Source organism: bacterium (assembly GCA_030247525.1).
GTDB lineage: Bacteria > Electryoneota > JAOADG01 > JAOADG01 > JAOADG01 > JAOTSC01.
Window position 1 is genome coordinate 1 of the sequence record JAOTSC010000001.1, and the last position, 57,671, is coordinate 57,671.

The following is a 57,671-nucleotide window of genomic DNA, read 5'->3' on the forward strand; positions in this document are numbered from 1 at the left end:
AGAACAATTTCCTTGTATGGCGCAGTGACGTTTAGTCCTGTAAAACCTTCCTGAAAGCAACGCTCGAGCATATCCGCAAGTTGTACGCGTTCTATATCAAACACTTCATACTCACCTTGCATACCGTAATGCGTAAGCGCTGCCTGATGTAATTTTTGCGAAAGCGAATGTGCAATGTTCTCGCCAAGCAAACCGAGTTTCATCTTACCGCTCCTGTCAACGCTTGGAGTTCTGAAAAAAATGTCGGGTAGGATATTGCGGCACACTCTGCGCCAAGCAACGTTGTTTCACCGGAAGCGCATAACCCGGCAATAGCGAAACTCAAGGCGATACGATGATCCATTTGACAATCGATTACCGCGCCTCGCAACCGCTTCACGGACGCGAATGCGAAACCGTCGGCGAACAACTCACAATCGACTCCCATTGCGCGAAGCCCATTCACTGTAGCGATTATCCGGTCGGACTCTTTATTTCGCAACTCGTTAGCGCCACGGACAGAGAATGCTCCGCCCGATGCCGCCGCGAGAACCGCTAACAAAGGAATTTCATCAATAACTGCCGCAACCGTAGTCTCATCAATCATAAAGGAAAGCGCACCCGCGGATTTACAGCGAAGCGTTCCCATCGGTTCGTTGCCTGAATTATTGGTTTTCGTAATTTCGATTGCTGCGCTTTGTTGTTGGATCTGTTCGATGAATCCAGTTCGAGTTGGATTTACCCCAACTGCATCGATGAACAGTTCGGAATTGTCTAACAATAGCGCTGCCGCAATCCAATACGCCGCGCTGGATACGTCGCCTGGTATCGTATCCGCAGGAATATCGAACTCACAATTTTTATCGATTTGCCATTCGATAGCTTCACCGACCTTATACGGCTGTAATCCGAGCAACCGTTCGGTGTGATCGCGCGTCGAGGTTGTTTCCACGACAATCGTTTCTCCAGTGGCAAACAATCCTGCCGCCAGCACCGCGGATTTTACCTGTGCGCTGGCGATAGTAGGGGTGTAGAGTATACCATGTAACTGAGCTGGTTGGACATTAATCGGCAAGCATCCATTCGTAGAATGGATCGCAGCACCCATCTCACGCAATGGTTTCGCGACGCGATCCATCGGACGCAGCGATAGCGATGCATCGCCCACGAGGGTTGCCTCGCATCCTTGCCCCGCGACAAGACCCATAAGCAGACGCATCGTTGTACCGGAATTTCCACAGTCGACATCCGAAAGTGGCGATTGCCAATCCTGCAAACCCCTTATCGTAACAAGTTGTTGGGAGGGCGACATTGCTGTTCGCGTAACCGTGCAACCAAATTGCTCGATTGCTCGAAGCGATTGGAATACATCCGCGCCACATCGATCAAGTAATATTGTCGAAATTTTTGGAAGGATACCGGAAAAGAGAATGCGACGATGGGAAATCGATTTATCGGAAGGGACAGTTACTCTTGCTCGCAGCGGTTTTTGCGGCGCTGCGATTCGCACGTTCATCGCTCGAACCGTCGATTCACCGCTGAAGCGAGGATCGCAATTTTATCTGATAACTCGAAGAGTTGTTCGGGGTATAGCGATTGGTCACCATCGGATAAGGCAACTTTCGGATCGGGGTGAAACTCGACGATGAGTCCATCAGCGCCGGCGGCGATGGCGGCTTGCGCTACGGGCAGCACCAAAGAACGGTCGCCGGTAGCATGACTGGGATCGGCAATAATCGGCAGTCTACTAATTTGTTTAATTTTGGGAATAATCGTTAAATCGAACGTACTGCGCGAGAAGTCGTCAAAGGTGCGGATTCCGCGTTCGCATAAAACAATCTGGTCGTTTCCCTCGGCAAGGATGTACTCCGCGGCATTCAACAACTCAAACAGCGTCGATGACATCCCACGTTTTAACAACACCGGACGTTTACTCTTACCGGCGCGACGCAGCAAACTAAAATTCTGCATATTGCGCGAACCGATTTGCAGCATATCGGCGATAGGCTCGAGCAAATCGACATGTTCGGGATCCATCACTTCGGTAACAATCTTGAGCCCAAACTCATCGGCGGCATCACGCATCATTCGGATCGCTTCGTAACCGTACCCCTGAAACGAGTAGGGCGAAGTACGCGGCTTGTAACCACCGCCGCGCAAGAGTTTCGCGCCCGCTTGCTTTGCTAAATTCGCGCTGGCGCGGATTTGCGCTTCCGATTCGACGGCGCAGGGTCCCGCGATTAGAATAAGTTCAGAACCACCAAAAACGACATCGCCAACCCGTACGAGATGAGCTTCGCTTCCCTCGACTTTTAATACGCCGGGGGGTGCGAATTGTGGCTCAGTCGCACCGGGAAAACCGATGTTCTGATGTGCTGGGATGTGGGTTCCGATTGCCATTGTTTGTTCGTTACAGTCTTTCTATGATATACGTCAATATTTCTATGGTGTGACCAATAATTTCGCATATTCCGGTTGCGAGCGCAACTATTGCTCCAAGGTCCCGTTCTCATTAACGTTTAGCGACAACAGCGCCCGAATTGCCTGACGGTCAGGTTTACCGGTTGGCAATAAAGGTAACTCAGGTAACAGAAGCCAGCGTTTTGGTAACTTGTAGCGCGCCAGTTGCCTGCCGAGATAGTCCACCAACATCACTGAATCGACGCGATCACTGTGTTTCGGGACAACTACCGCCACAACCAACTCTCCCCACTCCTGGTCGGGAACACCTAACACCACAACCGAAGTCACTTCCGGATGTTTTAACAAACATAGCTCAATTTCATGAGGTGCGATGTTTTCGCCACCGCTGACAATTCGATCGCTGCGACGACTTACAATTGTCAAAGCATCGTCAGGATTTAAGTATCCGAAATCGCCGGTTTGAAACCATCCGTTTTGCATTGGTGATACGATGCCCGTCACGGTTTCGTAGCCATCGAACAACGCAGGGCTGGCAACCCAAACATCGCCAACTTCATTGATTGGCAAAGGAGTATGCGATTCGTCGCGGATCTCGATGCGAACTCCGGGCAGCGGAATACCGGCGGTGCTGCGGATTTCAGTTGTTGCGTGAAGCGGTACGGTTGTTATCTGCGAACCGGTTTCACTCATACCATACGTTGCAAGTATCCGGTGATCGCGCAACAGCAACTCTTCGGTTGCCATGCCACCACCGGCGAGCATAGATCGAAATTTATCGGGAAACCGATAATTGGGCATCGCTTGATAGAGGCGCTCGAGGGAAGTGGGTACCATTGCGGCGCGAGTAACGCCGGCTTGCTCGATGAACGACGTTATTGCGGTAGCATCACGAAGTTGCTCCAGCTCCGGCAAGACAATCGAACAACCGCAGCTCATTTGCTTGAACAGTGTACTAATGCCGCCGATATGAAACAGCGGTAACGTGAGCAACCAACGATCCTCGGCAAGTAGTTGCAGATGCTCGACCGATATCTGTGCATGGCTAACCAACGCGTTCCACGACAGTGCAACCCGTTTCGGTTCACCACTGCTCCCGGATGTATACAGGAGTAATGCTAGTTTGGCGGGAGAGAAATCCAGAAGTGTATTATGCGCAGAATTCTCTTCTACCAGTTGCGTTACAGGTACTTTGTTAGGATGATTGACACGATGATTATTTGCAGCATCGACGAGTAATAGATCCAATCGAGCAGCATCGATTTCCCGTTGCAACTGTTCGTCTCGCCAATTTAGCGGCAGTGGTATGAGCGTGTTTCCCGACGCCCATACTGCATGAGCGGCAAAAATACATTCCTTACTATTTGCCGCAAATACCGCGATACGATTTCCACCAGTCGAATCCAACAATTCCTGTAACGCATTGGCAACGCACTTCACTTTGTGATTGAGTGTGGAAAATGTGAGCTGTTCGCTCATACTTTGCAATGCAAGGGAATCTGAGAGTTTCTCTGCTGTGCTGGTTAAGGGATACACGCTAACGACTCCGAATCTGGGTAAGAATCTCCGGGGAAAGCGTCACTCCGATTCCCAGCGTGGATGGTATGTGAGCGGTGCCTTGCATGACCGGAATGGGATTCGAAACAATGTCGGATGTGAAACCACTTTGCGTCATAATCCCCATCGCGGTATCGCAATTTATTGCGGCTGCGATCTGTAAGTACATCGCATTGGCGACCGCCGAATCCATCGCCGACGACAAGACGATTTTTCCTCCGGCATTTCTGACCTTTCTGCAAAACTCGATAGTCTGATCGATAGAACCAATTACCATCGGTTTGATTACAAATACTGCACTGGGAAAGCGTTGCAGCCACCAGACTCGATCTTCCGCCGATGCGATCGACTCATCCAATGCAATCGGAAGCGGCGATGTTTGTAGTAATGCAAGCAGTTCTGTCTTTTGTTCGCGCGGGAGCGGTTGCTCGATATACTCGATGGGAAGTTTCTCTGTCTGACGAATGATTTCCATCGTCTCTGAAACACTCCATTGTTCATTCGCGTCGATGCGCAGTGACGAAAATTGTGTGCAAGAACAAATCGCTTTGAGTACGGTTAAGAATTGGAGAGAATCCGGCAGCGATTTGCATTTGATCGTGGAATACCCTTGTTGCATCGCATTCTCAGCCGCAGCAAGTAATGTTTGTTCGGTCGTCCCCGATAACAAAGCGGAAAGCGTAACAGAGTCACTCGCATGTGGGTTCAGCAATTTCGCGATCGGTTGGTTTCGTTCTTTCGCCACTGCATCAATTAATGCTGTTGATAAAGCAAATTGCACCGACGGAGAGTGCGGGAACCAGGTGGAAAATACGTCTCGAAGCTGAAAGACGCCATTCTCGACAAAGAATTCCGGTTGCTTCTCTGCAATGAATCCACGACACTGCGATAGTTCACGAATCACGAAATCATCGGAGTCGTTACCCCAACCCGCCAAGGAAGCCGCTTCTCCGATCCCGGTGAGACCGGAATCGAATACAAGTTCCAATAAGTACACGGTTCTGGTTTTTGCGATTCGAGACCCGATGCGGGTAGGTTTTCGGAAGGTTAGCTCATGCGCCATCCAGCGCAACGATTGGAGTTTCATCGGGTGAGCGCCAACGAAAACAGAATGCCAAAGAGTAGTTGCAATCGCGCTGTTTGCGCCAAGCATTTTAGAAATGAGTCTTTATCGGTGCGGGTGAGAATTAGTTTCATCGGCTCAATTGCTAATGGAAGCGAAGCAAAAATGAGTAGAATCGAGACGAAACTGGTTTTGTCTAACAGGAATAGTACAAGCACCGCGGCACTGTATGCAAAAAGTATCGTAAGGATATATTCGATTCGACCAAAGGTATAGCCAAATCGTGCCGGCAAAGTCCACTTTCCCGCCGCCCGGTCATTGGGAATATCGCGTGTATTGTTCACCACGAGCAACGAAGTTGCGAGCATACCCGAAGCGACGCCGGCAATCACCGCAACGTACGACCACTCCAACGTCAACAAATTGTAGGTTCCCGCTACTGCAACGATACCGAAAAACAAGATGACAAACAGCTCACTCATTCCCCGGTAAGCAATCGAATACGAGCCGGCAGTGTACCAGACACCGCACGCAACCGAAGTCAAACCGATTGCGACAATCCACCACCCGCCACGTAGCGCAAGCGGAACTCCCACCAGAATTGCGATGGCAAAGATTGTCCAAAATCCGATTTGAACGACCGTTGGTTTGAGAATGCCCGCTTGTGTTACTCGTGTTGGTCCAATTCGCATTTCGTTGTCGGTCCCTTTGCGAAAATCGTAATAGTCGTTCGCGACATTCGTTCCGATTTGAATGAGCAACGCTGCAATGAGAATCGGTAACACCCAAAGCGGCGCAAACTGCGGATGCGACGAAGCGAGCGCAAATCCGATGGCAACCGGAACGACCGATGCAATCAGGGTTTTCGGACGTGCCGCCAGCAACCAAGGGTATAGTTTCTCAAGCATTGGAGTTACGGCAATCGAGGAAATTTCTCGAAATCGGGCGTTCGTTTTTCGAGATAAGCTTTCTTTCCTTCTTGTCCCTCTTCGCTCATGTAATAAAGCATCGTCGTGTTGCCCGCGAGCTCTTGAATTCCCGCCTCGCCATCGGTGTCAGCATTAAAAGCGGATTTTAAACAGCGGAGCGCCATCGGAGAAAGCGCCAACATTTCACGGCACCATTGCACTGTGGTCGCTTCCAGTTCCCGGAGCGGTACGACTGTATTGACCAACCCCATCGCTAACGCTTCCTGCGCATTGTATTGGCGGCAGAGGAACCAGATCTCTTTCGCTTTTTTATGACCGACGATGCGCGCCAAATAACCGGCGCCGAACCCGCCATCGAAACTACCAACTCGCGGTCCCGTCTGACCAAACCTGGCGTTCTCCGCAGCAATCGTTAAATCGCAAACGATGTGCAATACATGACCGCCGCCAATCGCATAACCGGCAACCATTGCTACCACTGGTTTTGGCAGACTGCGAATTTGTTTTTGTAAATCGAGTACGTTTAAGCGAGGAACGCCTTGTTGATCGACGTATCCTTGCTCACCGCGAATACGTTGATCGCCGCCGCTGCAAAACGCCAAATCGCCAGCTCCGGTAAGGATAGCTACTCCGACATGCGGATCTTCGCGAACATCGTAAAATGCGGATTGCAATTCCACCAAAGTCAACGGGCGAAATGCATTCCGCACTTCGGGACGATTGATGGTAATCTTAGCGATCCCTTCCGCTTTTTCGTAAACGATATCGGTATAGTTTCCACATTTCTCCCAATTCGGAATCGACATTTTGTTTCCTTTCCTCGAAAATCGGCTAACAAATTTAGCGGTTTGCATTCCCGGCAAAAAACGAAATCATGGTCGACAACAGCTCTACCGGCGCTTCCGTGAGCACATCATGTCCGCAATCGAAATATTTCACTTTCCACTGAGGAATCTTTGCAGCAAGCTGTTTCGTCAACTCGCTGTACTTATCATCGCGAGTACCTGCCACTAGCATCGCCGGGAAATTCACTTTGCACAATTCCGGAAGTACATCCGGTTGGTTACCCACCGAAAACAACCGAAGTGCTTGCGATAATTGTTGTGGGTCTTGTCGCAGCCATTGATTCCGCATTGCTTTTGTTTGCAGAGCGTTTACATTCTTACGCGAAGCGAGTAATGGCAACTTACTCCAATACTCAGCGAACCACTCCATTCCGTTTATACTAATGTTTTTCGCAAGCAGCTCATCGCTCTGCAATCGCTGCGCTCGTTCGATGGGATCGGCGATGCCGGTTGTACCGCTGATAAACATTGCACTGTGAATGTTTGCGGGATGCTGTGCCGCATAAACGTAGGCAAGCCGCGCGCCCATCGAATACCCAACAATCCGTAGCGGTTCGGATAACTCCGTTGTGAGAATTTCATACAATGAATCTGCCACTGCGGCAATCGTATCCGAAGTGTCCGAATCGATTTGCGAATAACGATGACCCAGTAAATCGGGAACCAACAGAAAATACGTTTCGCAAAGCTTACGGACGAACGGCAGCCATACGGAACCGGAGACGGCAAAACCGTGCAGCAATAACAGTGGCGGGTTTCGGGGATCGCCATACCGGGCAATGTGCCAACTATTCTTACGAGTACGAGATTTTTGGATATGTCGTTGACAAGCTGTTTCGAGAGTCGCTCTCGTCAAATTCTTATACTGCTGCGCGTTCTCTTCGCGCGGCGAACATACTTCCAATAGCCGCGGTTTCATCCAATCGATATCGGCAATTTCCGACAATTCACATCGATGGTAGGGAACGCCGAATGCCGCCGCCACTTTTTCAAAATCGGTTGTGTGCGGCGTGCCATGCGTTACTTCAAAACTCGACACCGCACGATGTTCAGTATTCTCAAATTCGGGAATCGTATAAGCAATGGGAAGATGATGAAAAATCCCACCGCCGTTATCGTTCAGCAGGAGAATCGTCAAGGGAACCTGTAATCGTGCTAGTAAACTCAGCGCGTTCAGATCGTGCAGCAACGCGAGATCGCCGGTTACCAATAACGTCGGTTGTTTAGTAGCATGAGCGATTCCAATTGCTGTCGAAAGCGTTCCATCGATGCCGTTAACGCCTTTGTTCGCAAAAACATGCTGCGGCTTCAAGGTGTCAAGAAAACGGTCGGCATAACGAATCGACATCGAATTCGCCAACACTACATTGGATTCAGTCGGTAGATTTTCGACAATACTTCGCATAGCTACGATGAACTGCGGTACAACAGAATTTGTCGCTTTGCTTTCGACAGCTTGCTTAACACGCTGTTCAATCGAGACGATATTGCGCGTTATTATATCAGGTGAACGTTGCGGCATTGCGGCAGTTAGTAACGTAAGAAGCACTACCGTATCTCCCTGCAGCGTTTGGGTGACGATATCGTCGGGATCGATCCGGTCGCGATGTTCTTGAATGCGAATCACCGATTTTGCGAATTTCATCCATGCGGCGATTGCCTTTGAGGTCGGATATTTACCTAACCAGATAACAGTATCGACGCCACAATTCTGTTGGCTGAGACATTGCGCAAGCAAATCGGGATAATTAAGTGCGGCAGTCGATGTGCGAACACCAGAGCATACATCGGCGAAAAGCGGCGTATTCGTTTGGAGCGCAAATTCGATAATCGCGTTTGTTGTTTCATCATTGCGGGCGGCATCGGGTCCTGCTACAATTGCAAACGAATGGGAATGCTGTAATGTCGTCCGGAGTTGACGGTTGATCCCTCGCTGTAAGGGCGATGTACTCACATCGCGTCTTTGAAAAAGCAACACTTTTCGAGCGATATCTTGTTGCGTTTTACTCCATTGCGCTTGCGTGATTTTCTTCTTGCCGGAAATTGGCTGCAATGGTTCATCGAATTGACAATTGATATGTACCGCACCGCCATCGCTGGCAATCGTCCGACGATAGGCATCGATTGCGAGAGTTATTATCTCCCGAGAACCTTGCCCGCTACTGACCGATGGTAACTGACTCGAGTGTACCGAAAACTTGCCGAAGATGTTCGACTGGGGAATGGTTTGTGGGGCTCCGCAATTTTGCAAATGGTCTGGTCGATCTGCTGTTAGAACAATCATCGGAACCTGCGACATGCGCGCTTCAACCACTGCCGGGAAGTGATTTGCGACGGCAGTACCGGAAGTGCAGATCAATACTGCTGGCACTCCGGTTACTTTTCCGATACCGAGTGCAACGAACGCCGCCGAGCGTTCATCGATATCGACAATGATTTCCAACCCTTTCGTATGCAGAGCGACATGCGCCAACGGTGTGCTGCGCGAACCGGGAGAAATAACGGCGGTGCGAACTCCGCACTTCACGATTGTCTCGAGTAGTATCGCAGCGCGAAGCCAGTTTTCGTTCGGCGGAATCAACGGACGCCGCCAAAAAGCAAGTTCCACATCGGCTGTAGTTTCAGTGTTGTCTCGTACCATTCGGAGCTGGCATTGGAACCGGCAACCACGCCAACCCCCGCATACAGCGCGGCGTAGGTCTCGTACAAGATTGCGCTACGAATTGCGACCGCAAACTCGGCATTTTCCCGGTCGACCCAACCGACTGGCCCGGCAAAATACAAACGACTGTGTGACTCGTACCTGGCAAGAAATGCCAGCGCGTCTTCTTTTGGATCGCCGCCGGTTGCTGGAGTGGGGTGCAACAAATGAAGAATCTCGTCGACAGAAATGTCGTTACGCAATTCACCTTGCAGTTCGGTGTACAAATGCTGAACGTGATTCGTTTTCTTGATCGTTGGATCGGGAACAACCGAACAACTCGAGCAGAGCTGCTGGAGATTCTGCGTCAAAGTTTCCACTACTATCCGTTGCTCTTCGCGATCTTTTTCACTGTTCAGCAACTCTTCTGCTAAAATTCGATCTTCGGCTTCGGTTGTTCCTCGTCGGCGGGTACCAGCTAACGCATCGACCGTTATTCGACCGTTCCGTATCGAAAAGAGCCTTTCTGGTGATGCTCCGATGAGTACTTCTGCACCTGCAGGAAAAAGGAATCGGTAGCAATGAGGCGAACGACGCCGCATCGTATCGAACAGCGATGAGAAGTGTAACGGGTTCGGCAACCGCCAGATTTCACGGCGGGAAAGTACCGCTTTCCGCAGTCTTCGCTCGGCAATTTCCGTTTGTAGATTGTGAATCAACCATTTCCAACGGTCGTAAGTTGCCGACAACTCAATCAAACTGGAAAATCCCGCATCGAACTCTTGCTCCGGTTTCTTTCCATCGATCCGATTCAGGTAGTGATCAATAATTGTTTGAGTGGATTGGTTATCGGTTTGGGATTGGATAACGAGTCCGATCCACTCGCTCCCAAGTTTTGTAATCGTGAGTTGGGGCATCACCCAAGCGGGCAATTCGTTCCATTTCCGGTGATCGAACGGTAATGCGCCAAAGCAGCGGGGTGTAACAGCAGTTTCAGGTAGCGATGCCAATGCTGTTTGGGCTTCGGCAGCGAAAAGAAATCGGGAAGTTTCGCCAAAGCAAACCCACTCCGTTTCATTCACTGCACTAACCCATCGGATAATCCCAGGGAAATTGGCAGTAAGAAAACGGTCGATTACATTGGGGGCAAGTTCGACGAGTGTCGATTTATAGCGTAGATTTTCCATCGAAGGAAGATAACAAGCCGGATTCGCGATACGAAACGTGATTCCATCGATCACAAACCCAATATGGCAAAAGTTCGAGAAGGCAGAGAGCAGGAGCAGGTCGGTGCGATGTTTGATCGCATCTCGTTTCGTTATGACCTGGCAAATCGGGTGCTTTCGTTTGGTATCGACCAGTTATGGAGAAACCGGGCAATCCGAAGCTTAGGGTCATTATCAGGTAAAACCTTACTCGATGTCGCTTCTGGTACCGGTGACATGCTGGAAATTGCCCATCGCCAATCCCGGGGAACCGCCCAACTCATCGCTTTAGACTATGCCAGAAACATGATGGTGTACGGTCGAAAGCGTCATCAAACGTTGCCAGTAGTATGGTTGCACGGATCCGCTGACACGCTGCCATTTCCCGACCAAACGGTCGATGCAGTCACAATTACCTTCGGAATTCGCAATGTAGCTGCCTATGAAACGGCACTCCGGGAATTCCACCGGGTTCTGAAACCGGGCGGGAAACTGGCGATTCTTGAATTTAGTATGCCGGAAAACATCCTTTGGCGGACGTTGTACGGTTTCTACTTCAACCGTATCCTCCCCATAGTTGGAGGAGGTCTTTCGGGTAATTTTGATGCATATCGCTATCTACCAGCTTCGGTACAGAAGTTTCCCTACGGTGCTGCGTTTAACAAATTACTTTACAATGCTGGGTTTTCTTCGATTCATAGCGAGACACTTACAGGAGGCATCGCTACCCTGTATACCGCTGATGTGAAGTAAGATCACATTTCTTTCCTTCAAAGTTTTCTTCATTTACCCGAATTTTTCGCAGTTTCTCGATTGTAGTATATTGTTCGATGACCCAAGTATGGGTTTCTCATTCTGAACTTCTATTAAACTGCCCGCGGTCGATACCGCGCCGACACACCGAAGGTTCTCCCATGAAAAGTATTCTCATCACCGGAGTTTGTGGACAGATTGGCACCGAACTCATCCGAAAACTCTGTAAAGAATTACCCACTGCGAAAATTCTTGCGACCGACATCAAGAATCCACCGGAATCGGTGCATTCGTTTGCCGACTTCCATTTGCTCGATGTCTGCAATTCCGCTGCGCTTGCAGAGTTCATTCGCAAGCATGAAGTCGATACTGTGTATCATCTTGCCGCTCTCTTATCAGCGACCGGCGAGCGAAATCCGGCATTAGCCTTTCAAGTAAACTTATCTGCCTTTTTTGACCTCTTGGAGGTTTCGCGAAATAATGGAGTCAAGCTTGTCGTGATGCCGAGCTCAATCGGTGCGTTTGGTCCCACCACCCCCCGCGACATGACCCCCAATTTAACGATCATGCGTCCAACCACCATGTACGGCATTACCAAGGTTACTGGCGAGCTGTTAATGGAATACTACTCGGCAAAGTTCGGACTCGATTGCCGCGGAATGCGTTTCCCCGGCATTATCAGCAGCGAAACCGAACCGGGTGGCGGAACAACGGATTACGCGGTTGACTTTTATTACAAAGCGGTCGAAGGAAAATCGGCAAACTGTTTCGTTAAAGAAGAAACTGTTCTTCCGTTTATGTATATGCCGGACGCAATTGATGTTTTGTGGGAGCTTGCCATCGCGGATGCCTCGAAACTCACGACCCGCACATACAATGTCACCGCGTTTAGTGCTTCGGCAAAAGAGTTTGAACAAGCAATCGCGGAGAAGATTCTCAACTTCAAAGTGACTTACGAACCCGATTACCGGCAGGCGATTGCCGACAGTTGGCCGAAGTCTCTTGACGATTCGCAAGCCCGCGCTGATTGGGGTTGGAATCCGAAGTTCGATCTCAGCAAAATGACAGTCGATATGATTCAGAATCTCCGTTTACGGCTAAAGCACTAATTCATTTTTAACGTATAAATGTTCATCGAGGATTTATGGCAACCTATGTGTTATCCCCCGAGTTGACTCGTTCGTTGGCGAAAAAGCCAACCGGTAAACTCAAAAATCTCTTGCAAGCGGCAACCCGGTTCGAGCATCGCGTCTGGGTATCTGCACTTTCATTAGCCGAAGCGGCACGACGCGGCACCGTAACCACCATGCTCCCGGAAATTGTCGGAATCGATCCAGTGACTCATGCTGAATGGGGCGAAGCCACCGGAACCGATGCGATTTGGCAAGCGACCGTTGTTACGGCGACTCGGATGAAAGCCGACGCCATCATCGTCAAAAGTGCTGAGAAGGAAGTGCCAACCAGTTCAGCTTTCCGTACTGTAACATTGGAAGAAGCATTAGCAGCGCCGCTTCCCGAAGGCGCGCCGATGCTCGACTTCAAAGCGCAACTGCCTTCGATTTATGCGCCAATCTTCAAGTCATTGAATGATACATTCGCCAACACCGCGTATGTTTGCGGTGCAAAAGTCAAAGCGTTTGAGACAAAATTCGCTGCGGCGTGTCACGCGAAGTATTGTTACGCTGTTTCATCAGGTACCGACGCTTTGCATTTAGCGTTGTTAGCAGTCGGCATTCAACCGGGTGATGAAGTCATCACCACTCCCTTCACATTTTTTGCTACGGTGGAAGCGATCATTCTGTCCGGGGCGAAAGTGGTGTTTGCGGATATCGATCCAAAGACATACACGATCGATCCGGCGGCATTGAAACGGGTCATAACACCACGAACGAAAGCGATAATCCCGATTCATCTCTATGGACAGGCTGCCGACATGCAGGCAATCATGGCGATTGCCGAGAAAGCTGGTATCCCCGTAATTGAAGATTGCGCACAAGCGCATCTGGCAACCGACCGTGGTAAAGTCGTCGGCGGGATCGGAAACATCGGTGCTTTTTCGTTCTATCCAACCAAAAACTTAGGCGCATGGGGCGAAGGCGGCGCCGTAACGACCAACAATCCGGAAATCGCCAACCGGTTGGAATGGATGCGAAACCACGGACAGCGCGAGAAGTACAAGCACGATCTGGTAGGTCATAACTACCGGATGGAAGAAGTACAAGGCGCTGTGCTGAACGAGAAAGTGAATCATCTTGAACACTGGACGGAACTTCGCGAAGCGGCAGCCAAACGGTATATGAAAGGTCTGAAGAATGTCGGTGATGTCGTTTTGCCCTTTGTAAAACGCGGCAATCGTCATGTTTGGCATCTCTTCACGATTCGTACGAAATATCGCGAAGAGTTGTCGGCTTTCCTTGCGCAAAAGAAAATAGGTTTTGCGATTCACTACCCGATACCCCTTCATTTGCAACCGGCATGGCAGGAGTACGGAATTGGCGAAGGAAGTTTCCCTGAAAGCGAAAAGGCAGGCAAAGAGGTCGTTTCGTTGCCGATGTATTCGGAGATACTTCCCGAACAACAGGATCACGTGATTGCAGCGATTCGCGAGTTCTTTGCCAATAAGTAACAAGTATGTTAGTACTTGGGAAAAGGGTGGGCATCGGCTCACCCTTTTTTGTGTCACTTGACTTTTCGAAGAAAGTTACGTATTATAATTCACAGTATGAACTATTATCAATCACCAACTGCGCTCACCCTCGATTCCGATCCGTTAGTACGGGTTGGTGAATCGTTTCATCATGTGATGCGGGAACTGGCGAGTTGCTGTCACGAAACAGACTTCCGAGTTGCCCGGAAAGTAGGTTTGAGCCGGATGGAAGCACGATTGTTGACGATGGTGAACGAAGTCGAGTCGTTATTGCCGAGTGAGGCGGCACGGGACATGAAATTGGTACGATCCCGAATAAGCTTACTGATCAATGGTTTACAGGACAAAGGATTAGTTTCTTCCAGCGAATCTAAACATGATCGACGCCAACGGTCACTGCGGATTACGGCAAAAGGGAAGCGTGCGGCAGAGTCAATGCGAGAAGCCGCCTCTTATCATCTGCGGGAATTGGTGCAATCGGTTCCGGCAAACAAACGACAATCGATGCTGGAGCATTTGGAGTTGCTATATCATTGTGCAACTGTTGTCAATGCTACGCAGGCGAGTATTGAAGATGAGATTGAATAATTAATTCACATTATGAAGGATAATAACAATGCCGATGTATGAATACCGATGTCTCGATTGCGAGCAAGAGTTTACCGAAATGAATACTTACACCCGCCGCGATGAACCGCAGGAGTGCCCAGATTGTGGCAGTACTAATTCAGAGCGGTTACTCAGTACACCCTCGCTATTGGGCGGATACAACAGTTACAGTTCAGGTAGTTCCTGTGGCGGTGGTGGCCGCTTCACTTGAGGCTGATAACGTAGCGATGCGGTGCATCGTTCCCAGTAAAAACGGATGGCTTCAGCCATCCGTTTTCTTTTTGTGATGTTCACTTCGATTACAATGTGCGTCTTATCCACAACATGGTGCGGTCGTCAGACGGGGGTTCTTCCCCTGCAAACGTATTCACTGCTTCTTCGATGGCAGTTATCCCAATTTCGGCATGAGCAGTCCGGTAACGCAACACTGTTTCACGCAAACGCTCTTCACCGAACGGCGTGCCGTCGGTAGCCATCGCTTCGGGAATGCCGTCAGAATATATTACTAAGCTTTCGCCGGGATTCAGAACCGCACGACCGCAAGTATATTCAGCATTTTGGAAAGCACCGATAACCATACCGCCGGTTTTCAATTGTTCAATTCCGGTCGCGGAAACCAGCAACGGGTAATCATGACCAGCGTTGACATAAAATATCTCGCCGGTTTTCCAATCGAGCCGCATGTAGAACATTGTGATAAACAATTCTGCCGATGTCGATTCGAAGATCATGTTGTTCAACCTCGCGAGCACAATCTCCGGTGCCGCTTCGGTGCTGCTCAGCATTCGCATCGATGCCTGCACATTCGACATTAATAGTGCTGCTGGAATTCCTTTTCCGGAAACATCTCCGAGTGACATACCGAAACAATTGTCAGACAGCCGGAAGTAATCGTAGAAGTCACCACCGACATCTTGTGCGAAATCACTTCGCGCGACAATCTCCCATCCGGGAAGGACAGGTGGCTCCTTTGGCAACAAATTGATTTGAATCGAACGGGCAATCTGCAGGTCGCGCTCCAACCGTTCCTTCGTGCGAATATCGCTCATCATCCGGGTGATTTCCGTCGCCATCAGGTTAAAAGAGAATGCGACTTCACCTAACTCATCGCGGGACTCGACCGGAATTCGATGGGATAATTCACCTCGTCGCAATGCCAACGTCCCCTCGATCAATTGATCGGCCCCCGACGCAATCAATTGCGAGATTTGGAATCCGACATTCACTGCTACGAGAATCACCAAAAGTAATACTATCGTTAGAACGCCTAAGAAATACAACAGTGCCGTATTAAACGGATTCCCGGCATCGTCGAACATCCGCAGCAATCCTGCAGCAGAGAGTTGGATGATGAGCATTGAACCACGATTCGTAGTAGTACCACGATCATTGCGCAATGTTGGAATCCATGACAGTCCAACTGTGAACAAGCGATCACGCCAGTGTGTACTCGAAGAATCGCGTACGGTTGCCAGTACTTTTTCGGAAACTGCCAGTGAAACATTCGTTTCGGTTTTGATTGTGATTGCTGTGGCGTTCTGGTTTTGCTCGGCGGGATTCGCATTATCGGCAGTTAGCGCATAAAGAGTAAGATCGGCCCCGGTCTTCGATTTACAGCGCTCTAACTCTTGATTGCTGAACGTACGAAGAGCAGCAACCACCAAATCGCTGCGTTGCGAAAGCGCTAATGAAAAATATTGCTTTCCATCGCTTATCAACGTCGTTAGCGTAGCGGGTATCGAATCGCGGAAGGATAGCGTCCGGAGAATCTCCGGTGCATTGCGCTTACTTCGTAAGGTAAACTTCTTTCTTACCGATGTACCGATTACCTCATTGCTGATTTCAATACTAAGTGGTGTAACCGATGCTTTACCGCTGCGAGTATTCAAAGTCAGTGTGGTAAGGGAATCGCCCGATCCGAATTGGTCGATGTCGACCGCATTCGCTAAGGTTAGTAGTTCTTCGGAAGCTTCCAACATCAATTTGCGGACGACATTGCTTTGATAACTTCCAATTAAAGTAATCGAGGAAGTAAAAACAATGATGAACAACAATCCAAACGGGAGAGCCGTTGTGAACAGAAACGATAAAATTAGCTTCGTACGTATGGGTGATTTGGTGCGCACGCTACGTATTATCGGAGTGGTCGCTAATCGCACCATCATGAGGACAGCGCTTAAGAACGAAACGATGGTAAGCAAGCGAAGTGTATTCTCGATTACGATGCCAAGAAACTGATACTGTCGTAGAGTAGGCAAGATGAAAACGTAAACAAGAAGCGGGATGCTGACACTGAATGCCAGTGCCGATAAAAAGAGTTTAAGTAAGCCGGTGTCTTTCTGTAACCAATCGATCTCGCCATACACCGCAATCAGAGCGATTGCGATGATTAGCTGCACAACAATCGAATGAGGAAGGAAATAACTTAGTGCGATGAGAAATACCGGTAACGCCCACCAGTATTGATCACGAATCCATTCGTACCTGGCATGAAGCAACAAGGCAATACTGCGAAATAGGACAAACAACACGATTGGCAAAACAACCGTCGGCCCGCCGGGGATTTTTGCGATTGGGAGTAAAGCCGACAAAAGCAACGGAATTAGCAAAAGGAGTAGTTGCCTACCGCGGGGTTGTTCGGTGATACGCATCCCGAACGCTGCACTGGCGCTTCCGACCAAAAGAATAACGCCGACGGCTTGTTGTGCCGGGAGTTGCTGCGCGATCGAAAGTAGAAAGTACAGAGCAAGCAAGATTGCACCGGTGAATGATACTACTCGCCGGTCAAGGTTGATCGCGGGCAGCAAACGCTGCAAACGACTGATTTTTTCTTGCACCATCGTTGAACCGTACTTTATCAAAGTTTAGAAACGAAAACTACTAAATAATATTGTATTTAAAAAGTCTTTGCGCTGTTGTGCACAATTTCTTCCGTCTCTATATTGGTGTCTAAGTGACAAGAAAAGTTACACAAAAACATTCATGAGCTACTTCTATCAAATAAACATACGCTCTACAATTTCTAAGAACAACCGACCTACGGACAAGAAATGAAATTTCAGCTTCAGAGAATCGTTGTTGTCCTGCTAATAATTCTTAGCTTCATTGCTATGGCTTCTTCTATATATTTCTTCATTCAATTTACGGAATATCGACGTCAAGAAGTAAACGGCGATAAGCGAAACATCGAAGTAACATCTTGGCTGTTAGAAAGAGCAGTCAACAGTATTGCAGTAAAAACGCAGGAGTGGTCGAAGCGGATTGAGCTCGATGATCTACCAAGCACCAACGGATTATCGGTCTTTGGTTTCGACAATGCCGAGGAGACCCACCATCAGCTAAACTTAAGTCAAATTGCAATCTTCGACCGTCAAGGAAACTTTTTAGTAAACAGTCACTTCGACTTCATTCGCGCAAAACTCACTTTAATCCCCAGTATTTCATCAGAATCTTTGGTTGTTTCAGGGATTCTACCAAGACCTGCCGACAGCAACCAGTTTCGGTTAGGATTCTACTCGACCCGAACCGAACCAATCTTTGTTTCGATCTATCCAATATTGAGTCGCACCGGCGATACCGATGGATATTTACTATTCGGCCGGATGATCGATCTCGCATATCGATGTAGAATATTCTCAGGTCTTGGTAAAGACGTCAACGACTTCATCAAAATCGATGGGCCACTCAGAGGATCGCTCCAGCCAAACGAATTGAAACGAGTTCTACCGCAATTAAGCCTGCAAAACAGATACCTAACGATCCATCGTGACTCTTATACATCGGAAGGTTATGCGATTCATCAGGATATCTTCGGTAAACCTACCTACCTCTTGAGGGTGAATTTCAACCGCGTAAATTACCCCGTACAATTGTATGCGCTTCTGCTTTTCGTTCTCTCGGCGATTTTATCGATTCTACTCTTTTTATTCGGGATATACCTTAAGAACCAGCTTCGATCCGAGCGCAGAATCAAGCAGTTAACCAGTTCAGTGAATTCGCAATTGGACTCTGCTATGCTTCGTTCAGACGACAAGGATCCACTAACACAACTTGCTGCCAGAATCGCGTGTTTACAGCAGCGGATGGGATCTGCAGAAGTTCAATCTGCAATGTCTGAGCAGAAAGTAGCGGATCTCTCAAAACAGTTAAAAGTAGTTCAGGACGAGAATACTCGGAATGTCCGTTTCAATATCGTGTATCGACTATTGGCTGGGGTTTCCCGAAACAAACCGATGGAAGAAATCTGCCAATTGGCTTTCGACGAAATTGAACGAGAGATAAAGCCAAAAGCCCAAGCGCTCCGGATTCTTAAATATGAAAGTGACTTTGTTCTTTCGATCAACCGTGGATTCTCGGACGAATACATCGCTCTGATGTCAAATGTCGACAAAAGTTTCATCTCCGACATACTGATGGAATCGAAGCATGTGTATCATATCGACGAACTTGACGATTCCTTCATTCAACAATCGTTGCGCAAAGAAGGTATTGGTACCGTTGCTGGATTTGCGATGATGGTCAACAATCAGATAGTCGGAGGTTACACAGTCGTTTTTTCCGGCCGGCGGGTTTTGACCGAAACCGAAGAACAACTTTGTGAAGCTGTCGCGGACACCCTTTCGATAGTGCTCCAGCACCATAATTCCGAATTAGAACGGCGATCCAGCGAAGAACGGCTTCAGTCATTGTTTCAAACCGCTCATGACGGTTACATCATGCTTGATGGTAACGGCGATGTTGCTGATGTAAACCCGGCCGCTTCACAAATCCTCGGTTATTCTTCAGAGGTGATTATTGGAAAGCCGGGGAAACATTTTCTTCCGATAGCGTTTTCCGTCGACTATGACAACTTCATAAAGAAAACTGTCACTTCGGGAGTTCCGAGTGTTATAACTGAGTGTATTACAGCAAATGGCACTGCGATTCCGGTTGATGCGAGCGCATCGGTGATTGCAATGACAGTGGGGTCGGGCATTTTTGTCGTTCTGCGCGACATCACCGAGCGGGTACACTCAGAACGATTGCAAAAAACTCTGCTCGATATTGCTCAGACCACAACCGAATCGCAAAACTTAGAAGAAATGCTCGCAAATATTCATCGCTATTTGACAGCGATCGTTTATGCCGAGAATTTCTATGTCGCGTTGTATGATCCAGAAACCAATCTGTACTCATTCCCGTATCAAGTAGACCAATACGACCCTCCAATTGTTGGATCGGTCTCGCTTGAAAAATCGCTTACTGATTACGTACGACGTACAAAGAAACCAGTATTACTTGATCCAGCCAATCATGAAGAGTGGAAGCAAATCGATGAAATAGAATCTTATGGAACCGGTTCCTATAGTTGGTTGGGAATACCGTTAATATCGAAACAGCGAGTAATTGGGGTTGCAGTTGTACAAAGTTATGACGAGGAGTTTTCTTTTTCACAACGCGACTTGTCGGTAATGCAACTTGTTTCCGGGCAGATAGCAACTGCAATCGAACGTAAGCAAGCTGAAGAGAGTCTCCGTAGAAGCGAAACGCGGTACCGCCAGATATTCAGTATGACGGTCGCAGTAAAACTGTTCTACGATCCCAACACAGGCGGAATCATCGACGCGAATCAAGCTGCTTGTAAGTTCTACGGTTATACATTGCGCGAGCTAAAGGGAATGCGCATTCGTGACATTGAGTTATCTTCGATGGATTCCCATGAGCTATTGATCACCCAATCGACTGAAGCAAAACAAGATGTATTCGAGAGTTATCGTATTGCTCTGCATAAGTTGAAAAACGGTGAACTCCGTACCGTTGAAATGTATTCCGGTCCGATTACGATGCACGACAAACTGTTCGTCCACGCTATCGTTCACGACATTACGTCACGGGTCCGTACCGAAACGGAAAATCGACGTTTAGCAAAGTTAGTCGAGTCTACTGCGGAAGCAATCACAATTACCGATTACCAAGGCACCATCTTATACGTCAATCCTGCTTTCTGCAAGTTAACTGGTTTCACATTCGAGGAGACCGTTGGAAAAAACTCATCATTTCTGCAAAGCGGAAAACACGACGTAAAATTCTACCATAATCTTTGGGAAACAATCCTTTCCGGTTCAACGTGGAGTGGCAGATTCATCAATCGAAAGAGAGATGATTCGTTCTACCAGTCGGATGCTATCATTATTCCGATGCGAGACAACAAAGACGAGATCGTCTCTTTTGCAAAAATTGAACGGGATGTAACCGCTGAGCTCGAAATGCAGGAACGCTTCCAGCAGGCACAGCGCCTCGCATCAATCGGACAACTGACGGGTGGAATCGCTCACAACTTTAACAACCTTCTGACCGGTATCTTAGGTAATTTAGAGCTGATACGAATGACGGGCACTGCAGCGACGTTACCCCTTGTATCGGAAGCGGAAAAAGCCGGCCAACGGGCTGCCGACTTAGTGAAGCAACTCATGGCTTTCAGCCGGAAATCTCAACTTCAACGGAAAGCAGTCGATATATACGTCTTACTGCAAGAAGTGCTTGGCATGCTCCGAAGTACCGTCGATCGGCGAATCGAAATCACGTTAACCGGCCAGCCGAACCAGATCGCATTGGGAGACACAAATCAGCTCCACCAAGTCATCCTTAACATCTGTATGAATGCCATCGATGCGCTAAAAGAAGCGTCGATGCAAGAGCACAAGTTGTTACAACTTGCGTTGTCGTCGCAGATCGTTCAACTGGAGGAAAACGACGAGCGACTGGAGGCGGAGGCAAAACCGGGACAATACTGCTGTATTACGATCACCGATACCGGCATCGGAATGTCAAACGAAACGATGAAACAGATCTTCGAACCGTTTTTCACAACGAAAGATGTCGGCAAAGGCACGGGCTTAGGATTGGCGACTGCGTACGGGATCGTACGCCAACACGATGGATGGATTAGAGCAGAGAGTGAACTGGGAATCGGTACGACCTTCCATGTATACTTGCCGACGGTAGCATCGCCGAAAGCGATACCAAATGGGGAAACCAGCAAGGAAATTAAATTAATCGGTGGTACTGAGACGATTCTGGTAGTTGATGACGAGGAGATGTTGCGAATACTCGCAAAAACGATACTTGAGCGCAGCGGCTACACAGTGAGATTAGCAACAAACGGCAGCGAGGCACTTGCGTTGCTTTCTACCGAAGATAGTTCAATTGATCTCATGTTACTTGATCTCTCCATGCCTGTAATGTCAGGTCGGGAGCTCTTAAGCCGATTACCCGAGTTAACCTGTATCCCAAAAGTAATTGTTGCAACCGGACTCTCCGATCAAGTCTCCAGAAACGATCATGTTTTTACACAGTACGAGTTTGTTGGGAAACCGTATCGGATATCGGAGTTACTGCGTTTGGTTCGAAAAGTCCTCGACTCCAAATGAATGGTAAGAGTAAAGGCTGATGTTACCATCAGCCTTTCACTTAAGATTCTCGCGAAATTTTTTAATGCATGCCGATGGCGGTAGAGCCGGAAGCGTTTGCTTTGAGAATCCAGCTCTTTAATGCGTCGCGATGTGCTTTCATTGTTTTTTCCGGTCCAACTGCTTTAAAGAAATAGGGTCCTGCTTGTGTTTCAACAATTGCTGCCCACAAACGCCATTTCTCTTTCGTTCCGGTGGCACCACTCATCATAGCGGATTGATTCAACGTACCAGCTAACTCGGTAATCGTAACCGGCAGTTTCCCGGAGCTCGTCAATTTGGCGGTGGATTCGTCTTTCCGCTCGGTAAACTGACCCTTCCAACGTTCAATATTCGCGTCGATGCTGCCTGCGTTGGAGCCTAAATAGAACAATGCCATTTCACCATCATCGGAATCGCCGCCCTGTCTAACCAATTGATATTGCGCTAATCTCATGGAAGAGGAAGGCGAGCCCTTCTTCACGTTCTTGGGAAGTGCTTTCTCCAATGCTGGTAAATCGATACCGCCATCTTGTGGTGCGCTCGGTGGTGGTGGAATTTCGCTTCCACCCATCCCCGGTTGTTGCTGTTGTTGCTGCATTTGACTAATGTCAGGATGATTCGGCGGCAGTTTCTGTTCTGCTGGATCATTCTTTTTAACTTGAAAACTGTCTTTAGGCGTACGGTTGCAACCGAGCAACAAGGTCGCGATAAGTACAATAATGATGAGTATGTTTAGCGCTTTCATGCATTCTCCCGAAAGGTGGCGGCTTAACGGATGTGTTACTTTTTACACACCCCCCCGTTGCCGCCGGACAATAGACCGGAATATTGAAAATTCGCTAAGCATTTGCAAGCGTACCATCAGTATACATTGATTAGCTGATTAAAGAGAGATCAAAGCGCAATAAAGACTTTTTGACTTCTTCATGGTGATTCCAAACATGGCCTTGTTTTGATGCGTACCTCCTGCATCGATACCATAGTGAATTAGTAGGAATTGAAACACGAATGTTGTATCTTTGCGTCGGTATCGTTTGTTACTAACTCTATGGAATTAAATGTCAGGGGGAAGGAAACCGTTATGTTGGAAATCGGCAGTAAAGGGGAATATGGCGCACGCGCGATGGTGTATCTCGCTAAGCGTTACGGACGCGGTTCAATCTCACTAACCGCAATCTCTGAGGAACAACACATTCCTCGGCGTTATTTGGAGCAACTCATCTCTACACTACGCAACGGTGGATATGTCCGAGCAACCCGCGGTGCCGCTGGCGGTTATGAGTTAGCGAAACCACCATCGGAAATCACACTCTACGATATCGTCGCACTCCTCGAAGGACCGTTACAACTCCAAGATTGCGTACATTATAACGGTGATGGTTGCTGTACGTTATTAGAAGAGTGCTCGGTACGGGATGTATGGGTCGCTCTTCACCGGACAATCCATAACGAACTGAAGAAGGTAACCCTGGATGAGTTAGCTGAGCGTTCACGTCGTAAGCGACTCGCCCACATGAACGGCACCGCGCATACGTCGATGGAGACTGTGCAATAAGCGTTGACCGCGATGTTTGTTCTATTGCGAAGGTGAACAATGTTAGAAGTAACTTACCTTCAAAAACTCAGCAGTGCCGACTGTGGTGATACTCATCGCTTTGTGGTAACATTGCGTCATTACAACCAACTATACCGGGGAATGCTGGATATCGTTGTTCAGACAGATCGGTCGATGCAAAGAATTGCTCCGAGTAGTTTGCTGTTAAACGACTGCGATTACACGATTCCCGCCACAAGCAGCGCTGTCAATCAACTGCATCGTATGTTGTGATTCGGGCGATTTTCCGAGGTACATCCAGCCGTCCAGTCGGATGAATGTCTTTCCGAGCGCGAGCTCCAATTCGTATTAGATGGAAGTAACATGAATCGGGAACTACAATTACAAGGTTTACGCGTAAAAATCGCCAACACCGAGACCGAGATTTTAAAGGGGGTCGATTTAACGATCCGACAAGGTGAAATCCATGCGATGATGGGACCGAACGGCGCAGGTAAAAGCACGTTAGGCGCAACATTGCTCGGTCATCCAAATTACGAGATAACAGCTGGATCGATCCATTGGCAAGGAACTGACGTTGCCGAAATGTCAACCGACGAGCGAGCGCGCGCAGGTTTGTTTTTAGCGTTCCAGTATCCGGTGGAGTTGCCCGGTGTGTCGATGTTTAACTTTCTGCGTACCAGTTACAATGCGATGCATCCGCCAGCCGAAGGGCAAAAACCGCTCGGCGCAGTGATGTTCCACAAAAAGATTCTCGATGGTCTCGATTATCTGGAGATGGATCAGGCGTTTTCTCAACGTTACTTAAACGATGGCTTTTCCGGCGGCGAAAAGAAACGATGCGAAGTGCTTCAAATGATGATGTTAAAACCGAAAATGGCAATACTTGACGAGACTGATTCCGGACTCGATATCGATGCTTTAAAGATTGTCGCCAAAGGGGTCAATTCACTGCGAAGCGAGGAGTTCGGTGCTTTGGTAATCACCCATTACCAACGACTGCTCGACTATATCAAACCAGACTATGTGCATGTGCTTATGCAGGGGCGAATCGTCCGGTCGGGGGGGCCGGAACTCGCCTTTGAATTGGAAGAGCGCGGCTATGATTGGTTACGCGAAGAAGCAGGAGTCGTCGTATGAGTTCTACTGAGCAAGAGTTACTGCAAGGGCTTGACTCGTACAAATATGGTTTTCACGATGAGAATGCCCCGGTATTCAAGTCCGAAAAGGGCTTGACTGAAGAGGTCGTGCGCATGATTTCGGCTCGCAAAAAAGAGCCGGAATGGATGCTCGAATTTCGATTAAATGCTTATCGCGAATTCCTCTCAAAGCCAATGCCAAACTGGGGTAGCCCGGTGATGGATCAAATCGATTTCGACGATATTTACTACTACATCAAACCGACCGAACGACAAGGTGACACCTGGGACGATATTCCCGAATATATAAAAAACACCTTTGACAAACTGGGCATTCCCGAAGCTGAAAAGCAGATGCTGGCTGGCGTAGGCGCACAATACGATTCGGAAGTCGTTTACCATAATTTGAAAGATCAGTGGGAGAAACTTGGCGTTACTTTTCTTGATATGGACAGCGGCTTACGCGAATTTCCCGAGCTGGTAAAAGAACATTTCGGTAAATTAATACCACCTTCGGACAACAAATTTGCCGCACTGAATTCTGCGGTTTGGTCGGGCGGCAGTTTTGTGTACGTCCCGAAAGGCGTAAAAGTCGATATTCCGTTACAAGCCTATTTCCGGATTAATGCCAAGAACGCCGGGCAATTTGAACGCACGTTGATTATTGCCGAAGAAGGCAGTTTTGTTCATTACGTCGAAGGGTGTACCGCACCGACGTATTCGTCGGATTCGCTGCATAGTGCAGTTGTTGAGATTATTATCAAAAAGGGTGCGCGCGTTCGCTATACCACGATCCAGAATTGGTCATACAATGTGTTTAACATGGTGACCAAGCGGGCAGCCTGTTATGCCGACGCCCGGATGGAATGGGTCGACGGCAACCTCGGCAGTAAGCTCACAATGAAGTATCCAGCAGTCTATTTAATGGAACCAGGGGCACATGGTGAAGTGCTGTCATTGGCATTTGCCGGACCAGGACAACATCAGGATGCCGGTGCCAAGATGATGCATTTCGCTCCGAACACAACTTCCAACATCATATCGAAATCGATTGCGCGTGGCGGCGGACGTTCCAGTTACCGTGGGATGGTGAAAGTTGCACCTGGGGCGAAGGATTGTAAGAGCTTTACCCGTTGCGATGCGCTGCTCATCGATGATCATTCGCAATCCGATACTTATCCGGTGATGGACTTAGAAGAGAATCGCATCGAAGTTGGCCATGAAGCAAGCGTAACAAAGTTATCGACCGACCAGATTTTCTATTTACAATCGCGCGGCATGACTCAGGGAGAGGCAGAAGCAATGATTGTTGCTGGTTTCATCGAACCAATCGCAAAAGAGTTGCCGATGGAGTATGCGCTGGAATTGAACCGGTTGATACAATTGCAAATGAGTGGATCCGTCGGATGATGAGTACTATTAGCGCACCAACTTTGTATTCACGCAAAAAGACAATACATCACTCGACCAGTCATGAACCGATGTGGGCAATCGAGCTTCGGGAAGAAGCAGCTCGTATGTTTGATTCGTTGCCATTACCCGCACGAATCGACGAACCGTGGCGACGCACCGATTTGACGTCGGTGAAATTCGAGCAATTCCTGAACGATTGGGATGAAATGGCAAACGGCGAAACTTCGGAATCGCTGATTCCCGAAGAGGGATTTTGCCGGATCCATACAGGACAAGGGACGCAGCCGGCCCGCGGCGAATTATACATGACAGAGCGCCGTTGTGCAGATAGTGTCGATGGATTAACGGTGATACCAGTCGCGCTGGCGGTTCATGCTGTCCCGGACATCATCAAACCCTACTTGCGATACTACGCCAATCCCGGCTTACATCCAAGTATGCTGCGGTTTAATGCTGCAGTGTATGCTTTTCGCAATGCTGGTGTGTTTGTCGATGTCGCTGATCGAAAAAAAATTATGTTACCGATTGGGATCGTTGCAAAGCTGTTTACCGAAAACACGACGCTGTACACACACAATGTTATACATGTCGGTCGTGACGCATCGCTTGAGATTGCCGAAGAGTTTGTTTCGCCAGGTGATCGTCGTGCATTACTTTCGCATTCTCATACGCATATCATTTTAGAGGAAGGCGCTCAACTTCGCTTTACCGGTTTGCAGAACTGGGGTACTGGCGTATTTCATTTCGGTACGCACCAATTCACGATTGGCGCTCATGCGAATGCGGATGTGATTTGGGGTGGGCTCGGTTCGCGGATTGCGAAATCGCGAATCATTGTCGATCTCGCTGGTGAAGGTGCAACTGCAAAAATCGGCGGGTTTGTCGCCGGCAACGCCAAGCAATTTTTGGATCACGATACGATGCAGCACCATATTGCCCGGAACACCAACTCCGATTTGTTGTTCAAAGGAGTGGTAACCGACCGGGCGCGTTCGGTCTATCAAGGGTTGATTGTCGTCGATAAAGCGGCGCAACGTACCGACGCCTACCAGAGCGTAAAACATATCATCTTATCGAAAAATGCCCATGTCGACGCATTACCCGGTTTGGAGATTCTTGCCGACGATGTACGGTGCACCCACGGCGCGACGACATCGCAAGTAAACGAAGAGCAGCTCTATTATATGGCATGTCGAGGGCTGTCGCGCACTGCTGCCGAAGAACTGCTGATCGAAGCACATCTCGAACCGATTCTTGCCCGGATCCCGAATGTCGAGTTACAGAATCGCTGCCGGGACACAATCTCGATGAAGTTGTTAGGACACTCGCTCGACTAAACCATCCCGTAAACCAGCTGACAATTTTCGCAATCCGGATGTGGATTGCAGAATGAGTGATAGAACAATCATGTGGTACCCTGTCGCACAACTGGACGAACTGAATCAGATTCAACCGAAACGGGTCGAAGCCGACGGCGAACCGTTTGTATTATTTCGCGATGGCGAAACAGTATATTGTTTACGCGATGTTTGCAGCCATGCCGAGGTTCCGCTCTCCGGCGGCGTATACGACCGTCGCAGCAAGCAGGTGACTTGTCCGCAGCATGGCGCCCGGTTTGATATAATTTCCGGAAAAGCGTTGTCGATGCCGGCAGTAACTCCGGTGCAAGCAGTACCTGTGCAAATTGTAAACGGGGTAATCGAAATACAAGTGGATGATTTTTAAAATGTTTACCTCCACCGAACGCCAACGCATCCGAGACGACTTCCCAATCCTTTCCCGAACATTATCGAATGGGATGCCGTTAACCTATCTGGATAACGCCGCATCCACCCAAAAGCCGCGACCGGTTCTCAATACTGTTCGCAACTTTCTCGAAACATCCTATTCCAATATCCATCGCGGCGTTTACTCCCTATCTGTTGAAGCAACCGATGCCTATGACGAAGCGCGGAAGACCATCGCCCGCTTTGTCAATGCGAAACATGCAACCGAGATCGTCTTTACCCGAAACGCCACCGAAGCAGTCAATCTGGTCGCGTACGGTTTTGCGAGAAAGTATCTCCATCCCGGCGATGAGATTGTCCTCACCGAGTTGGAACATCATGCAAACTTAATTCCGTGGCAACAGACGTGTCTTGCAACTGGCGCTAAGATTGTTCCGGTTGCGTTCGAGGACGACGGTTCGATCGATCCGGCAAAAGTCATCGAGAAGTTTTCACCGCGAACAAAACTGTTGGCAATCAGCGGGTGCTCCAATGTATTCGGCTCGTTAACGAACCTCGCTCCAATCTTGAAAGAAGCGAAAGCACAGCGGATTACCACATTGGTCGATGCCGCCCAACTGGCGCCTCATTACCCCGTTGATGTACAAGCATTGGAATGCGATTTCTTAGTCGTAAGCGGCCATAAAATGGTCGCGCCATCGGGTATTGGTTTTCTCTACGGTCGTCGCGAGTGGTTGGCGCTCATGGATCCGATGTTGACCGGCGGCGATATGATCAAGGAAGTTTGGATCGACCGGGCGACGTGGGCGGAAATTCCCAACAAGTTTGAAGCTGGTACCCCGAACATCGAAGGGGCGGTCGCGTTAGGCGAAGCGGCAAAGTATCTGCAAGCGCTTGGAATGCCGCGGATTCACGAACATTGCGAAGCGCTCGCGAACGACGCTGCCGACAAGTTAGCCCTCATCGATGGTGTGATGGTACTCGGCTCGCGAAATCGCAGCGGCGTGGTCAGTTTTCTCTGCAACGATGTTCACCCCCACGATCTGGCGAGTCTACTTGATCAAGAAGGGGTCGCTATTCGGGAGGGACACCATTGCGCTCAACCGTTGATGCGGAAACTGGGCGTAGCGGCAACGGCGCGCGCGTCGTTTTACTTGTATAACACGCCGGAAGAAGTCGACGTACTGGTAGAAGCGGTCGAAAAATCGATTCGTTTCTTTACGGGGAAACTCTCTTTGCCAGTCGCAAAAGTAGTTTAAGTTTCGTCTGGAACGAACCGATCTTGCTTCTCTGCATTGCGTTGGTAGTCGCGGGCTTTAGCCCGCGTTTTTCAACTTACACACGGTTCGCGGGCTAAAGCCCGCGGCTACCCATTTGCGAGACTGGTAAATGTCATTCGACGAATTATATCAATCGATCCTGCTGGATCACTATCAGCACCCCCGCAATGCGGGTCCGGTGCATGGCGCTACGTGCAGCATTCACGACCACAATCCGATTTGCGGCGATGAGATCACCGTGGCAATGCAAATCGAGAATGGGAAAGTTGCCAAAGTCGGATTCGACGGGAAAGGGTGCGCGATAAGCGTGGCATCCGCCTCGATGATGACCGAGCAACTACAGGGAAAAAAAATCGAGGACGCGAAGCAGGATGTCGAATCGTTCCTCTCGATTATGCGTAACGAAGATGAATTCGACAACCATCCCGAATTCGAGGAACTCGCTTCGCTCGAAGGGGTAAAGAAACTCCATGCCCGCATTAAATGCGCGACACTCTCTTGGAACACCGCGAAACGTTTGTTAGAAGGCGATTCCGATTCGTAGGGGCGTATAGCATACGCCCTTCCTTACTTGGAGGTTGGACAACCCGCCTTGCGGCTCACCGTAGGTAATCTTGTCCGACATCTTTCAAAGATCATATGATCTTGTCCGACCAAGAACGGGCTTGGAAGCCCGTAACCACCTGTGTAGGGGCGTATTGCATACGCCCTTTTCTACGCCCAATTTTTATTTGAGTAACGTCATCTTACCGGTCGCTGTGCAAGTGGTGGTTGTGATGCGATAGTAGTAATTTCCCGTAGCGAGATTTCCACCATCGAACACCCACTTCCCGACGCCTGCCGGTTGCAATGGCAACAACTCTTCTTTCACTTTTCGTCCTAAAATATCGGTCACCGAAATCGTAACATCACTCGACTGCGGTAATGAATAGTGAAGCGTGGTAGTGGAGTTGAAGGGGTTGGGTGAAACACCAATATCGATCAACGAAATGAAAGCATTCAGAGTCTCATTTTCTTCTATTCCGGATGTAGGTGCGAAAGTCCGATAGATTTGATTACCACAGCTCATGTATAAGTAATCGTCCTGATCCATCATCAGACGCCAGCAAGAAGGGAATAGTGTTCGAACATTTCCGAACGGATCGGTATACACTTCCGTCGGCAAACCTTCATTGAAAGGATTCCAAGTTACACCCTGATCAGTAGAAACTTGTATTCCGTGCTGTCGTTGACTGTAACCGAGAAATATTGCTCCCTCGTGGTTAATAGCAATCGAACTTGAGTTTAAAGGTGCAGCGCGAAACTGCCAAGTCAGTCCATCATCGGTCGAATAATACACGCGAGAAAAATTGTAAGTCGACAGATAAATCGAACCATCGGGATGCAATGCAAAGCGCCCACCTCCGGCATAAATCAAGGAGCTCTGCCAGCTATTTCCTTGATCCGAGCTGCGAAGGATGTAATACGAATTATTGAATGTACTGATACCTAAAATCGTTCCCATTCGTGTGATAACAATGTCATCCACAAGGATATTGCCGACCAAACTCGTTGTATTCATCCAGTTGGTTCCTGACGTTCCCCCACAAAAAATACCTCCTGCAGCAGATGCCCAATAATTTCCTGTGGTATCTTTGATTAGTCCGGTAAAGTAACCAACACCGTTCACATGAATTGTGTTCCAAGTTGCACCGTGGTCAGTCGAGCGGTGCATGTAATTCCAGTCGTCTCCAAGTAGCATTAAACCATTTGTTTCGATGTACAGCGCTCTTCCACCCTTATATTCCGGACATCGGCGACGCCATGAGTTGGATCCGGGCTGATAGGAGTATAAACCATCCCCATACCCGTTACTACCAAACAGTTCACGATCTGCAGTCATGGTCATCGCAACAAATCCAGAAGTAATTCCGTTGACGACACGAGACCAAACAATCGGGTAACCAGATGAACGGTAAATGCCTTCTTCGGTCGAAACAAATAGATTACCGGATTGGCTTTGGATGAGAGAAAGGCACGATGTTCGATTTAAATTCGTATTAGCCGTGTTCCAAGTACGTCCGGAATCGAGTGAGGTGTAGCAACCAAAGGAATATGTAGCTACTGTTACGCGACCTAAAGTATCGGAAACGACTCCCCAGATTTCCATATTCAACAACCCTAAGGAAGTCCATTGCATTCCACCATCCGTAGATAAAAATGCACCGTCTTCCTGACTGGTTGCATAGATTAAATCTCCATTAGAGCTGAACGCCAGTATTCTACCGGTTGTCAATTGTGTAGGTTGCCAGCTCGCTCCTCGATTCGTGGAACGATAAATCCCATTTTGGCGTGTTCCTGCAAATAAAGTATCGCCTCGATGTCGGTGGAACGAGTAAGTTCCCAATCTGCCGAGGTCTGGGATTGTATCGAATGTTTGTCCCCAATTCCGGGAATAATGTGTCTGGTTGTTGACACTTGATGCAAACACAAGCGAATCAATACATAAAACGCTTAGAACACGTCGAGTCGAATACTGAGTCCAGCTATGTCCATCATCCATTGAACGAAACAAATCTGCTCCCATGCTACCAGCAAAAAGGTAACCACGTTCATTAACACCTACTGATAGGATAGAATTGCTCACGCCACCTACGTAAGTCCATTGGTCGCCTTGGTTTGTCGAGCGCCATACACCGGCATTTACACATGCTGCATAGATATTATGAGAGATAGGATCTTCATACACTTGCTTACAATTTGTGATGTCAGCGCCCGAAATGGGAATCCAAGAGGGTTGTGCGAGTGCAGAAAGTGCACCTAAAGTGATGAGGAGTGTTGCTAAACAAGCTATCGTGAGGATTCGGAGAGAAGTGCGAAACATCGGAGCCTCTATCTTAACAGGCGTTACCAGTCATAACAAATCAAAAACATCCAACAAATGGCAAGATAACACCGAAATGTTATCCAAGAAATAAAGAACGGTGTGGGTTACAAACTTCACGCAACAAAAAACCGCGACAAAAAATGCCGCGGTAATTAGAAAGGGCGAACACCGGTTCGCCGCTCATACTCAAGTTAATGTTAGTTGCGCTTCACCGGGGCTTGGAAGATCGTAGTGTCTTCGGAACCGGTAAAACTCCAACCAGTCATTTCCATCGTCTCGATATCGATCTTCACCATTTTGTCGCGCCCGTAATTCATTGCCGGCGTGCTTTGTCCGACAATGGTATGAGGCGGATCGCCGTAAATCTCAAAAGTCCAGTGGAGTTTCGTCTCTTTATCGAGCGTCACCCAATTGTTCTTGTACATCAGTTCCATCGTAACCGGTTCACCGGCATTGGTGGCAAACTTCTTGTAGCCATTGGCAATATCGGTGAGTGCAGTCCGAATTTCCCGCTTCGCCGCATATCCGGGATACTTATCGGAGATGAACCAGAAGATTACCCCCACCACACAAAGTAAGATCACTAAGGTGAGGATGATTTTCAGGAAGTCATTGGTCACAGTCAGCCCTTTCCGAAATGAATAGGATTCCTCCTATGCAAACCGAACGTTACCCCTATTTGGTAACAGGTTCTTTTCCTTCTTGGATTTCGACCCGGCGATAGGCATCGTGCTTGAGTAAGCCTTCTTTGATGCTGTCGTCGGTCGCTGGGATGCCCCAACCCCATTGTAAACCGGTTTCGATATCCATGTAGACAAACCGGTCGCGTCCGCCCGGCATTCCCTGCAGCGATTGCGCCACCACTCTATTGGCGGGATCGCCATGCAGCTCGAAGACCCAGTGCGCTTTCACTTCCTTACTGGGAATCACCCAACCGTTCTTGAAAATGTAATCGATAGTGACCGGTTCGTCGGCGGATTGCGACCATTTGCGATACGAATTGGAGATTTCCAAGAGCGTAATCGACACTTCCTTTTTCGCCGCATACATCGGAAACTTATCGGAAATGATCCAAAAAATGATGCCGATGAAACAAATCCCAATGACAATTGCAAGAATGATCTTCAGGACTTCGCTGACACCGTCGGAGCTTAGCGACGACATCGTTTCTTTCCTCCTCAGCTTCCCGTATATTATTTCCAAGTCAATACAAAGCAAAATCCGCAGGATTAACAACTGTGCAACACCAAGGTAGGCGTCCACTGCTTGCATGATACACAGAAGAGTGGTTCTGTCGCAATATACACGAAGGAGCAGCCATGTCGAAATGGTCGGAGCGACTGTTACGGCTTCCACCATACCTGTTTGCCGGATTGGAAGCCAAGGCTTCCGAGTTACGAACGAAAGGTGTGGATTTAATCGATTTAGGGATCGGCGACCCCGACCTGCCGCCGGTACCGGAATTTGAATCAGCGCTTCGTGATCATTTGCACGACGCCGACGCGCACCTCTATCCAACATCGATGGGCGATCCTGCCGTTCGCACCAGTATTGCCCGTTGGGCAAAAATCCGGTTCGGCGTCGAAGTCGATCCTGCTTCGGAAGTATGCGTTTTGCTCGGAGCGAAAGAGGGCTTGGCGAATCTTGCCCGCGCCTATGTAAACCTCGGCGACCGCGTCGCGGTGCCCGATCCGGCTTATCCGGTCTATGCCAACGGCGCAACCATTTTATGTGATGGAGTGCCAGTTTCACTTCCGCTCGATGAAACAAAAGGAATGCTTCCAGACCTGTCGACAATTCCTGATGAAGTGCGGATGCTCTATCTCAATTATCCGAACAATCCTACCGGCGCAATTGCAACTTCCGAGTTCTTTACCGAGGTTGCACAATGGACGGAAGCGCATCCCGAGTGCGTCGTTGTGCAGGATAATGCGTACAGCGAATTAACCTTTGCCGGATATCAAGCGCCTGCGCTGTTGCAGCATACCCGTAAAGGCATCGAGTTCTTCTCGCTCTCGAAAGTCGTGAATGCGACCGGTTACCGTATCGGATGGGCAATCGGCGACCCGGATATCATCCGCGCACTGGTCAAAGTGAAAACCCAACTCGACAGCGGAGCGCCGGTCTTTATCCAACGTGCCGCCGCCGCCATTTTGGACTACTACACAACCCCGGGACAATTGCCGGACTGCATCGCGCAAAATCTTTCGGTGTATGGCGAGCGTAGAGTAACGATGGAAAATGGATTACGGCAACTGGGCATCGAATTTCTCGCAAGCAGTGCCACCTTCTATGTATGGGCGAAAGTACCAAAGGGCTGGGACGATGTAACGTTCGTCGATGCTGCGATGGAAAAAGGGGTTATCGTTACGCCGGGACGCGGATTTGGAAAACAAGGCGAGCATCGCATCCGGTTTGCTCTAACCCAACCAACCGAGCGAATCATTCAAGCGCTGGCGCGGATTGCAACACTTTGATAACAAGTATCGACAAAGAGGCAACGATGACACAAGCAAGACTATTCGTTTCGATCCTCATCGTTCTTGGATCGTTATCGGTAACAGTCTCGGCGCTCGCAGTTTCCGACAGCGTGGAGATGATTTCTCAGTTACTAACGGGAGATCCGAATCGCTCTTTGAAAGCTGCCATGGCACTTAGCCAATTCGCTCCAGACTCGTTAGCGAAGTGGATTACGTCGTTTCGCGAGTATCCGAAACCGGAACGAGCCGGTCAAATCATGCGGATTACTCATCGATTAAACGATTCTTGCGACGCTCCGGTATTGGTGTATGTACCATCGAAGTACGATCCGAAAATTGCGACGCCGCTCTTCGTTTATCTGCATGGCGGTGTGAGTCGACCGGCCTTTCCGGCTATCAGCGATTCTGAATTGTTGGAAGACCCGCTTTTGAAACTAAGTGAGCAAAACGGTTGGTTCTATGTTTTTCCCTTGTCAAGATTCGATTGTGTGTGGTGGAGTCCGGAAGGAGTCGATCACATCCAATGGCTCGTCCGGGAAATGAAACGACGATTCCACATCGACGATTCACGAGTATCGATTGGCGGTTTTTCCGATGGCGGGTCGGGTTCTTTCCATATTGCAATGACCTCACCAACCGATTTCGCGAATTTGTTTCCATGGTCGGGACACATGGCGGTTGGTTCGCTCGATGGGCCGATGCAACAGCACCTCCCGAATATGATGAATCGTCCGTTGTATGCGACCGTTGGCGGAAAGGATCAATTGTATCCAACCGTTGGAATGCTGCCGATGTTACAGACAGCGCTGAAAGCCGGCGCTAATCTCAACGTTACGGTGTACGATACCGCGACTCATAACGACTCGTACTTACTCCATGAATTCGATAAGATATCTCGAATCGTCAATGAGAATCGCCGCGATCCGCTGCGTTCACACATCTACTGGGAAACGAGCGATGTGAAATATGGCAAATGCGATTGGTTCACGATTACCGCATTGGATACCACGAAACCACCGGCGGAATGGCATAAGACATACGATTGTATGTTAGTCGACGACCGCGTCACGGTTGGTTTTCAGGCCGATCAGGAGTGGAAAGGCGAAGGTGTTAAAGTAGGATCGGTAATGTCGGATACAACTTCGGCGGCTTACACCGCCGGCTTGCTGAAGGACGATGTGATTATCGCATTGGATGCCTTCGAAGTAAAGTCGATGCGCGATTTATCAAAAGCGCGCAGTACGAAAAAACGCGGCGATGCTGTGACACTTACTGTGCTCCGAAACGAAAAGAAAGAAGTGCTGCATGGGAAATTCCCGCCGGTGCAGGAGTATGCAGCGTTTCCCCGGAAAGCAAAATCTGGTGCAGTGAGTGCAATTCGGATTGGGAACCGGTTCGAGATCGAGACTTCAGGTGTAAAGTCCATTGAGATATTGCTGAATCCCGAAATGATAAATTTCGATCAACCGGTGGTTATCATTGCCAATGGAATAGCAGTGTTTGATGGGATAGTGAAGAAAGAGAGCAAGCTACTACTCGATCACTTCTTACAAGATCGTGACCGCGAGTTGCTCTGGTTTGGGCGAGTGACTGTTTCCTTGTAATCGAAATGGCGAACCGGATGGTTCGCCATTTTCAAATCGGTGATGATACATAAGTAAGTACTAAACCAACTTGATGGTTTGCTCACGTTTCTCGCCGACGCTGATGTATTCCACGGGTACACCGGTGAGTCGCTCTATCCGCTCGACGTAACGCCGTGCTTCGATTGGCAATCGCGAAAAATTGGTAACATGGGAAATATCTTCCTTCCATCCCGGGAGGTTTTCGTAGACGGGTTTGCATCGTTCCAGAGTGAATAAATCCATCGGGAAGTAATCGATCACACCATTGGGAGTTTCGTAACCGGTACAGATGGGAATCTGGTTGATACCCGACAAAACGTCGAGTTTCGTTATCGCCCAACTGGTGATGCCATTCACCCGCGCCGAGTATCTTGCCAATACATTGTCCCACCAACCGCATCGCCGCGCTCTCCCAGTTGTTGAGCCGAATTCCGCGCCGCGCTTCCGCAATTCGATCCCCATTTCGTCTTTTAGCTCAGTAGGAAATGGTCCGTTACCAACTCGAGTAACATACGCTTTCGCAATTCCTAATACTTTCTGTAAGTGCCGTGGGCCAACACCCAAGCCAGTCGAAGCACCTCCCGCTATCGGTTCACTGGAAGTGACAAACGGGTACGTGCCGAAATTGATATCGAGTAGAGTTCCTTGTGCCCCCTCGAAGAGGATTTTTTTGTCCCCGGCAATCTGTTTCTCGAGGAGTAAAGAGACATCAATGATGTACGGTTTCATCCGCTCTGCGAGGAGTTGAGTCGATTTCACGATATAGTCGATGTCGAGCGGTGATTCGTTATACAGTTTCTCAAGCAGGAGATTGCGTTGCTCTGTCTCCGAACGGACTCTCTCCTGTAAATGCTTGGGGTACAGCATGTCCGACATTCGGATACCGTTGCGAGTCGCTTTGTCGGTATAGGCTGGCCCAATACCTCTGCCAGTTGTTCCAATCGCCGATGTACGTTCTTGGCACTCATCGAGCCGACGATGATAGGGAAGGATTACGTGTGCCCTACCATCGACAAAGAGCCGGTTGTCGACACGGATGCCGCGTTGTTCCAACCCATCGACTTCACTAAGAAATTTCTCCGGATCGACAACGACACCTGCTCCGAGCAAACATAACGCTGTTGGATTCAGAATGCCGGAAGGGATATGGTGGAGGATGTATTTTTCTTCGTCGACAACAACGGTATGACCGGCATTCGGGCCGCCGCCCCACCGTGCGACCACATCCATCCGACCGGCTAATAAATCAACGATTTTCCCTTTTCCCTCGTCGCCCCATTGAGCGCCGACAATTGTCATCACGGACATAATGTAGTCTCCCCACCTCGCAAAGCTGTGTCGGAAAGAGTTGTTACTAAAATCACGTAGTTAGAGCGAATCGTCTGACATACGCGTTATGTTGGAACATACAAAAGCCCCAGCGGATGCCGGGGCAATTGGGAACGGCATTCCGGCTAAGTGTTACTTCTTCTGTTTCTTTGCCATCGCCTTGCCAATATCCTTTACACCGGAATCGATGAGGAGTGATGACGCGACGAACACCGAAGAGTAAGTACCGAAAACAACACCAAAGAGCAAAGCTACGGCAAAGTCATGAATAACTTGACCGCCGACAAACAGAATAATCACTAATGACATCATAACAGTGATCGATGTTAACAAGGTTCTTGACAACGTCTCGTTCACTGATAAATTTACGATATTGGTAAGCGACATCCCCCGGTGTTTCTTCACATTTTCCCGGATGCGGTCGTAGACCACGATTGTATCATTGATCGAGTAACCAAGTATCGTCAGCAATACCGCAACGATTTGCATCGAGAACTCGTAACCAAGGAGTACAACAAACCCGGCAGTGATGATGATATCGTGAATCATTGCTAAGGTAGCGCCGACACCGAAAAACCACTCAAACCGCCACCACAAATAAATCATGATAAGGAGCGAGGTGACAAGAATCGCATACAACGCTGAGATCATCAATTCTTTGCCGACTTTCGGTCCGACCGATTGAGTCTGTCGCACTTCCACCGTTACCGGAGCAATCTTCTGGTCGACAACTTTCTCGATGTTGTTAGCGACATCAGCTGTTGCAAAGTCCGATTTCTTTATCCGAATCAAAAGATCGGCATGCCCTTCGGCATCGGTAATCGTTTTGACTTCGGCATCCTTATAGCCGGCTTCCGTTAAAGCATCGCGGATCGTTTGCTCACCAACGTTTGCTGAAGGACGTAAGGTTACTTCGATTCCACCGCGGAAATCGATAGAAAGATTTACGCCCTTCACTAACATCAAGCCAATCGAAATGATCAGCAAGGCGCTACTGACAAAATATCCCAGCTTCCGTTTGCTCATAAAGTCGATATGAGTTACGGTGAAAAACGTGGTAAATTTAACCCGCGGCGGCACCGCTTTGGTTGTTACTTCATTCATTGTTGGTATCGCTCTGCAAAATTATCGTTACGAATTATATTGAAAGAGTCTTCGGCATTACGCGCTTCAGATATAGATCGAAGGCAGCGCGCGACATATACAATGCGGTGAACATTGAGACTGCAATACCGATCATCAACGTTAATGCGAATCCGCGAATCGGGCCAGTACCAAACTGGTACAAAGCAAACCCTGAGAAGACTGTCGTTAAGTTAGAGTCGAAAATGGTGATAAACGCACGCTCAAAGCCTGCCTTCACCGCATGTGCCGGAGTTTTGCCGGATAGTAACTCTTCCCGGATGCGTTCAAAGATCAGTACATTCGCGTCGACCGCCATACCCATCGTCAAGATGATACCGGCAATACCGGGCACCGTTAAAGTAGATTGGAACATTGCCAGAATCGCCATCATGATAAAGATGTTGGTTATCAATGCGACATCGGCTATGACACCCGACAAACGGTAGTAAAATGCCACAAAAACGGCTATAACAAGTAAGCTGATGATAAAGCTCTTTTTACCGGATTCTACTGAATCACGTCCTAACGACGGACCAACGGTACGCTCTTCCATAACTTTCACCGGGGCGGGCAATGAACCAGCACGCAACACGATCGCAAGGTCATTCGCTTCTTCGACGCTGCCACTACCTTCGATAACGCCACGACCATCGGGAATCCGCGAACGAATTGACGGTGCCATGTGGACAACTTCATCAAGTACAATCGCCATCCGCTTGCCAACGTTGGCACCAGTCACCCGGGCGAAAATCCGGCGACCTTCGGGATTCAATTCGAAATTAACATCTGGGGAACCGGATTGCTGACCACCCAATTGGACGCGGGCATCGGTCAAACCGGAACCAGTCATTTCCGCTTTCCGCTTCACCATGTACAGCGGCAGATACCTCGTGTTACCGGCAAATTCGAAGTCTTTGCCCCACAGGAATTGAACATCCTGCGGAATCACGGCAACCACTTTTTCTGAACCGAGGAACTGTTTGACTTTATTGATGTCTTTCGATTCGACGGCGATAGTGCCACGAACTTGCTTCAATAGCGAGAGGAGTTTTCGTTCGCCGCCATTCTTGGCGGTATCAGCTAACGATGCAGCAGACTTACCAAACAGTGTGTCAGTTGAAGACTTGTTCGCTGTATCGGTAACAGCTGTTAAAGCGGCAAGTTTCGAGGTATCGGTTGAACTTGCTGATTGAGTAGTATCGCCTGCTAACGCTTTATCGATGTCTTGCAAAATGCGGTCGGCGCGTTCGCCTTCTTCCAACATTTTGAATTCCAGCAATGCCGTTTTACCAATCAAGCCACGAGCGCGTTGCGGGTCCTGGACACCAGGTAATTCAAGGATGAGCCGGTGATCGCCCTGCCGCGTGATGCTTGGTTCCGTGACACCGAACTGGTCAATACGATTTCGCAGAATTTCCAGTGAACGGTCGACCGCGTCGCTATTCATTTTTTTGAGCTTGGTGATGGCGTCATCGTTGGACACAGCGTCGGGGAAGTAACGGGTTAGGGGAACTCCGCGGGCGGCGAACGTCTTGCTCATGACGTCAACGACATCCGCTTCGGGATCCTTGGCAACCTGTTGCGACACTTCTTTCATTGCTGATGCAAACTGATCGTCCTTCGCTTTTGCGACGTTCTCGATCAATGTGAACGCATCCACTTCCATCACCAAATACATGCCGCCCTGCAAGTCAAGACCGCGTTTGATCGACTTACCGCGATAACTATCGATGGATTCCCGGAACGGGCCACGAAGTTCATCGATCAGTTTCGCTGCTTCAGCAGCGTCCTGTGGATTCGCGGAACTGCGCGACACCATACTTTTCAGGTCGACTTCGTCGCGATAGATATTAGCGACAATTTCGCCGCGGGAAAGCCGCGAGTACTTCGCTAATTCTGCGAACTTCTGTGTTTCCTGATCGGAAAGCGTATTAAAACGGTAAGATGGGTATAAATAGTAGAAAGATCCCGCGATGATACACAGGATAATAATCCACCGCCCTAGCAAATTGCCTTTCATTCCGTCGCCTCAAGCCAAGTCAATTCGTACAACCAATTCACTTTGTTTGGAAAATGATTCGTCAAACCCAGATAAGATACACGAGTCGATTTGCAAGCGCAAATTCAGACCAGTCTCATTAGACATGATCCCACATCGTTTGAAGGAGTTGGAGTATAGGACAGTTTCGCGAAGATTCCAAAGCACCGAGGTTTGGAGAAGGGAGGATCACGTTCTATATTTTTTGGCTTTGTTGGTTGTCAAAAAAGAGAGGATAGAACTTTGCCACGTTCAAAATCGAAACAAAAACACCGCCGTGCAATTTTGAAGAAAGCCCGTAAAGGCTATGCAGCACGCCAAAAACAACGGGTTATCGATATCAAGGCGCAGTCGGTAAGCGCGATTTCTGAAACCGCTCAAGCGAAGCGGGCTACTGTTACCCGGAAATCCGCTCAAGCCTGATGAAAACCGAGAGTCAACTGTCATTGAACCTCCTTGAGGCGATGACTCTGTTGACGCGTCGAACCAGTGGTATCCTTTCCCCACTTGCTTATGGCTGGAAAGCTTCCTATAGCGGAGTAACAGGCGATTTCATCGCAGAGGTTCATGCCGAGTTCCGAAATTCGCTGTTTACGGTTGGGATCGAATTGCTTTCCGGTACGAACACGATTGTTTCCCGGGTGAAACTTGGTAACATTCATGAACTTTACGTCGCGTTCGAAGGACGCGACGTTTTTGCGTTTGTTTCGGTGGACGAGGATCGCTATACATTGCTTGCAGTCAATCATGACGGGCCATTACAACTGGTGACCGATATTGATCGCCGCGGCAAGGAGAGCGAATCAGACGGTGAGAAATCGGCTGGCTCTGAACAGCGACGTACATTTTTCTGCATTCGCGAAACAGCCGGAGGTCAAGATGCCTCTGAAACAGCTTGAACCGGGTGACCAGTTTTCCGGCAGTTTTCTACTGCGAACACTGACTCCCCGCGAAGCCCGCAATGGCGCAACCTTCTGGGACCTCGAGTTGTACGATAAGAGCGGTCGACTGCAGTGCCGCTGGTTCCAACCGCCTACGCTACTCCCCACCCCAATCCCGCTGCCAGTCCATGCCGAAGGATTCGTGGAAGAATTCAACGGAAAAAAAGTTGGGAAAATTTCTGTATTAGTTCCCCTTCCCGAAGAGAAGATCATCTGGGAAGATTTACTCCCATCCTCCAAACGACCGTTCCCTGAACTAATCAACGACTTGAAAACACGGGTCGCTGCGATTCAGGACGAATGGTACAAAAAACTTTGGGAGTTGCTACTCGCCGATGAATCGTGGTTTTCCAAGTATTGCGAAGCGCCTGCCGGGAAATTGTGGCATCACATGTATCGCGGCGGACTCTTGGAGCACTCGCTTTGTATTGCTGATCATTGTGACTTGGCGGCACAACATCACGAGCTTTGTGACCGCGATTTACTCCTCTCGGGAGCATTGCTCCACGATGTCGGTAAAGTGTGGGAGTTATCTCCCTTGCCATCGGGGGATTACACTGAATCGGGGCGGTTACTCGGTCACATTTTCATGGGAACTAACTTTGTAAGCCGGAAAATGGAAACCATCGAGGGGTTCCCGACCCGCCATAAAGTAAGATTACTGCATTTACTCCTATCGCATCAGGGAACCCGGGAGAAAGGTTCCCCCATCATTCCTGCAACCCTCGAAGCGATTATTCTTCATCACTCTGATGAGCTTGATGCCCATGCCGAAGCGTATGAGCACATCATCGAAGCTCAGACCGGCAGTGAGCGCATTTTTACCGATTACGTTCCGCTTGCTGGCGCTCACCTCTACCTCGGCGATCGCACCCGACCCGATTCACCAACTTCAGAAGAAAAAGTTGAGCGGGACAATCTCGATGCCGAATACGCAGTATGAAGCTCCGGATCCTTTGTTTGGTCTGGTTGCTCTTAGCAGCCGGTGTTTTTGCTCAAGTCGTCAAGGTGAAGCGTGTTGTCGATGGCGATACTTTCATCGCTGAGGAGACCAAGACCGAATACCCGGTGAGATTGTTGTTTGTGGATACTCCTGAGTCAGTACATCCCGATATCAAACAAAATCACCCAATGGGTAAAGTTGCCTCGAACTGGACAAAGAAGCGGATTGAAAATACGTATGTGACTTTGCAAACGCCGGTTGACAGCGATGAGGAAGATCGCTTTCACCGCAAACTCGCAATTGTTTTTCACGGGGAATCCTGCATCAATCTTGAACTCATCCAACACGGACTCTCACCCTACTACACCAAATTTGGAAAAGCACCAGAACCTTGGCATTCTAAGTTTGCTAATGCCGAGAAACAGGCACGGGATACAAAACAGGGGATTTGGAGCGATCCGGAATTAACAAAAAAGTATCTCCGGATGAAATCGAAATGGGGAACAAAGAATCCTAAGAAAAAGAAAGATCGCTGATCTGCATGTCCATTAAAATACCCGAGCACCCAACGCTACATCCTGCTCCGGCATGAGCAACACTACATCTCCGTTGACATCCGGTACTCCTAATACTAACACCTCGGAAAGAAATCCTGCGATTCGTTTTGGGTTAAAATTCGTTACGGCGATTATCCTTCGTCCGATGAGCGATTGCTCGGAGTAATGAACGGTTATCTGAGCACTGGATTGCTTCAATCCAAATTCGCCAAAATCGATTGTTACTTTGTATGCAGGTTTTCGAGCCGCGGGAAAAGGATCGACTTGAACGATTTCCCCAACGCGCATTTCTACTTGATCGAAGACCGAAAAGGGGATAGTCATGATATTATCCTGTTGTATGTCACAAGAACTTAGTAGTTTACTGCTCCTTCGGCAATCCATCGTGCGATGTCGGCGCGATCAATCGGTGACAGCATTGGAGCTCCGAGCGGCATAGCATCCCCATACAAACCAGTGTTGTTGATCTTATGCCAGAGCACCGATGAAGAAGTATCGAACGGAACTACCCGATAACTCCCTTGGTAACCTTCCGTTAAGACTGATACAGTATTTAAAAACGTATTACCCTCTGAAAGATCCATGCCACCTGTGGGAAAACCTGTCATGTGGCATGTTACACAGTTTTGGGTGAAAATCCCCTGTACCCTTGTTGAAAGTTTAGTACCTCTGACTGCGGAAACTCGATAGTATCGACTGACTTCTGAAGCGAAATTGACATTGGCGGTAAATGATGTTTCAAGAGTAGGGATTGTGATAAACGGTATCGCATCGTAGGGATTATCATAGCGTTTCACGAAGTACAAGTTGGCACCGGTAGATGGATTCCAACTCATTTGCACTATGTTGTTTTGAGGAACCAGCGATAGTGAAATCACTTCAGTGGGAGTAGTTGCTTCCGGAATGAAGTACTGTCGGGTGTAGATGTAATCATTGCGGTTCGATTCGTCGCCATTTGCAGCATTCATTGCCAAGTAAAATCCGACCGTATCCGACCCTGCAGTCGGTGCTGTCCACGAGAAGTTCCAGTAGACCGGTCCATTAAATGAATTCTGAAATGTACCTGTCGTAGTATGTTTTAGATAATCGGGATCGTTTCCTACTCCCACGGAAAGTTGGGTGAATACCGGTGCTGTTACATTGAGGGATCCGGCTTGCTGGTAATTGGTTTCTTTAAGTGATGTTAGTTCAAACCCCCAACGGCTTTGTCCGGTTTGCTGTAACTGCATTTGCACTGTGTAAGTCTCACCCGGATAGTAAAAATCCGGGAGTCCGATAACCGAAATCGAAGCAGTACCCGAGTTAAGCGGATTTGAATCATGACACTCAGTGCAATTGTTCATGAGCGGTGGATTTCCAGCGTAGCCATCAAGCGGTCCACTAGAATATCCCATCGCTTGTCCTGTAATTCCTGCTATTAGTAATGTTGGTAGTAGCAATTTCAACACATTTCCCCCCAAGGATAAAAACTTGCAACGCGAACTCGATTTGATATATTGATGGTGAAACAATCGTAGTATCTTAGGGACGTGATACGTAATTATCTTGTGTGTATTAGTTATTTTTGAACGATTCTCGTTTTTCTTGGCAAGGGGTCACTCATGATCACTCAATCACAAATGGAAGCTTGGTTGATCAAAAACGGATTTCAGCAGAATGATAAAGGGGATTTTGTCCTGAAGAACACGAAGTATCGCCTTTTTTCAGATCGTTATGTCAAGCAACAACGCGATGCTGCGAAGAAATGGTATATCCTTGATGTGACTACTTATGTAGATCTGTTTCTCGAGGAGACCGACGAGTTGCATAAAAAGTGGCATTACGTCTTAGGTAAAAAGTTGTCGGATGTACCGCAACAGTTTTAATCGTATCATCTGTAACGGGGCTTGATTCCATCGAAAACGTAAGCATTGCCTTGTTTTCTTGACAAAGTCAAGGTTGAGTTCTATATTGATTTCGAGTCATCCTGGTTTTTTTGCACTTCTGTCTTTGGATTGCGGTTGTTATGAATACCCCGGAGTTTACTCCGCTCGATGCTTCTGATGCGGCGGGAACAGCGGAAATACCTGTTATCCTGATCTCAGGGTATTCTGAGGCAGAAGTCAGCCGGTTCGTAGATATTGTTAGAAATAGTAACCTTCGGGTTCCAGCCATGGCAATGGTTCCTGATGGTGTACTTGATTGGAAAGTCGGCGAATACCTCTCAACGATTCGCACTGAACATGCCACTTTCCAAACCTCGTGATATCTGTAATCTTACTTCAGCGTAGTTTATCATTAACGCGGAGAATCTGTTATGATTGAATCGTTAAAATTTGGAAAGTTGACAATCGACGGAAAAGTCTATGAGAACGATGTCGCTATCTTTCCCAGTGGTGAAATTAAACCATGGTGGCGGAAAGAAGGTTCCCGTTGTACAATGGATGATCTGGAGGAAGTACTGAAGTCGGGTGCGAAACGAATAATCATCGGAAACGGATTGTATCGTATGATGGGCATCGTACCAACAGTTCGAGCTGCGATTGAATCAAAAGGCTTGAAACTGGATATCTACCAATCTGAACAAGCGGTTACCGAATTCAATAAATCGCAAAAAGACGGCAACGTGGCACTCTGTCTGCATATTCGCGAATGATCAGTTTTCTTTACTGAAGTGAAACGAGCGTAGGACTCTACGCTCGTTTTTTGTTAGTACCTTTTTTGGTCGCTTGAGAAGTATCGGTATCTCCCAACTTGACGACCCACTCATACTCCCGCTTTGTCAACGGTTGCACCGACAACCGCGACGCCCGAAACAACACCATGTTTTGTAAAGCCTTTACTTGCCTCAGTTCTGGTAACCCAACGGCACGAGAAAACTTCCGAATCGCTTTCACGTCGACCTGATACCAAATCGGTTTCTCCTTAGTTGCCTTCGGGTCATACGCTTCTTGCTTTTTATCGAATTGGGTGGGATCGGGATACGCCTCTGATGCTACTTCCCCAATGCCTATCGCATGAGGAGGCATCGCATTGGAGTGATAAAGGATAATTGGATCGCCTACGCTCATCTCGTCCCGCATTGAATTGCGTGCCTGATAGTTGTGTACGCCATCCCATCCGGTCGTTTGATTTGGCAGATTTGCAATATCGTCAAAGGAGCAAACATCGGGCTCGGTTTTCATTAACCAGTATCTCTTCCGCTTTGCCATTTTTCCCCGCTTGGTTGTCGAATGCTTCGTCGTGTATTTTAATGGATTCAAAGGTAATACGCGAATATGGTACTACTCACCGGGGCAACCGGATTTCTTGGAACACGTCTTTTACTCCGCCTCCTTGAATGGAAGGGGCAGGTGCGCGTGATTGTACGCGATCCGAAAGCATTGAGGGCAAAATTACCGGAAGAGTATCGCTCTCCTGGTGTCGTCGATATCTTCACAGGTGATTTAACCAAACCAAACATTGACTTTGAAAAAATTTATGAAGGCATCGACACCATCATCCACAATGCTGCGATTGTGAAGGTGAGCAGCGAGCGGTTCAAACCAATGTATGCGGTAAATGTCCGTGCTACGGAACGCATGTTGGGTGCCGCACCGAATGACTGCTACTTCCTGCAAATCGGTTCGGTGGTCGCCTACGGTCCAACCGGTCTTACTCCCGTCGATGAAAATTCACCCTTTCCGGCAAAAGCGATTTCACCCTATGAAGCGACCAAACGAGAGGCCGTGATTCTTGCCAGAAAACGGCTCGACAACGGTTTACCCTGTGGCATTCTTAATCCCGGGATTATCTATGGACCCGGCGCTAAAGGTTCATTGACGCGGTTCGCTCATTGGGTAGCGCACGGAAAGCTCCCAATCTTTGCAGGACGCAACTCGCTGGGAAGTTTCGTTCATATCGACGATGTTGTCGACACGGCGATTGAAATGTTGAAGCGGCGGGAACGTGACGAGTTTATCGCCGGAGGTGAGTCGCTACCGATGGGAGAGTTTCTCGATCTCGTCGCTACCGCGACCGGAGGAAAATCTCCACAATTCGACGTTTCTCCGACATTGCTGGCAGCTCTCACGACAATTCCTTCTCTTTTATTTAATCTATTTAGAAGCGAATTACCGTTTACACCAACTTTGTTCCGTACAGTAAACCACCATTGGGCATACTCCAGTGCGAAGGCGGAACGTTTGTTGGGTGTTCGATATCGCAATGCGAAAACCGGTATCGACGATTGGGTTAAAGCTGGTTCTTTCCAGTAACCGTCAAATCACAGAGTCTGGTAGAATTGCACACCCTACGCTTTTCTTCGCATATTATGCCCGTTTCCATCTTTTGATCCGCATTACCCGCAAACCCATCGGTGTTGCATCCCAACCCCGGTGCGGGAGGAAGCTATGTTAAACGCACTTATCGCAAAAACACTCCCCATCGTACCTAAATCGATTGTCTATGTAGTTGCAAGCCGGTATATCGCCGGACCAAAACTTTCCGACGCTATCAAAGAAAGCCTGCAATTGAACCGTTCCGGGAGAACGGTTACGGTCGATGTATTGGGCGAAAACATCGCGGACTTATCCGAAGCCAATGCCGCCGCCGCTCAGTACCATGAAGTACTGGAACAATTGTCGAAGGAGAAAGTCAACGGTAACGTATCGGTGAAACCAACCCAGATGGGATTGGGGATTGATCGTGACCACGCCCGGAAAATCTACCGGGAGTTGTTGACACTTGCCCGGGCGAAAAACACCTTCATCCGAATCGATATGGAAGATTCCCCTTTCACCGATCTGACGCTGGAATTGTATCACGGATTACGGAGCGACGGTTTCGACAATGTCGGTGTCGTATTGCAAGCGTACCTCAAACGCACCGTCTCCGATATCGAAGCCTTGGCGAAGATAATGGGCGGAACCCAAGCGGTCGGCGGCAAACATGTCCGGTTATGTAAAGGGATTTATGTCGAACCGGAAGCAATTGCCTTCAAAGGGAAAGAGGAAATCCGCACCAACTACAAGAAGTCACTCGATGCCATTTTCGATAACGATATTAGTGTCGGTATCGCAACGCACGATTTACCGCTGATCGAGTATGCCTTCGAGCAAATCAAGAAACGGAAGATTCCCCAAGAGAAGTATGAGTTCCAGATGTTACTGGGTGTACTTCCTAATCTTGGGCAACGAATAATCGACCAAGGGCATCCGCTCCGCTTGTATGTGCCGTTTGGCGAACAGTGGTATGCCTATAGCATCCGTCGGCTCAAGGAAAACCCGGCAATGGCGGGACACATCATTAAAGCGATGTTCCGGTTTGGTGGATGATCCAATTTGGATTTGCATGGACAACAGAAAAGGGGTGAACCATCGTTCACCCCTTTTTTTAATGCAAAACTAAACCCAAATCTCAAGAGTGTCAGGTTCGATCAATCGATTCCCTACAGCTTCTTCACCCACTTAGTTAAATCAGGAGGCAATGGCGACTCGAACCGCATGCGCTTTCCATTCGGGTGGTCGAATGCTAAAAGTTTCGCATGAAGCGCTAACCGGGGCGCTGGAACGATTTCGGGAATGAGGTCGAAAGAAGTGCCATAGATCGGATCGCCGAGGACGGGGTGCCCAGCCTCGCTCAAGTGGATACGGATCTGATGGGTACGTCCGGTTTCCAACCGACAACGTACTTGTGTTGCATAATGGTATTGCTGTTCCGGGAATACGTGGGTGATGGCGTGCTTCGCATGACGTTCCGGTTGATTCACCGATCCCCGCTTCCCATCGCCGCGATCTTCTATCAAATACGAATCGAAAGTCGTTTCCCGTGTCATCGTACCGAGTACTATTGCGATGTATTCGCGATCGATGGTGTGTTCAAAGAATTGCCGTTTTAGTAAATCATACGCGCGAGCAGTCCGTGCGAATACCAGCAGTCCGCTGGTATCCTTGTCGAGGCGATGAACTAACCTCGGTGAACCACTCTTCCATTCGGGACGAGCCAGTACCATCTTCTTGACAATAGGAATCATCAACTCTTCGAGGGTACGGTCGCCGGGGCGTTTGACTTCAGTCGGTTCCCAATCGTCGGTAGCGATTTGCGTCGTTACCCCGGACGGTTTTTCGACGACAGCAACATCGATATCGAGATAAACAACTTTTACGATATCTTCGCTATTGCTACGCTCGATCCGGGCAAGACTGCCGCCCGATGCCGGAGAAATTGCGATTTCGTTGGTTTGATTGACCCGCGCCGATTCTTCAAAAACCGGGATACCGTTCACCAGTACGTGACCACCATGCAACCATTTCCGAACAGTGTTCCAAGATGCGGTTGGAATTGCTTGGCGAATCGCTGTAGCAATTGTGATTGTTTCTTTCGTTGGAATCCGGAATGTTATGCGGGGAATTTCTGGCATTGCGATTACACTGCGAATCGAATGACAAGGATATCACCATCCTGTACGACGTATTCTTTTCCTTCCAACCTCGAGAGCCCCTTCTCTTTCAGGACATGTAGCGAACGGTGCTCAAGCATATCGCTGCCGCGCGTTACTTCCGCACGAATAAAACCGCGAGCTAAATCCGAATGTATCACACCGGCTGCACCAACGGCATTGGTGCCTTTCGTTAAAGTCCACGCCCTGCATTCATCTTCGCCTACAGTAAAGAATGAGATAAGATTTAGCAGCGAATAACACTCGCGAATAACGCGGTGCGCCGCAGGTTCGGCAATTCCCAAATCCGCCAGAAAAGCAGTCCGGTCGGCTTCTTCCAATTGCGCAATTTCTGCTTCGATTTCTGCTTGCAAAGAAAGTATCGTACTGCGTTCGGTTAACTTCGTCCGAATCGCTGCTTCCCAACCGGACACTTTTTCGGCATACTCTTCGCCGTAGTTGATGACGACCATGAGCGGTTTGTAGGAAAGAAACTGAAATCCCCGTAATAGCTTCTCGTTCTCCAAATCGATGTTCATGGTACGAAGCGGTTTTTCTTGTTCCAGAACGGCAAAGCACATTTGCATCAATTTGAATTCGGCTTCCAATGCGGGTGATTTCTGTTTCTTGATTTGTCCTTCCAATCGGGAGAGCCGACGTTCCACCAAACCGAGATCATTAAGCAGGAATTCCTCTTCCGCAGTAACGAACTCTTTGACCGGATCGGGCGCTGCTCCATCTTCCGCATCGAAACCGCGCAACACCAACACCAGCGCATTGGTCTGAGCAAGTGTCTTTAGAAAATTCTCATCATAACCGGCTTTACCAGCGCCTGCTTCGAGACCGGCGATATCGACATACTCAACGGTGGCAGGTATTTCCCGTTTCGGCTGGAAAATTGCCGTAAAATCCGGTAATCGGGGATCGGGTACCTTCGCAACAGCGACATGGGTTTCTCGTTTGCCATAGGTGCGATCGACTACTTTCCCTACCAATGCGGAGAACAATGTCGTCTTCCCAACGCGGGGAAGTCCTACTAAACCAAGTTGCATTTTCTTCTTTTCTCTTCGTCAGATTGTATGTATCGAGAGCGATTCTTATCGATACTCGGGATGAATTGTGATTTCGTTCTCGACAATTACCCATTTATCCCATGGATTAACAACCAATTCCGGGGTTTCCAGATAATAAAAGTCTGGCTTGAAGCTACCTGGATGAATGTACAGGGTACATGTTTTTATTTCACTGACCCCTTTGTTGCGCAATGCTCGCTCTGCCTCGTGGAGGGTATGACCCGACACTGCCAATTCGTCGACAAGGAGTACTTTACACCCCTCAACATCGTCAGGTGGTTCTACTGACCACCGCGGTTTCTCGTGGACGATTCGATCCCGCTCGCGGTATGATAAGCGAATCGGATACAAATCGATCCGGAACAGACTTGCTAAGACGGAAGCTAAGGTTAAGCCGCCTTTCGATATCCCTACGATGCAATCTGGTTGATACTCCCGGTCGATTTTGAGCGCGAGTTCCTTCGCCATTTCCCCGAAGCGTTCCCAAGTAATCTCCCGCCGCCCCTCATGGGAGTGAGTGTGAGTTTGCATGGCACCTCCCTAATGGTTTCTTGCATTCTTAGTAAGATACACCGCTCTCACCGGTATGCCAATTGTATATTGTACTTTTAATACAGCAGAACATCACGTTTCAATGGGAGGGGAAAACGGAAATGGAGTATACATATAGATACTTGTTGGTGGAGGTTTCCGAGCGCATTGCGCTGGTTACAATCAATCGGCCGGAAGCATTGAATGCACTATCCACCAAGGTTATCGAAGAGATTCACGATTTTGCGACCAAGGCGAAATCTGATCCGGAGATTGGTGGAATCATTGTGACCGGGGCAGGGGAAAAGGCATTTGTCGCCGGTGCCGATATTACCGAATTGAACACGTTGGATGCCGCCAACGGCAAGAAATACTCGGAAAACGGAAATACCGCTTTCCGATGTTTGGAAACATTACCGAAACCGGTGATTGCCGCCGTGAATGGGTTCGCATTGGGCGGAGGGTGCGAATTAGCTATGGCATGCCATATCCGAATCGCTTCGGAAAAAGCGAAGTTTGGACAACCGGAAGTGAATCTTGGTCTAATTCCAGGATTTGGCGGCACCCAACGGCTCATGCGGCTGGTCGGGGTGGGCAGAGCGCTTCAATTGCTGCTAAGTGCAGAGATAATCGATGCAAACGAAGCATACCGCATCGGTTTGGTAAATAAAGTTGTTCCACCGGGGGAATTGCTTAGCACTGCGAGAGACCTGTTAAAACTAATCCTGACAAAATCGCCCAAAGGGCTCGAGTATTGCATTGAGGCCGTATCAAATGGACTGGAACGCCACTTGGACGAAGCATTGTCCGTCGAAGCTTGGTGGTTTGGACAAGCTTGTGGGACACCGGATATGAAGGAAGGCACCGGAGCTTTTTTAGAAAAACGCAAACCGGTATGGAAAAGTAACTAAAAGTTTTCGTACGTTAGGAGTGCGGCAAATACGCCACCCTGCCTCGAATTCACCGCCGACAGGAGGATGAAATGAACTCGTCCGAAGTCACCGTCACTTTACGCGAGCACGTAGCGGAGATTACGATCTCACGCCCGCCGACGAACTTAATTTCGCTTGCATTAGCCCATCGGCTCAATGAAGAGCTGGTTCGGTTAGCGCTGAACAAAGAATTAAAAATCATAGTCTTGCGAGGCGCTGGAGGTGTCTTCTCCTCCGGCATTAACGTCGAAGACTTGACTCGTGAGCGCGTCGGCGAAATGATGCACGAACTTGACAAGCTCTTTGAAAACCTAAATGTACCCGATATCATCACGCTGGCCGCAGTAAACGGAGAAGCGTTGGGTACCGGATGCGAAATTGCGTTGTTTTGCGATCTCTGTGTCGCCTCAGCCCGTTCGAGTTTTGGACAACCGGAAGTCGAGTTGGCACTCTTTCCACCAGTTGCAACTGCATTGCTGCCAAGGTTGGGCGGGCGAAACCGCGCCCTTCAATTGCTGTTAACCGGCGATCCGGTCGATGCCCAAACAGCGAAAGAAATGGGTATCATCAACGAAGTGTTTCCATCAAACGAGTTTGAAGAACGGATGCGGGTATTCCTTCGCCGGATTGCGCGCCACAGTCATGTCGCGTTAAGTCACATCAAACGGGTTGTTGATGGTGGCTTGTATGAACCGGTGACCCGCGCCGTCAAGATGAGTGAAGACATATTCTTGAACGATTTGATGTCGACTTCCGATGCTCAGGAAGGCATCAAGGCAGCACTGGAAAACCGGCCACCGAAATGGTTCCGTGGCTAAGAATATTGGAAGTGGCGGGTGACATACCCGCCGTTTTCAATTGGATACTTGGGTGTAGCGATGAGGGCACAGATCGAGAAGAAACGCAGACCATTTCGTTCACCGTGGCTGTTTAAATGGTCTTGGTCGAACGATTACAGCCCCGATGAGCTCCTGCAAAATCTGATCGCGCTGTTTTTATCACCTGAGCGGCGGGCAGAGCGGTACATTGCTAAAGGGGATCGCTTTTCTGCGGAAAAACGGCATGCGCTCGCGGTAGATAAATTTCTTGCCGCATACCGGCTCTACCACCGAATCCGCAATGATGCAGTTATGCCGATGTTGCTGGCTGTCGCCGAGAAAATCACTGCTGAGTATCGTGAGTTGGGTGATCGAGAAATGGTACAATTCTGGCTGGATCGTGAGTTGGAGTACCGGTTGGATTTGAACGTCACACAGACACGATAATATTGCGTTCGCACATAAAACGGGCGGGTACACAAACCCGCCCGTTTTTTTTGCCGTGTCTCAGTATGGCGTTCCAGGACCAATGCCGGGGGCATTGCCGCGAATCCAATTGTTAATCTTTATCCGGTCGCCTTGCGATAAATGAATGTTCAACGTGTTTTTCGGCGGCATCTTTTCTTTCGTAATCACCATCTTGTAAATCAACCAAATATTCTCACGGACTTGGTCTGGACTCATCACATTAAAGTTCTCTTCGATTCTGGATCCACCATGGCATTCTAAGCAGGTCTGTTCAAATATCGGTTTAATGTCGGTTTCCCACTGCAGTTTCGTTTCCGCATAAGGTGGCTTTGCCGAACAACCGAACAGCCCAATGGTAACAAGAAGCACGGTTAGTAGTAACAAGACTTTCATTTGGTTCCTCCCGGGTTTGTTGCGCCCCCTAAGATACAAACTACAACGGTTATGATGAAACAATCGATTTGGAGCTTTGTTGTGAGAGCGGTATTATTAGCGGATTACCCCCTCAGCTTGGCTTTGGGGGATTTCGTAGTTTACTTGAGCAAACCATGACATTATTGGAAGCGCTGCTTCCCCACCTTCATTGCGAACCGGTTGACCGTGCCCTCGAACGCAGTCTGCGCGGGTTAAACACCGTTATCCCCGGCGATGGCGATTCGTTGCCAGCCATTCTTGCTGCGATGATACAGCAAGAAGCGAAAATTCGCGATATTGAACGAATTATTGTAGTAGCGGCAAACCGTTCTGATGCCGAAGCGTTACATGACGACTTAACAAACCTCGAACCGGGTAAAGTATTTATCTGTCCGCAGCGCGAAGCGTTTCCCGGCGATAAAGTTGGCGCCCCCCCCGCGGAACAAAGCGAGCGGGCATTGGCGCTCGAAGCATTGACTACTATCAGTGACGAACCGATTACCATTGTTTTACCGGCGGTAGTTTTGTTGGAAGGAATTGCCAATCCGAAACCTTCTTTACAATTCGCAGTCGGTGATTTGCTTGATCCCGAGGAGTTATCACAGTTACTAATCGAGGCGGGGTTCGACCGGGAAGCGATGGTTTCCGAACCGGAAGAGTTTGCTCGCCGGGGTGGGATCTTCGATTTGTTCGGTTGGGGAGAAGAGAAGTTTCTTCGGATCGAACTCGACGACATCGAAATAGTTTCCTTGCGATTAGTCGACCCTGCGACTCAACGATCTGTAGTTTCTGTTGAGAAAGCGTCTATTCGGGTACAATCACCCATCGCCGCCTCCGGCAATTTCTTACTACAAAATCTGAATCCCGCAAAGACCCGTTTTGTTTTTTCCGATGCTACCGGCGTCGCATTTGCTTGGCAGGATTGGCATCGCGCTGTCGAAGAGCGTCCCGATATCGAGCACCCACCTTACCTGTCCGATTCAGATGCTGCAAAACTTTTGCAGCCGTTTAGCAAATTGCTCTTTACTTCTTTTAAACAACCGAGTTCGGCGCTTTTGGAAGAAGTACCCGTCGATGAAACAGTCGCCGTTAGCGAATCCGGAGTGCCAAAACCGCCCAAACGAAAACCGATTAAACTGGTGCCGGCCGACGCGGTAACGATTGAATTGACCCGCCATGCATTACAAGAGTTTCGCGGTGATCTGGACGCTTTTGAAGGGGGTTTCCGGCGACTCGAAGGACAGCACTGGAAAAGTTTCCTATTGTGCGATTCCGATCGGCAGCGGGAGCGTCTTTTCGATTTATTCGACGCTCACGAGGATTCCCGACTGACAGAACTCCCAATTCTTGTTCCTTCGCTCCATCGCGGCTTCTCGCTCACCGACGCTAAACTGGTGTTGTTTACCGAGCATCAACTCTTTGGTAGAACCCGCCGCCGGGGGCGTCACCGCCGTTTCATCGCAACTCCGATGGCAAAGAGTCAACTCGACGGATTACGCCGCGGCGATTATGTAGTACACGTCGATCACGGAATCGGGCGATTCGATGGGATCGAACGCATTACCGTGGCAGAGAGCACACAGGATTGCTTCAAGATACTGTTCCATGGCGGCGTTTCTGTGTATGTACGGATGGAGCATTTCCATAAACTCCAACCGTATCGCGCGGAAGAGAGCGAACCGCAGCTCTCGCGGATTGGCGGCGGCGAATGGATGTCAGCCCGAACCCGCGCGAAAAAAGCGGCAACCGATATGGCAAAACACATCCTCGAGTTGTATGCGACCCGTGCGATTATCGAGCGCGAACCGGCAACCGGAGATGGTGTTGCACAACACGAATTTGAAGCCGCATTCGAGTACGAAGAGACACCCGACCAACTTAGCGCTACCGAAGAGATTAAGCAGGATTTGGAGAGTCCTCGTCCGATGGATCGATTGCTCATCGGCGATGTGGGATTCGGCAAAACCGAAGTGGCGATGCGAGCCGCCTGGAAAGTACTACAGGAGAATCGGCAGGTCGCGGTTGTTTGCCCCACAACTGTACTCGCCGCGCAACATGGCGAAACTTTTCGCGAGCGGTTTCGCTATACCGGCGCGAATATCGAAGTAATCTCCCGTTTCGTACTTCCCAAAGAGGTGAAGCGAATTCTCACCGAAGCGAAACAAGGGAAAGTCGATATCCTCATCGGCACTCACCGGCTGTTAAGCAAAGATGTTGAATTCCGCCGGCTGGGTCTCGTCATCGTCGATGAGGAGCATAAGTTCGGGGTGAAGCACAAAGACGATCTCCGTCGAAAACGCACCGAAGTTGATGTGCTGACATTAAGCGCTACTCCGATACCCCGGACGTTGCAAATGGCGCTGTCCGGCGCCCGTGACGTTAGTTTCATTCGTACTGCTCCGGCTGAGCGATTACCGATTGAAACCGAAGTCGCAGCCTTTGACGAGCGCTTGGTGCGTGAAGCTGTTCTACGTGAAATTTCCCGCGGCGGACAGGTTTTCTTCGTCCACAACCGGGTGGAAACGATGCCGCAAATCATGATGCGGCTACAGAATATCTTGCCGGAAGTGCGGATGACGATGGCACATGCTCAATTGGCGGGTCATCAGCTCGAAAAAATTATGCTCGACTTCATGCATCACAAGTATGATTTGCTGCTTAGTTCGATGATTATCGAATCGGGCATCGACTTGCCGAATGTAAATACGTTGATTGTGAACCGTGCTGATGCGTTAGGATTAGCCCAGTTGTATCAATTGCGCGGAAGAATCGGCAGGAGTAACCGGCAGGCGTATGCGTGGATGTTGACGCCCGGAGAGGCGATGGTAACATCAAACGCCCGGAAACGGCTCCGTACTCTGCAAGAGTTCAATTCACTTGGCGGAGGTTACGAAATCGCTTTGCGCGACTTAGAAATCCGCGGTGCCGGAAACATATTAGGTAAAGAACAATCGGGTACAATCACTTCGGTTGGTTATGATTTGTATCTTGAAATGCTGGAAGAGGCGATAACAGCTCTGCGAGAGGGGAACGACCCGGAAACGGTTGTTGTCGCGAAAGAAGAGGCTCCGATCCGGATTGAGATTCCTGGCGAAGCGTTGATTCCCTCCAGTTACATCGAATCAATCCCGGAAAAAGTCGAATTCTATCGACGATTAGAGCGGATGCGCGAAATTCGTGAAGTCGATGAGCTGCAGTCGGAGTGGCGCGACCGCTTTGGTAGACTCCCGGTAGCAGCAAACCGGTTGTTGCTTGCGGTAAAAATGCGAATCGAAGCAAAACGAACCGGCGTTGCGAAAATCACAGTTTTGCCTGCCGAAATCCGGCTGGAGGCAAAGCTGCCGGAAGACGCCAAAACCCTGCAACATCCAGAAGTTGCCGCCTGGATGCTTCGATTCAACCGATTCTTTGAGAACAAGGAGGCGTGGGTAACATCCAAGCCGTTGGGAATTGCGGTATCGGTTAGGAAAGGGTCAGATCCCGACGAAGCGGCGTCAAAAATAGTCCGAGAACTCACGGGTATTCAAACGATTTAATTTCAAAAATTGCTTAATCCGCTTGCTTACTGTGTATCGAATGACAGAAATTAGTCCATCGTTTTCAATGTTAATTTTGTTTGGATATCATGCGACAGTGTACAATTCGTAATCTCCGCACCGGGATGGTGCTTGGCAGACCAGTATTTGACGATCAGTTCCGGCTATTGTTAGCGCAAGGGACCGAACTGAATCTTGAATACATCGCGCGTCTCCAACGCTACAAGTTTAACTTCGTGTACATTCAGGAAGAAGGTACCGAATCTATCGTTGCGGAAGATTTGCTCGACTTGGAAGATCGGCAACATCTCTTCCATGTGTATCAACGAGCAGTAGGAGGAAAGCCTTCTAACGCTCGTTCAGCTATGATACCCGAACGAGCAGCCCCTGAAGTACAGGCTCCTC

54 protein-coding genes (1 of these 54 running past the window's edge) are annotated in these 57,671 nt (G+C 48.9%); 30 read left to right on the forward strand and 24 right to left on the reverse strand.

Translation table 11 applies throughout. The features are described 5' to 3' along the window. The 9 genes from OEM52_00005 to OEM52_00045 all read right to left on the reverse strand — a co-directional run. A partial coding sequence (locus OEM52_00005; GenBank protein MDK9698517.1) for a shikimate dehydrogenase occupies positions 1-203 on the reverse strand: 203 nt, incomplete at its 3' end. Further along, on the reverse strand, positions 200-1,495 hold the full coding sequence (gene aroA, locus OEM52_00010) for a 3-phosphoshikimate 1-carboxyvinyltransferase (GenBank protein ID MDK9698518.1): 1,296 nt from the start codon (positions 1,493-1,495) through the stop codon (positions 200-202). The genes OEM52_00005 and aroA, both read right to left, overlap by 4 nt. Continuing rightward, positions 1,492-2,379, reverse strand: coding sequence for a 3-deoxy-7-phosphoheptulonate synthase (aroF, locus tag OEM52_00015; protein ID MDK9698519.1), 888 nt, complete (start codon positions 2,377-2,379; stop codon positions 1,492-1,494). The genes aroA and aroF overlap by 4 nt, the downstream gene beginning before the upstream one ends. A gap of 87 nt (positions 2,380-2,466) precedes the next feature. After that, positions 2,467-3,936 (reverse strand): AMP-binding protein, encoded by a 1,470-nt coding sequence (locus tag OEM52_00020; GenBank protein MDK9698520.1) that lies wholly within the window; start codon positions 3,934-3,936, stop codon positions 2,467-2,469. A gap of 1 nt (position 3,937) precedes the next feature. Continuing rightward, positions 3,938-5,044: a mandelate racemase/muconate lactonizing enzyme family protein gene (locus OEM52_00025; protein ID MDK9698521.1), complete on the reverse strand. Its 1,107-nt coding sequence runs from the start codon at positions 5,042-5,044 to the stop codon at positions 3,938-3,940. Further along, positions 5,041-5,928 carry a 1,4-dihydroxy-2-naphthoate polyprenyltransferase gene (locus tag OEM52_00030; protein ID MDK9698522.1) on the reverse strand — a complete coding sequence of 296 codons (888 nt, stop codon included), beginning with the start codon at positions 5,926-5,928 and terminating at the stop codon, positions 5,041-5,043. The genes OEM52_00025 and OEM52_00030 overlap by 4 nt, the downstream gene beginning before the upstream one ends. Before the next feature lie 5 nt (positions 5,929-5,933). Further along, a complete protein-coding gene (gene menB, locus OEM52_00035) occupies positions 5,934-6,755 on the reverse strand; it encodes a 1,4-dihydroxy-2-naphthoyl-CoA synthase (GenBank protein ID MDK9698523.1) in 822 nt (273 codons plus the stop codon). A gap of 34 nt (positions 6,756-6,789) precedes the next feature. Further along, positions 6,790-9,435 (reverse strand): 2-succinyl-5-enolpyruvyl-6-hydroxy-3-cyclohexene-1-carboxylic-acid synthase, encoded by a 2,646-nt coding sequence (menD, locus tag OEM52_00040; protein ID MDK9698524.1) that lies wholly within the window; start codon positions 9,433-9,435, stop codon positions 6,790-6,792. After that, complete coding sequence (locus OEM52_00045) at positions 9,372-10,676, reverse strand: isochorismate synthase (protein MDK9698525.1); 1,305 nt, start codon at positions 10,674-10,676, stop codon at positions 9,372-9,374. Before OEM52_00045 ends, menD begins: the two co-directional genes overlap by 64 nt. 9 nt (positions 10,677-10,685) lie before the next feature. On the opposite strand from OEM52_00045, the gene ubiE reads away from it, so the two are divergent. From ubiE to OEM52_00070, 5 genes are all read left to right on the forward strand, one after another. Beyond that, a complete protein-coding gene (ubiE, locus tag OEM52_00050; GenBank protein ID MDK9698526.1) occupies positions 10,686-11,393 on the forward strand; it encodes a bifunctional demethylmenaquinone methyltransferase/2-methoxy-6-polyprenyl-1,4-benzoquinol methylase UbiE in 708 nt (235 codons plus the stop codon). 161 nt (positions 11,394-11,554) lie between these two features. Then, complete coding sequence (locus OEM52_00055; GenBank protein ID MDK9698527.1) at positions 11,555-12,502, forward strand: NAD-dependent epimerase/dehydratase family protein; 948 nt, start codon at positions 11,555-11,557, stop codon at positions 12,500-12,502. Between the two features lie 35 nt (positions 12,503-12,537). After that, positions 12,538-14,019: a DegT/DnrJ/EryC1/StrS family aminotransferase gene (locus OEM52_00060; protein ID MDK9698528.1), complete on the forward strand. Its 1,482-nt coding sequence runs from the start codon at positions 12,538-12,540 to the stop codon at positions 14,017-14,019. Positions 14,020-14,115: 96 nt separating this feature from the next. Continuing rightward, positions 14,116-14,628, forward strand: coding sequence for a MarR family transcriptional regulator (locus tag OEM52_00065; GenBank protein MDK9698529.1), 513 nt, complete (start codon positions 14,116-14,118; stop codon positions 14,626-14,628). A gap of 28 nt (positions 14,629-14,656) precedes the next feature. Continuing rightward, positions 14,657-14,860 (forward strand): zinc ribbon domain-containing protein, encoded by a 204-nt coding sequence (locus OEM52_00070; GenBank protein MDK9698530.1) that lies wholly within the window; start codon positions 14,657-14,659, stop codon positions 14,858-14,860. 88 nt (positions 14,861-14,948) lie between these two features. On the opposite strand, the gene OEM52_00075 is transcribed toward OEM52_00070, so the two are convergent. Continuing rightward, positions 14,949-17,489, reverse strand: coding sequence for a SpoIIE family protein phosphatase (locus tag OEM52_00075; protein ID MDK9698531.1), 2,541 nt, complete (start codon positions 17,487-17,489; stop codon positions 14,949-14,951). A gap of 210 nt (positions 17,490-17,699) precedes the next feature. Between OEM52_00075 and OEM52_00080 the strand changes: the two genes are divergently transcribed. After that, positions 17,700-22,058: a PAS domain S-box protein gene (locus tag OEM52_00080; GenBank protein MDK9698532.1), complete on the forward strand. Its 4,359-nt coding sequence runs from the start codon at positions 17,700-17,702 to the stop codon at positions 22,056-22,058. A 61-nt stretch (positions 22,059-22,119) separates the two neighbouring features. Here OEM52_00080 and OEM52_00085 read toward each other — a convergent pair whose 3' ends face one another. Then, complete coding sequence (locus OEM52_00085) at positions 22,120-22,824, reverse strand: hypothetical protein (GenBank protein MDK9698533.1); 705 nt, start codon at positions 22,822-22,824, stop codon at positions 22,120-22,122. Positions 22,825-23,160: 336 nt separating this feature from the next. Between OEM52_00085 and OEM52_00090 the strand changes: the two genes are divergently transcribed. The 8 genes from OEM52_00090 to OEM52_00125 all read left to right on the forward strand — a co-directional run bounded on the left by OEM52_00090 (position 23,161) and on the right by OEM52_00125 (position 29,737). Next, positions 23,161-23,634, forward strand: a complete 474-nt coding sequence (locus tag OEM52_00090) for an Rrf2 family transcriptional regulator (GenBank protein MDK9698534.1) — start codon at positions 23,161-23,163, stop codon at positions 23,632-23,634. 39 nt (positions 23,635-23,673) lie between these two features. Continuing rightward, positions 23,674-23,907 carry a hypothetical protein gene (locus tag OEM52_00095; GenBank protein ID MDK9698535.1) on the forward strand — a complete coding sequence of 78 codons (234 nt, stop codon included), beginning with the start codon at positions 23,674-23,676 and terminating at the stop codon, positions 23,905-23,907. Between the two features lie 90 nt (positions 23,908-23,997). Beyond that, on the forward strand, positions 23,998-24,774 hold the full coding sequence (gene sufC, locus OEM52_00100; GenBank protein MDK9698536.1) for a Fe-S cluster assembly ATPase SufC: 777 nt from the start codon (positions 23,998-24,000) through the stop codon (positions 24,772-24,774). Then, complete coding sequence (gene sufB / locus OEM52_00105; protein ID MDK9698537.1) at positions 24,771-26,183, forward strand: Fe-S cluster assembly protein SufB; 1,413 nt, start codon at positions 24,771-24,773, stop codon at positions 26,181-26,183. Before sufC ends, sufB begins: the two co-directional genes overlap by 4 nt. Further along, positions 26,180-27,523 (forward strand): Fe-S cluster assembly protein SufD, encoded by a 1,344-nt coding sequence (sufD, locus tag OEM52_00110; protein MDK9698538.1) that lies wholly within the window; start codon positions 26,180-26,182, stop codon positions 27,521-27,523. Before sufB ends, sufD begins: the two co-directional genes overlap by 4 nt. Positions 27,524-27,575: 52 nt before the next feature. Continuing rightward, positions 27,576-27,911: a non-heme iron oxygenase ferredoxin subunit gene (locus OEM52_00115; GenBank protein MDK9698539.1), complete on the forward strand. Its 336-nt coding sequence runs from the start codon at positions 27,576-27,578 to the stop codon at positions 27,909-27,911. Between the two features lies 1 nt (position 27,912). Continuing rightward, positions 27,913-29,172 carry a SufS family cysteine desulfurase gene (locus OEM52_00120; GenBank protein ID MDK9698540.1) on the forward strand — a complete coding sequence of 420 codons (1,260 nt, stop codon included), beginning with the start codon at positions 27,913-27,915 and terminating at the stop codon, positions 29,170-29,172. A gap of 130 nt (positions 29,173-29,302) precedes the next feature. After that, positions 29,303-29,737, forward strand: a complete 435-nt coding sequence (locus OEM52_00125) for an SUF system NifU family Fe-S cluster assembly protein (GenBank protein ID MDK9698541.1) — start codon at positions 29,303-29,305, stop codon at positions 29,735-29,737. Positions 29,738-29,920: 183 nt separating this feature from the next. On the opposite strand, the gene OEM52_00130 is transcribed toward OEM52_00125, so the two are convergent. The 3 genes from OEM52_00130 to OEM52_00140 form a co-directional block, all read right to left on the reverse strand. Further along, positions 29,921-32,056 carry a T9SS type A sorting domain-containing protein gene (locus OEM52_00130; protein MDK9698542.1) on the reverse strand — a complete coding sequence of 712 codons (2,136 nt, stop codon included), beginning with the start codon at positions 32,054-32,056 and terminating at the stop codon, positions 29,921-29,923. A gap of 200 nt (positions 32,057-32,256) precedes the next feature. Further along, positions 32,257-32,679 carry a hypothetical protein gene (locus OEM52_00135; GenBank protein MDK9698543.1) on the reverse strand — a complete coding sequence of 141 codons (423 nt, stop codon included), beginning with the start codon at positions 32,677-32,679 and terminating at the stop codon, positions 32,257-32,259. Positions 32,680-32,734: 55 nt separating this feature from the next. Next, positions 32,735-33,223 carry a hypothetical protein gene (locus OEM52_00140; GenBank protein MDK9698544.1) on the reverse strand — a complete coding sequence of 163 codons (489 nt, stop codon included), beginning with the start codon at positions 33,221-33,223 and terminating at the stop codon, positions 32,735-32,737. Positions 33,224-33,378: 155 nt separating this feature from the next. Between OEM52_00140 and OEM52_00145 the strand changes: the two genes are divergently transcribed. Both OEM52_00145 and OEM52_00150 read left to right on the forward strand, forming a co-directional pair. Further along, entirely contained in the window at positions 33,379-34,536 is a 1,158-nt protein-coding gene (locus tag OEM52_00145; GenBank protein ID MDK9698545.1) for an aminotransferase class I/II-fold pyridoxal phosphate-dependent enzyme, read from the forward strand. A gap of 26 nt (positions 34,537-34,562) precedes the next feature. Continuing rightward, positions 34,563-36,143 (forward strand): PDZ domain-containing protein, encoded by a 1,581-nt coding sequence (locus OEM52_00150; protein ID MDK9698546.1) that lies wholly within the window; start codon positions 34,563-34,565, stop codon positions 36,141-36,143. Positions 36,144-36,203: 60 nt separating this feature from the next. On the opposite strand, the gene OEM52_00155 is transcribed toward OEM52_00150, so the two are convergent. The 3 genes from OEM52_00155 to secD form a co-directional block, all read right to left on the reverse strand. Continuing rightward, positions 36,204-37,472 (reverse strand): adenylosuccinate synthase, encoded by a 1,269-nt coding sequence (locus OEM52_00155; protein ID MDK9698547.1) that lies wholly within the window; start codon positions 37,470-37,472, stop codon positions 36,204-36,206. A 153-nt stretch (positions 37,473-37,625) separates the two neighbouring features. Continuing rightward, positions 37,626-38,597 (reverse strand): protein translocase subunit SecF, encoded by a 972-nt coding sequence (secF, locus tag OEM52_00160; GenBank protein ID MDK9698548.1) that lies wholly within the window; start codon positions 38,595-38,597, stop codon positions 37,626-37,628. Positions 38,598-38,631: 34 nt separating this feature from the next. After that, entirely contained in the window at positions 38,632-40,638 is a 2,007-nt protein-coding gene (gene secD, locus OEM52_00165) for a protein translocase subunit SecD (protein ID MDK9698549.1), read from the reverse strand. Between the two features lie 261 nt (positions 40,639-40,899). Here secD and OEM52_00170 point away from each other — a divergent pair, with 261 nt between their 5' ends. The 4 genes from OEM52_00170 to OEM52_00185 are packed head-to-tail and all read left to right on the forward strand — an operon-like array spanning position 40,900 to position 43,076. Beyond that, the gene (locus OEM52_00170; protein MDK9698550.1) at positions 40,900-41,079 is read left to right on the forward strand and encodes a hypothetical protein; all 180 of its coding nucleotides are present in this window, start codon (positions 40,900-40,902) and stop codon (positions 41,077-41,079) included. Continuing rightward, complete coding sequence (locus OEM52_00175; protein MDK9698551.1) at positions 41,079-41,555, forward strand: hypothetical protein; 477 nt, start codon at positions 41,079-41,081, stop codon at positions 41,553-41,555. Before OEM52_00170 ends, OEM52_00175 begins: the two co-directional genes overlap by 1 nt. After that, the gene (locus OEM52_00180; protein ID MDK9698552.1) at positions 41,536-42,540 is read left to right on the forward strand and encodes an HD domain-containing protein; all 1,005 of its coding nucleotides are present in this window, start codon (positions 41,536-41,538) and stop codon (positions 42,538-42,540) included. Before OEM52_00175 ends, OEM52_00180 begins: the two co-directional genes overlap by 20 nt. Continuing rightward, complete coding sequence (locus tag OEM52_00185) at positions 42,537-43,076, forward strand: thermonuclease family protein (GenBank protein MDK9698553.1); 540 nt, start codon at positions 42,537-42,539, stop codon at positions 43,074-43,076. Before OEM52_00180 ends, OEM52_00185 begins: the two co-directional genes overlap by 4 nt. Before the next feature lie 12 nt (positions 43,077-43,088). Here the strand turns inward: OEM52_00185 and OEM52_00190 are convergent, their stop codons facing one another. Together OEM52_00190 and OEM52_00195 are read right to left on the reverse strand one after the other, a co-directional pair. Next, positions 43,089-43,421 (reverse strand): tRNA-binding protein, encoded by a 333-nt coding sequence (locus tag OEM52_00190; GenBank protein MDK9698554.1) that lies wholly within the window; start codon positions 43,419-43,421, stop codon positions 43,089-43,091. 29 nt (positions 43,422-43,450) lie between these two features. Next, complete coding sequence (locus OEM52_00195) at positions 43,451-44,542, reverse strand: hypothetical protein (GenBank protein ID MDK9698555.1); 1,092 nt, start codon at positions 44,540-44,542, stop codon at positions 43,451-43,453. A 156-nt stretch (positions 44,543-44,698) separates the two neighbouring features. Between OEM52_00195 and OEM52_00200 the strand changes: the two genes are divergently transcribed. From OEM52_00200 to OEM52_00210, 3 genes are all read left to right on the forward strand, one after another. Continuing rightward, positions 44,699-44,962: a hypothetical protein gene (locus tag OEM52_00200; GenBank protein MDK9698556.1), complete on the forward strand. Its 264-nt coding sequence runs from the start codon at positions 44,699-44,701 to the stop codon at positions 44,960-44,962. 140 nt (positions 44,963-45,102) lie between these two features. After that, a complete protein-coding gene (locus OEM52_00205) occupies positions 45,103-45,342 on the forward strand; it encodes a DUF3783 domain-containing protein (GenBank protein MDK9698557.1) in 240 nt (79 codons plus the stop codon). Between the two features lie 51 nt (positions 45,343-45,393). Further along, positions 45,394-45,732 carry an MTH938/NDUFAF3 family protein gene (locus OEM52_00210; GenBank protein MDK9698558.1) on the forward strand — a complete coding sequence of 113 codons (339 nt, stop codon included), beginning with the start codon at positions 45,394-45,396 and terminating at the stop codon, positions 45,730-45,732. 37 nt (positions 45,733-45,769) lie between these two features. Here the strand turns inward: OEM52_00210 and OEM52_00215 are convergent, their stop codons facing one another. Then, positions 45,770-46,288 carry an EVE domain-containing protein gene (locus tag OEM52_00215; GenBank protein MDK9698559.1) on the reverse strand — a complete coding sequence of 173 codons (519 nt, stop codon included), beginning with the start codon at positions 46,286-46,288 and terminating at the stop codon, positions 45,770-45,772. 66 nt (positions 46,289-46,354) lie between these two features. On the opposite strand from OEM52_00215, the gene OEM52_00220 reads away from it, so the two are divergent. Continuing rightward, the gene (locus tag OEM52_00220) at positions 46,355-47,332 is read left to right on the forward strand and encodes an NAD-dependent epimerase/dehydratase family protein (GenBank protein MDK9698560.1); all 978 of its coding nucleotides are present in this window, start codon (positions 46,355-46,357) and stop codon (positions 47,330-47,332) included. A gap of 135 nt (positions 47,333-47,467) precedes the next feature. Beyond that, positions 47,468-48,391 carry a proline dehydrogenase family protein gene (locus OEM52_00225; protein ID MDK9698561.1) on the forward strand — a complete coding sequence of 308 codons (924 nt, stop codon included), beginning with the start codon at positions 47,468-47,470 and terminating at the stop codon, positions 48,389-48,391. Between the two features lie 113 nt (positions 48,392-48,504). Here OEM52_00225 and OEM52_00230 read toward each other — a convergent pair whose 3' ends face one another. The 3 genes from OEM52_00230 to OEM52_00240 are packed head-to-tail and all read right to left on the reverse strand — an operon-like array spanning position 48,505 to position 51,098. After that, entirely contained in the window at positions 48,505-49,476 is a 972-nt protein-coding gene (locus tag OEM52_00230) for an RluA family pseudouridine synthase (GenBank protein MDK9698562.1), read from the reverse strand. A 5-nt stretch (positions 49,477-49,481) separates the two neighbouring features. Continuing rightward, entirely contained in the window at positions 49,482-50,546 is a 1,065-nt protein-coding gene (locus OEM52_00235) for a YchF family ATPase (GenBank protein ID MDK9698563.1), read from the reverse strand. A 45-nt stretch (positions 50,547-50,591) separates the two neighbouring features. Beyond that, positions 50,592-51,098, reverse strand: coding sequence for a phosphoribosyltransferase (locus OEM52_00240; protein ID MDK9698564.1), 507 nt, complete (start codon positions 51,096-51,098; stop codon positions 50,592-50,594). A 122-nt stretch (positions 51,099-51,220) separates the two neighbouring features. On the opposite strand from OEM52_00240, the gene OEM52_00245 reads away from it, so the two are divergent. The 3 genes from OEM52_00245 (at position 51,221) to OEM52_00255 (ending at position 53,295) form a co-directional block, all read left to right on the forward strand. After that, complete coding sequence (locus OEM52_00245; protein ID MDK9698565.1) at positions 51,221-52,009, forward strand: enoyl-CoA hydratase-related protein; 789 nt, start codon at positions 51,221-51,223, stop codon at positions 52,007-52,009. Between the two features lie 71 nt (positions 52,010-52,080). After that, on the forward strand, positions 52,081-52,848 hold the full coding sequence (locus OEM52_00250) for an enoyl-CoA hydratase/isomerase family protein (GenBank protein MDK9698566.1): 768 nt from the start codon (positions 52,081-52,083) through the stop codon (positions 52,846-52,848). Between the two features lie 18 nt (positions 52,849-52,866). Continuing rightward, positions 52,867-53,295 carry a hypothetical protein gene (locus tag OEM52_00255; protein MDK9698567.1) on the forward strand — a complete coding sequence of 143 codons (429 nt, stop codon included), beginning with the start codon at positions 52,867-52,869 and terminating at the stop codon, positions 53,293-53,295. Positions 53,296-53,355: 60 nt separating this feature from the next. On the opposite strand, the gene OEM52_00260 is transcribed toward OEM52_00255, so the two are convergent. Next, positions 53,356-53,709, reverse strand: a complete 354-nt coding sequence (locus OEM52_00260) for a hypothetical protein (GenBank protein ID MDK9698568.1) — start codon at positions 53,707-53,709, stop codon at positions 53,356-53,358. Between the two features lie 155 nt (positions 53,710-53,864). Between OEM52_00260 and mfd the strand changes: the two genes are divergently transcribed. Next, complete coding sequence (mfd, locus tag OEM52_00265) at positions 53,865-57,266, forward strand: transcription-repair coupling factor (GenBank protein MDK9698569.1); 3,402 nt, start codon at positions 53,865-53,867, stop codon at positions 57,264-57,266. 89 nt (positions 57,267-57,355) lie between these two features. After that, positions 57,356-57,671: the 5' portion of an HD domain-containing protein gene (locus OEM52_00270; GenBank protein ID MDK9698570.1), read on the forward strand. 857 nt of this gene lie beyond the right edge of the window; 316 of the gene's 1,173 nt are visible here — the first part of the coding sequence; the start codon lies at positions 57,356-57,358; its stop codon lies off the right edge, out of view.

Coding starts and splice junctions, on each gene's coding strand:
- aroA (MDK9698518.1), bottom strand. CDS start 1,495: ATGAACGTGCGAATCGCAGCGCCGCAAAAACCGCTGCGAGCAAGAGTA.
- aroF (MDK9698519.1), bottom strand. CDS start 2,379: ATGGCAATCGGAACCCACATCCCAGCACATCAGAACATCGGTTTTCCC.
- OEM52_00025 (MDK9698521.1), bottom strand. CDS start 5,044: ATGAAACTCCAATCGTTGCGCTGGATGGCGCATGAGCTAACCTTCCGA.
- OEM52_00030 (MDK9698522.1), bottom strand. CDS start 5,928: ATGCTTGAGAAACTATACCCTTGGTTGCTGGCGGCACGTCCGAAAACC.
- menB (MDK9698523.1), bottom strand. CDS start 6,755: ATGTCGATTCCGAATTGGGAGAAATGTGGAAACTATACCGATATCGTT.
- menD (MDK9698524.1), bottom strand. CDS start 9,435: ATGGTACGAGACAACACTGAAACTACAGCCGATGTGGAACTTGCTTTT.
- ubiE (MDK9698526.1), top strand. CDS start 10,686: ATGGCAAAAGTTCGAGAAGGCAGAGAGCAGGAGCAGGTCGGTGCGATG.
- OEM52_00055 (MDK9698527.1), top strand. CDS start 11,555: ATGAAAAGTATTCTCATCACCGGAGTTTGTGGACAGATTGGCACCGAA.
- OEM52_00060 (MDK9698528.1), top strand. CDS start 12,538: ATGGCAACCTATGTGTTATCCCCCGAGTTGACTCGTTCGTTGGCGAAA.
- OEM52_00065 (MDK9698529.1), top strand. CDS start 14,116: ATGAACTATTATCAATCACCAACTGCGCTCACCCTCGATTCCGATCCG.
- OEM52_00070 (MDK9698530.1), top strand. CDS start 14,657: ATGCCGATGTATGAATACCGATGTCTCGATTGCGAGCAAGAGTTTACC.
- OEM52_00075 (MDK9698531.1), bottom strand. CDS start 17,489: ATGGTGCAAGAAAAAATCAGTCGTTTGCAGCGTTTGCTGCCCGCGATC.
- OEM52_00080 (MDK9698532.1), top strand. CDS start 17,700: ATGAAATTTCAGCTTCAGAGAATCGTTGTTGTCCTGCTAATAATTCTT.
- OEM52_00085 (MDK9698533.1), bottom strand. CDS start 22,824: ATGAAAGCGCTAAACATACTCATCATTATTGTACTTATCGCGACCTTG.
- OEM52_00090 (MDK9698534.1), top strand. CDS start 23,161: ATGTTGGAAATCGGCAGTAAAGGGGAATATGGCGCACGCGCGATGGTG.
- OEM52_00095 (MDK9698535.1), top strand. CDS start 23,674: ATGTTAGAAGTAACTTACCTTCAAAAACTCAGCAGTGCCGACTGTGGT.
- sufC (MDK9698536.1), top strand. CDS start 23,998: ATGAATCGGGAACTACAATTACAAGGTTTACGCGTAAAAATCGCCAAC.
- sufB (MDK9698537.1), top strand. CDS start 24,771: ATGAGTTCTACTGAGCAAGAGTTACTGCAAGGGCTTGACTCGTACAAA.
- sufD (MDK9698538.1), top strand. CDS start 26,180: ATGATGAGTACTATTAGCGCACCAACTTTGTATTCACGCAAAAAGACA.
- OEM52_00115 (MDK9698539.1), top strand. CDS start 27,576: ATGAGTGATAGAACAATCATGTGGTACCCTGTCGCACAACTGGACGAA.
- OEM52_00120 (MDK9698540.1), top strand. CDS start 27,913: ATGTTTACCTCCACCGAACGCCAACGCATCCGAGACGACTTCCCAATC.
- OEM52_00125 (MDK9698541.1), top strand. CDS start 29,303: ATGTCATTCGACGAATTATATCAATCGATCCTGCTGGATCACTATCAG.
- OEM52_00130 (MDK9698542.1), bottom strand. CDS start 32,056: ATGTTTCGCACTTCTCTCCGAATCCTCACGATAGCTTGTTTAGCAACA.
- OEM52_00140 (MDK9698544.1), bottom strand. CDS start 33,223: ATGTCGTCGCTAAGCTCCGACGGTGTCAGCGAAGTCCTGAAGATCATT.
- OEM52_00145 (MDK9698545.1), top strand. CDS start 33,379: ATGTCGAAATGGTCGGAGCGACTGTTACGGCTTCCACCATACCTGTTT.
- OEM52_00150 (MDK9698546.1), top strand. CDS start 34,563: ATGACACAAGCAAGACTATTCGTTTCGATCCTCATCGTTCTTGGATCG.
- OEM52_00155 (MDK9698547.1), bottom strand. CDS start 37,472: ATGTCCGTGATGACAATTGTCGGCGCTCAATGGGGCGACGAGGGAAAA.
- secF (MDK9698548.1), bottom strand. CDS start 38,597: ATGAATGAAGTAACAACCAAAGCGGTGCCGCCGCGGGTTAAATTTACC.
- secD (MDK9698549.1), bottom strand. CDS start 40,638: ATGAAAGGCAATTTGCTAGGGCGGTGGATTATTATCCTGTGTATCATC.
- OEM52_00175 (MDK9698551.1), top strand. CDS start 41,079: ATGAAAACCGAGAGTCAACTGTCATTGAACCTCCTTGAGGCGATGACT.
- OEM52_00180 (MDK9698552.1), top strand. CDS start 41,536: ATGCCTCTGAAACAGCTTGAACCGGGTGACCAGTTTTCCGGCAGTTTT.
- OEM52_00185 (MDK9698553.1), top strand. CDS start 42,537: ATGAAGCTCCGGATCCTTTGTTTGGTCTGGTTGCTCTTAGCAGCCGGT.
- OEM52_00190 (MDK9698554.1), bottom strand. CDS start 43,421: ATGACTATCCCCTTTTCGGTCTTCGATCAAGTAGAAATGCGCGTTGGG.
- OEM52_00200 (MDK9698556.1), top strand. CDS start 44,699: ATGATCACTCAATCACAAATGGAAGCTTGGTTGATCAAAAACGGATTT.
- OEM52_00205 (MDK9698557.1), top strand. CDS start 45,103: ATGAATACCCCGGAGTTTACTCCGCTCGATGCTTCTGATGCGGCGGGA.
- OEM52_00210 (MDK9698558.1), top strand. CDS start 45,394: ATGATTGAATCGTTAAAATTTGGAAAGTTGACAATCGACGGAAAAGTC.
- OEM52_00215 (MDK9698559.1), bottom strand. CDS start 46,288: ATGGCAAAGCGGAAGAGATACTGGTTAATGAAAACCGAGCCCGATGTT.
- OEM52_00220 (MDK9698560.1), top strand. CDS start 46,355: ATGGTACTACTCACCGGGGCAACCGGATTTCTTGGAACACGTCTTTTA.
- OEM52_00225 (MDK9698561.1), top strand. CDS start 47,468: ATGTTAAACGCACTTATCGCAAAAACACTCCCCATCGTACCTAAATCG.
- OEM52_00230 (MDK9698562.1), bottom strand. CDS start 49,476: ATGCCAGAAATTCCCCGCATAACATTCCGGATTCCAACGAAAGAAACA.
- OEM52_00235 (MDK9698563.1), bottom strand. CDS start 50,546: ATGCAACTTGGTTTAGTAGGACTTCCCCGCGTTGGGAAGACGACATTG.
- OEM52_00240 (MDK9698564.1), bottom strand. CDS start 51,098: ATGCAAACTCACACTCACTCCCATGAGGGGCGGCGGGAGATTACTTGG.
- OEM52_00245 (MDK9698565.1), top strand. CDS start 51,221: ATGGAGTATACATATAGATACTTGTTGGTGGAGGTTTCCGAGCGCATT.
- OEM52_00250 (MDK9698566.1), top strand. CDS start 52,081: ATGAACTCGTCCGAAGTCACCGTCACTTTACGCGAGCACGTAGCGGAG.
- OEM52_00260 (MDK9698568.1), bottom strand. CDS start 53,709: ATGAAAGTCTTGTTACTACTAACCGTGCTTCTTGTTACCATTGGGCTG.
- mfd (MDK9698569.1), top strand. CDS start 53,865: ATGACATTATTGGAAGCGCTGCTTCCCCACCTTCATTGCGAACCGGTT.